Raw genomic sequence first — 56,076 nt, forward strand, 5'->3', positions numbered from 1 at the left:
TGTAGGGCGGTTGGCTTGTGGGTACAAAAAAAGGCCCAGCAAAGCTGAACCTTTTTTATACTTTGAATGGCGGTTGAAAAAAGGAACCAATCAAAAGATTGGTTCCTTTTATACCCCCAAGCGGTTTCGAACCGCTGTTGCGGGAATGAAAATCCCGAGTCCTGGGCCACTAGACGATAGGGGCGTTTAGTAGGGCCAAATATAGGTAACTATTTTAATTTAGTCAAGGGTGGCTCCTAAAAAAAGTTAATTTTTCATCGTGAACCTGCGAAAATGGCTGAAAAAATCCCTGAAAAACGGCGTAATCCGCTTTTTGCCGGTGGCGCTTTTGGCAAGTGCTGCCGATGCTGCCGTGCTTTGGGGAATCCGTTCTTTCATCGATATCGTAGGCGGTAAATCCGAAATCCCGCTGGCCTATTGGCTTCTGGGCATGGTTCTTCTGGCCTTGTTCCGGCTTCTTTTCTTGTACGGTAAGTCAAAGGTCTCCGAAAGCTGGCTATATCGGGTATCAGCCCGCGTTCAGGCTTGGTTCCTGCACAGGCTTCGCGATCTCGCTCCTAGAAATTTCCATACGCCCAAGGGTGAACGCATGGTGGAATCCGCTTATGAGGCGACTGTCGTGCTCCAGAATAACGGTGGCGTGTTTTTCCAGGCGGTGCAGGCAATCCTTCAGCTAGTTGTCTTTTTGCCGGTGCTCTTTTATATCTCTTGGCCACTTGCGCTGTTTCTCTTTATTGTCATTGTTCCCATGGTGGCGGTTCTCCAGCGAAAACTCCACAAGCTGGGCCCGGCCGAAGAATCCCTGTTGCGCTTGCGGTCCGGTTTCCGCGGGCATTTGTCCTTGGCCCGTCGGCTTTTCAGGCAGTGGAGCGGTCGCAATGAACGTAAGGAAATTTCGGATGGTCTCCTCAAAGAGGTTCGCGGCCTCCGAGACGAAGGTTTATCGGCGGCCCTCAAGAAGTCCGGTCTTTCCCTTTTGACCGAAACGGTCTCGGTGCTGGCCATGGTTTTTGTGCTGGCGTTCTGTGCCCTCCTTATGGCCCGTGGCTACATGGATGCATCCGGCCTGGTGTTGTTTACCTCGGCGGTATTGCTCTGCTACAAGCCGGTCAAGGAATGCGCCCGCGTCATGCCGCAGTTCAGGTCCGCATTGAGCGCCTTGAACATCTTGGAAGACTTTGAAAAACTCGAAACGGCCGGCAAGTTCCAGGGCGAAATCTCCGAAGCGGTTTCTGTCCGCGATGGAAACTTTCGCTACGAAGGTTCTGAAATGCCCGTTTTCGAAGATATGGCTCTCCAGTGGTCCCGCGAAAAGCCGGTGCTTGTTCGCGGTAAAAACGGGGTGGGCAAGTCCACGCTCTTGCGTCTGCTTTCTGGGCTTGAACGTTGGGAATCGGCTGCCGCCTCGACTCCGCGCGATGTCTTCTTTGTGGCCCAGGATTTGGAGTTGCCTCCTAAGTGGATGCTTTCCAGACTTCTTGAAAAACGGAGCAATACTGAGGCAGGGCAAGCGCTCGACGACTTTATGCGGGCTTCGGGAGTGGCCTCTCTCCTCCAGAAGTCGGGGCTTTCGGGGGGCGAACGTGCCCGGGTGGCTCTTCTCTGGGCTTTGGCCTCGGATTCCCGCACGGTGCTTTTAGACGAGCCTTTTGCCTCTGTGGCTCTGGCGGATCGCGAAAACTTGTTAAAATCTTACCTTGACGCAGCTCACGTTTTAGGCAAATGGACAATTATTGTGAGTCACGATGTGCTTTCTCGCGAAGTTGAATGTATATTTAATGTAGTGCAGTTATAGCGGAGGCGATTATGGCAGAACAGGTCAATCAGCAAGAAAATATAGCGTCGAATGTTGAATCGGATGCCGAAAAGCTGGCTCAGGCAGTAAAGCCTGAAACCCCGGCTGTGGATGTTCCGGAAGAAGACCCGCGTCCTCCGCGTCCGTTCTTGTACCGATTCCGTGGACTTATCCTTGCCATTGTCGCCATCGTCGCCTTGGTTATTACGCCGGCTGATCTTGATATTGTGCCGTTCCTGGTGTTTATCAATATCTTTATCATTGCAGTCTATATGCGCGTAAAGGCCCGCCGTGCTATCGGTGACCATACCCGTGGCTCGACTCAGGATGCTCCGGTGCTTGTGACTTGGGGCGCTTATGGTCGTCTGCGTCATCCGCTTTATGTGTCCAACATGGCAATCGGTATTGCCCTTGTGGTGCTTCATTTGGGTATCAGCTGGATTACGATTCCGTTCATCGTGTTCCTGCTCTTGTTCGGTTTCCGTCTTGCTAAGCTCGATGACCGTTACCTTGAACAGCGTTATGGTGACCAGTGGAAGCTTTGGGCTTCTCAAACGCCGGCTTTTGTTCCCCGTGAAATTCATGTGACAGGTCCGCTTCGCAGCGGTAAAGAGGCGATTATCGCCGACACGAGTACGTGGATTTGGCTTGCGCTGATGGTTGGGCTTGTGCTGTTTAGAAAGATTGACTTTATCATATGGGCCTAAACTTAAAGAACCTTGGGCGCATTGCAGTTGGGGCTGCTGTCAAGACGGTGGCGAAGGCTGCCAGCAAGTGGCCGGGACTTGACCGGGAATATCATATCGAAGAACGTTTGTCGGGGCCGTGGCCTGAAGGCCCTTATCTGTGGTTTCATGGAGCAAGTCTCGGTGAATGCCGCATGTTGCAAGGGCTCGCTTGCGCTCTTAAAGAAGACCTGCCCAATTGTCCTAAGATTCTGATCACTTCGCAAAAGGTGGAAGTGGTTTCGTTTCTGCAAGATTCTTGTGCCGGTATTGCCGACGTGGCGATTGCCCCGGCGGATATTCCATCTTCGTTGCATTCCTTTGTGAGTTCGGTGCAGCCCTTGGGACTCGTCCTGGCCGAAAACGAACTGTGGCCGGGCTACCTTTCCACTATGTCCAAGCTGTCGACCCGCAGGAATGTGGCCCTTGTTTCTGGGCGTTACCGCAGGTCTTTTCCGTTGCTGGATTTTTCGGGAATGGGCTATGCCTGCATGCAGACTGCTTCGGATTTGGGGCGGTTCACCTATGCCAGTAAGGGCTTTGTTCCTTGTACCATGGGTGGCGACTGGAAACTTTTAAATTGGGCCCGCGATGGGGGACTGGTATGCGTTCCCGAAAATCCGGCCATCGACGTAGTGTTCATCTCTTTCCATCAAGAAGAAGCGGAAGCCTTTGTTTCCATGGCTAAAGACGCGGTAGATAAGGGCGAGTCGGTGGTACTGATGCCCCGTCGCCTTTCGGAGCTGAACCAATTCCGGAAGTTGTTGCTTGAGGCTGGACTGCCTGTGGTGGATTATCCTACAGTTGGACCGGGGGTTGTATCCTTGGTATCGCGTTTCGGTCTTTCCCGTGAGATTCTTCTGAATAGCAAAAGTGCCGTGGTGGGCGGATCCTTTGATCGTCGGCTCGGTATTCATGATTTTTGGGAACCGTTGCAGATGGGCGTGTCCACTTGTGTGGGCCCCTATGCCAAGGGGCATGACGATGTGGTCTCTCAACTTGTGGCGGCTCATGTGCTCGCCCAGATTCATACGCCGGCAGATTACCTGCGTCGCAGGACTCCCGCTGTCGATAAGGTGCGCATGTTCTTGATGGGCGAAAAAAGAAAAGTTTTGAATTCTTATAAGTTGTTGATGAAATTTATTGAAGGACTTTTATGAAAAAGGTGATTCTTGCGACTCCCCGTGGTTTCTGTGCTGGTGTAGACCGTGCCATTCATGTGGTGGAACGTGCTCTCCAAAAATTCGGGACTCCTATTTATGTGCGTCACGAAATTGTGCATAACAAGTTTGTGGTGGACACGCTTAAGTCTATGGGCGTGGTCTTTGTCGATGAACTGGACGAAGTGCCGTCGGGTTCCGTGGTGATTTTCTCTGCCCATGGGGTCGCCGAAGAAATTTATGCCGATGCGGAAAGGCGCGGACTGCAGGTGCTGGATGCGAGCTGCCCGCTGGTGCTCAAGGTCCATTTCAGTGCCAAGCGCCATTATGCTGCCGGCCGCCATATCATTCTGATTGGGCACGCAGGCCATGCCGAAGTGGAAGGCACTTTGGGTCAGCTTCCGCCGGGCGCCATTACACTGATCAAGAATGAAGCCGACGCACGGACGGTGGAAGTCCCCGCTGACAAGGAGCTCGCTTACATTACGCAGACCACGCTTTCAGTGGCGGAAACCCGCAAGATTATCGATGCCCTCAAGGAACGTTTCCCCAATATTATCGGACCTGATGCGGGAGATCTCTGTTATGCGACGGGCAATCGTCAGGCGGCGGTCCTCGATCTCTGCTCCAAGGTAGACATGCTTTTGGTGGTAGGTGCGAAGAATTCTTCCAATTCCAGCCGACTCATGGAACTCGGTCTTGAACAGGGCATTCCGAGCCATTTGATCGGTTCGGTCGAAGATTTGGAACTGGGGTGGTTCGATAATATTGAATCGGTGGGTATTTCGAGCGGTGCAAGTGCTCCTGAAGTGCTCGTTCAGGGGGTGGTAGACTGGATAAAAGAGAAATTTGCCCCCGTAGAAATCGAAAATTTCGTAAAATTGGTGGAATCTACCAAGTTTAACCTGCCAAAGGCATTGCAAGATTGATAATTTAACCTTGACGAACGGACGCTTTTTTTCTAAAATTGCGTCCGTTATAAAACAACGGAGTTTATTATGAGCCGCATTTGTGAAGTTACCGGCAAGGCCGGCCTCGTGGGCAACATGGTTTCCCACTCTAACCGCAAGAAGTTGATGAAGCAGCTGCCGAACCTTCAGAAGAAGCGTTTCTACATTCCTGAAGAAGACCGCTGGGTGACCCTCCGCGTTAGCGCTGCTGGTCTCCGCACGATCAACAAGCTTGGTATCCAGGCTGTTGCTCAGGAACTCGGCATCTAATTTAGATTTTCTAAGGTTTGCCAAGATTCACCGCCTAACGGGGTAATCCCTCGCTAGGTGGTTCTTTGTGTTTATAGAAAACATCGAGACTAGGTGTTATGCGGAATAAGCCCTGTTTTCGTTGTAGGTACAATGTCTTCTTCGCAAATATTTTATGTCATCCCTGCTAAGGCGGGGGATTAACCTTTATTCCCTTCACCTATATTTTGCTATTTTAGCGATATATGCGCAAGTTTGCCTTTTCTTTTGTAGCCTGTGTGGCAAGTGTTTTTGTGGCCCAATCTTTTGCCCAGCCTCGTGACCTTTTTGCAGAATTCGAGGCCGAAGCCGAAGCGGCTCAGTCCAGTGCGGCTGTCCAAGCGGCGCCGAGTTCCAGTAGCGTAGCTGCAAAGCCTGCTCCTGTATCCAGTAGCAGCGAGAAGGTCTCGTCTAGCTCGGTCGCCTCTTCTAGCAGCGTGGCGCTGTCTTCCAGTAGTGTGGCTGTCTCCAGCTCCAGTGTCGCGTCTTCTAGTTCTATCGAAATTTCTTCCAGTAGCGAAGTTCCGGCTCCTGCAGATTCCGCTGCGGTGGCGGCTGTAGAAACTCCGGCTGATGTGGATTCCGCCTTGGTCGATTCAACGGCAAGCGATTCCGTGAAAGAAATGACTCCTGAAGAAGCTTACGCTGCCGAAATGAAAAGGCATAACGAAGAAAACCGCATCCGTGATTCCCTCGCAATGCTGGCCAGTTCGTCTTCCGTGGCAGATGCACCTTCTTCCAGTAGCATGAACCGCCGCGAATTGCTGGGCCCGGTAAAGGTATCCAAGGTGAACGGCATTGACGAAATGAAGGGCCGTTACAAGAGCCCCCGCAAGGCCTTGTTCATGTCCTTGGTGGTTCCGGGTTCCGGCCAGATGTATGTAGGCGGTTCTGGATTTACTTATGCCCGCGGCGGCGTGTATCTTGCATTGGAAGCCGCCCTGTGGGGCAGCTGGTATTATTTCTCCGTGCATAAGTATGATCAACAGGTGAAAAAGTACAAGGATTTTGCAAAGGCCCACTATTCCATTGGCCGCTATGAACGTGGCATGCGTGACTTGTATAATGCCGATGCGGTGAACTACGAGTCCGAGTTCCGTCGTCGTTACTTGGGTAGCCGCGAATCCTTCTGCGAAGGCATTTTTGGTACGGCCACCGTACATGGCTGCTATGACCGCGACAAGCTGTACAAAAACGATCTCGCGTACTATAACGATTTCGTGAATTCTCCGAAGAGCCTGAAAAAGGAAATGCAATCCGTAAGCTTCGATTCTCCGTCCGAAGTCTACCAGTTGATTGCCGATAACGCTTATGTGCTGGGATGGGACGATGCAGAAGATCTTGCCATTGCCACTGCTTTGGGCTTGGAAGATCCCAATTCTGAAACGGAAAGTCTTGGTACGTCCAGCAACCAAAAAGAATACCGCAGCCTTCGTAACAAGGCGAACGATTATGCCGATATGCAGGCTTGGTTCTTTGGTGGACTTATCTTGAACCACATTGTGTCGGCCATCGATGCGGCTATTTCTGCCAATTCCCATAACAAGGCCTTGTACGAAGAAGAACTTTCTTGGTACGATCACTTGCATTTCGATAGCGGCCTGTCTTTCGTAGACGGTTTTGGATTTAACGTGCAGGCTAGTTGGGGCTTTTAATGAAGTTGCTCTTGGTCCTGTTGCTCGCTGCAGTATCCGCCTTTTCGCAGGTGGTGGTATCTGTGGATCAAAGCGTGAGCAAGAATTCCGACAAGAACTGGCTGATTGCCATGGGTTCGTCGGCATTGTTGCCTGGTATGGGTGAACTGTACCTGGGCGAACGCCAGTTTGTGCGGCCTTTTGTGTGGACTGATATTGCTCTTTGGTTTACGGCTATCGGTTCCTATGCCATAGGCGAACGCTACATTACCTCTGCACACAACTATGCGGTTCGTCATGCGGGCCTTACCTCCAAAAGTCATGACGTGAGTATGCTCAATACGGTTGGCGATTACCGAAGCCGTAGTGGAGTGGCTGGGCAAAATTCTTCGCCCGATATGGACGAAGATTATAATCAGGCGCAGCTCCGTGCCGACAAGAAAACCGATGAAGATCTTGATGAGAGCATCCAGTGGGACTGGGGCTCCAGCGACAATCCCGAATCCACCGAACATATCGAAGAATTCAAGAGCCGCATGCGCCATTACCGCGTGAGTCGTATTGTGTTCCAGGTGTCTGTCGGTGCGCTGCTTTTGAACCGCGTGGTCTCGATGCTTAACACCATCCGAGTATATCGCGCAACGTCGTCTAAAGCCTTTACTGAACGACTGGAATTTGTACCTGAATTCTATGAAGACGGTAGCGGCCTGATGATGAATGTGAAATTTTAGCTACGCCTGCAACCAAGCTTGCCGTTAAAACATCTAAGGAACATGAAAAATTTTGCTCTGTTTTTTGTCGCTTTGTTTTTTGCCGCCTGTGGCAGTGATTCTAGTGCACCGGGTGGTGCGGCAAAAGGAGCTGGCGGTCCTGGTGGCAAAGGCGGTCCCGGTGGTCCGGGTGGCAGATCTGCCCGAGTAATTGCGGTGGAAGGCTATATTGCCGAAGCCCATGTGGCGCTGAAGGCGTTTACTGCCATGGCAACATTGGAGGCCTTGAACCATGTGTCCCTTACGGCGGCCATGTCGGGGCGCTTGACCAACCTTTACGCCAAGGACGGTGCCCAGGTGCAAAGGGGCGCACTTCTCGCTAAAATTGACGATTCCGAACTCCAGGCTCAGCTCAAGCAGGCGGAATCGAACCAGCAGCTGGCCCAGCAGAAATTTGATCGTGTAAAGACCCTTTTCGAAAAAGACGGTGCCACCAAGGCTGACTTGGAAAGTGCCGAAGCCTCTCTCAAGTCTGCCGAAGCATCGGTGGAATTGATCAAGGCCCAAATCGCAAAGACCGAAGTTCGCGCCCCCTTTGCAGGAAAGCTCGGCTTTGTTGACGTCTCGGTGGGAGCATGGCTTACCACGGGAACACCCATTGTATCTATTAGCGAAGTTAAAAAGCTGAAGGCTAAGTTTGCTTTGCCGCAGCGTTACGCTTCTACCTTGAAGGTGGGCGATGCCGTGGAACTTCGCGACGAAGAACGTGGCGTTACGGTAAATGGCAAGGTGAAGGCCCTTGAAGCAGTTCTTTCGGAATCTAGCCGCACCCGCCAGATTTTGGTGGAAGTGGACAATACGAAGGGTGACCTGTTGGCTGGTTCTTATGCCAAGGTAAGTGCCGCCATGCAGTCCGGTTTTGCAAAGAGTATTCCGGTGCCTGCTGAAGCGTTGACGCTTGATAAGGACGGAGCCTACGTTTATGTCGTAAATGACGGCAAGGCTAAAATCAAGCATGTAGAAACAGGCCTCCGCACGCCTATCGCAGTAGATGTGGTGAATGGTCTGGACGAAGGCGATACCGTGATTACCTCGGGATTGATTAGCTTGCGTGAAGGCGCTGCGGTGCGTGTCCGCGAAATCCGCCATAATACCGATTACGAAGTGGAGTAGGTGAGCCATGAGTGTAGCGAACCTTTCCGTCCGTCGCCCGGTGCTTATGACCGTGATGGCGCTAGTGATTATTTTGCTTGGCGCCTTTGGAGCCTCCAACTTGGGCGTGCGCGAATACCCCAACGTCGACTACCCGCTTATTCAGGTGCGTACATCTTACCCCGGCGCAAACGCTGCCGTGGTGGAAGCCGAAGTTACCGAAATCCTGGAAGCCTCCATCAACAGTGCTTCTGGCATCAAGGCGCTGACCTCTACCAGCCGCGATGGTTTCTCTTTCATCAATATCGAATTTGAAACGGGCATGGACCTGGAAGCGGCCGCCAACGAAATCCGTGACCGCGTGAGTCGTGTGCGTCGCCGCTTGCCGGACGATGTGGACGAACCGACCGTCTATAAATCTGACAGCGATAATGACCCGATTTTGATGCTGAGCCTTGTGAGCGACAAACTCGATCCCATGGAAGTTTCGGAACTGGCGAACAACTTTGTCAAGGAACGCTTGCAGACTATCAATGGCGTTTCTGAAATCTCCATCTGGGGCGAAAAGCGCCCGACGGTGCGCTTGTGGATTGATCCGGTTCGCTTGCAGGCTTTGGGCGTTTCCGGTGCCGAAATGTCGGCAGCCCTCAAGAAGGGCAACCTGGAATTGCCTTCTGGTTCCATCGAAGGTAGCGAAACCACGCTTTCCATTCGTACGCTGGGCCGAATTCTCGATCCGAAGGCTTTTGAAAACATTGCCATCAAGACGGCTGCAGACGGCACGGTCATTCGCATTTCAGATGTCGCAGACATTCATTACGAACCGAAGGATCCGCGTACAGGCTTTAGGCGTAACGGCAAGAATTCCATTACGCTGGCGTTGATGGCGCAGCCCGGCTCCAATCACGTGGAAATTGCCGATGAATTCTACAAACGCGTGGATGATATCCGTCGTGAAGTTCCAGAAGGCGTCGAGGTTCTTTATGGCCGCGATACTTCTATCAATATTCGCGCTTCCATTAAAGAAGTGGTGGAGACTATCTTCATTGCGTTCCTGTTGGTGATTGCGATTATCTTTGCGTTCCTCCGTGAAGGACGCACGACGCTTATCCCGATGGTGGTGGTGCCGGTGTCGGTGATTGGTAGCTTCTTTGTGCTTTACTTGTGCGGTTTCTCCATTAACGTGTTGACGTTGCTTGCCATGGTGCTTGCCATTGGCCTTGTGGTGGACGATGCCATTGTGATTGTGGAAAACATTTACCACAAGATTGAACGTGGCATGACGCCTAAGCAGGCGGCGGTTGCGGGTACGAATGAAATCTTCTTTGCCGTGATAGCCACATCGGTGGTGTTGATGGCGGTGTTTGTTCCGGTGCTTGCCTTGGGCGGTACGACGGGTCTCTTGTTCCGCGAATTCGTGGCGGTGATGATCGGTACGGTGTTCCTTTCCACACTTTGCGCGTTGACGCTTTCGCCCATGCTTTGCTCGAAGTTCTTGAGACATCAAAAGCAGGGTTGGTTCTTCCGCGTGACGGAACCCTTCTTCGATGGAATGAACCGTATCTATGCGGTGCTTCTCGGCGGCTTCTTGAAAATGCGTTGGCTCTTGTTCCCGGTGGTGGGCGCCCTTTTGGTGGCTGCTTATTTCTGCTTCAATAACATGAGTAGCGAAATGGCTCCGACCGAAGACTCCAACGCGGTGATGGTGAATTTGAACATGCCCGAAGGCGTGACCCTTACGCGAACCAAGCGTATGGCCGATGCCTTCGCCGAAGAAGTTCTTGCGATTCTCGACAGTAACGACTACTCCGAATTCCAGGCGGGTGTGTGGAATGCGGGCAATTCGAGAATGCGCTTGTTCTTGAACGACAACAAGAAGGCGCGTCGCCCGCAGAGCGAGATTGCGCGTTCTATCCAGTTGCTGGGTAACGAGTATCCGGACTTGCGCGTGATGGTGTTTGAACCCCAGAGCATCAGTACGCAGCGCGGTGGTCTTCCGGTGCAGTTCGTGTTGCAAGCTCCGAATATCGAAATCTTGCGTACGCTTGTTCCCAAGTTCGAAGAAGAAGCCAGCAAGAGTCCGGTGTTCAGCGTGGTGAATACGAACCTGCGCTTTACCAAGCCTGAACTCCACATCGAAATCTTGCGCGACAAGGCCAATGAAGAAGGCGTGTCGGTGAATGATATTGCCCAGGCGGTGCAGCTGGCCATTAGTGACCAGAGTTATGGTGAATTTTACAAGGATGGCCGTCAGTACGATATTATCGGTGCTGTGGGTTATCAGTACCGTAGCATGCCCGAAAACATTTCGATGCTCACGGTCAAAAACCGCAAGGGCGAACTTGTCAGCCTCGACAACTTTATCCGCTTTAGTGAACAGTCCGCTTCGCCGTCGCTGCCGCGATTCAACCGCTTTAGCGCCGCGACGATTCAGGCGGGCCTTGTGCCGGGCAAGACTATTGGCGACGGCGTGGAAGAAATGCGCCGCATCGCAAAGCACTTGCTGAAGGATTATCCGAATGTGAGTACGGCATTGAGCGGTTCTTCCAAGGAATTCGAAGAAAGCTCCAGCGGTCTCTATATCGTGTTCCTCTTGGCGCTTGCGCTGGTGTTCCTGGTGCTTGCGGGGCAGTTCGAAAGTTTCCGCGCCCCCTTCGTCATCTTCTTTACGGTGCCGCTGGCTTTGGCGGGTGCGCTGACCTGCTTGTTCATTACGGGTCAGACGCTGAACATCTTTAGCGAGATTGCGCTGATTCTTTTGATTGCTCTTGTGACGAAGAACGGTATCTTGATTGTGGAATTTGCCAACCAGATTGCCGCGAATACCGGCTGTAACAAGCTGGAGGCGGCTCGGATGGCGGCGGAACGCCGCTTCCGCCCAATCCTCATGACGAGCCTTTCGACGGTATTGGGCGCCGTGCCCTTGATTCTCACGGGCACCCCGAGCCGTATCGCCATGGGCGTCGCTATCGCTGGCGGCTTGACCTTTGCCACCTTTATGACTTTGTTTATCGTGCCTGCGGCCTATAGCTTCTTTGCGGGCAAGGTCGAAACGACAAATACCACTGACGCAAGCAAGATGGCCTAAAATTTTTCTTACATTTAAGGCGATGAGCTTTATGAAGAAAATTTTGGGCCTGATGGTGGCTTCAACTTTGGGGATATTGATTAGCCTTGTTGGAATTATTCCCTTTTATCCTGTATCTTGGGCAATGAGTATTGCACTCTTGGTTTTTGCCTTAGTTCAACTGATTTATTTCTTGACGATTGAAAATGCCGACCTCGATTGCGCTCTTCGCAAATGGGAAATGGTCGCTTTCTGTTCCGTGGCAATCCCTGTCGCCGCAATCCTTGTTTCCAGGGATTTAGATTTCTCTGCGCCTATAGCGTTAATATCGATTTCTAAAAATCTCTGCTTTTGGTTGTTGCCTTTTGAACTGCTGCTGTTCAAGAGGCTGACCATGGCTGGCCCGGTGGAGGCTAAAGTGGTATCTTCTAAAAAGCCGGAAGAGGCGAAAGAAGGACAAACCGTCAAGGATCTTTTCAAGAATAAGGCTGGAAAGTTTACTTTGTCCAAAGCAGATCGGGAATTGTATTCCCTGGTTGGCCTTGCTTCGGTAAAAAAAGAAATTTTGTCTTTGAAAAACATGATTGTGGCTCAAAACAAAAGGGCCTCGGCAGGATTGCCCGCAATTCCAATGTCCTACCATTGCGTGTTTACGGGAAATCCGGGAACCGGTAAAACGACGGTGGCGAGGATTGTGGCCGAAATATACAAGGACTTGGGAATTCTTGAAAAAGGACACTTGGTGGAATGTGACCGCTCCTCCCTTGTGGCCGGTTATACGGGCCAAACTGCAATCAAGACCAATGAAGTTGTAGACAAGGCTCTTGACGGCGTACTCTTTATCGACGAAGCTTACACCTTGGCCCGTAACGATGGTCAGGATCCCTTTGGTCAAGAAGCCATCGATACCCTTTTGAAGCGAATGGAAGATGACCGAAGCCGTCTGGTTGTGATTGTTGCTGGCTATACGGACGAGATGAAGGCTTTCATCGAAAGCAATCCGGGATTGTCTTCCCGCTTTAACCGCTATATAGAATTCCCAGATTATAGCGAGGCTGAACTGCTTGAAATATTCAAGCGTCTTGCCGAAAAGCAAAAGCTGGAACTGTCTACGGAATTTGAAAATGCCCTGAAGGCTTTGTTCTCCCGCGTTGTCGCCAAAGGGGATTCTTCTTTCGGCAATGGCCGCGGGGTGCGCAATTTGTATGAGAAAACCCTTGTGAACCAGGCGAATCGCTTGGCGCAAAGGGATTATAGCGTTTCGGACTTGATGAAACTTTTGCCCGAAGATTTACCGGGCGACTGTTAGGCTACTTTACCATCTGGAAAACCCGTTCTCCCTTGCGGCTCATGCCGTAACGGGTACGCAACAAGTCTTCCTTGTATAAAGAGTCTTTTTTGAGGCGTTCGATTTCCAGGTTGCAGGAATCGATGGCGTGTTGCAACGAGTCGATTTGATACTGGAACATCTCGATGTCGTGCGCAATCTTATGCTGTTGCTTCAAGCTGTTTTTCCCGAACATCAACTGCGAAACGACAGCCGCTATCGTGAGGGCTGCCACAAGCAGGATGACCCAGAAAAAACGCTTATTCACGTCAGGTTGCTCCGTTAAAGTAAAACTGGAAATTGTCCGGGGTTTCAACTAGCCCCGAAAGTTCTAGCTCTGTTAATATAGCTAATATATTGTTGGGCATAAGGTTACATTCGTTCTGGAGCTCTTGAAAAGTCTTCTTGAAACCGTTAAATTGCTTAAATAGGCTAAGGGCTTCGTTAGAAAGGTTACAACCGGTAGCCTCGATTTGGCTCAGGCTGACGGCGGCAGGCTTTTCCGATTCCGTTTTGATCTTGGGAAACCCGGCAACAGTACGCAGGCTTTCGGGCAAAAAGACGGGCATGGCTTTCCCCTGGTCCAGGTATTGGTTTGGTCCGGCAGAATTTTCGCTATCGAAATTTCCGGGGATGGCTAATAGAAGCTTTTTTTCTTGCAGGCAATAGTCGGCGGTAATGAGCGCTCCGCCTTTGGCTTTACTTTGTACCAAGACCGTGGTGCGGCTGAGTCCGCTGATAATCCTGTTGCGGGCGGGAAAGTTCCCTTTGAAAGAGGGAAAGTCTTCTTCGTATTCAGTCATGATGCAACCGCCAGCATCGATAATGCGGCGGGCGAGCGTTGCTCGATCTCCGGGAATCGGGACGTTGATTCCCTGGGCGATTACGGCGATGGTCGGAATCCCGAAATCAAGGGCCGCTTCGTGGCAATAGAAATCGATGCCTTGGGCAAGCCCGGAAACTACCACGGCCTGGGTGCCTTGCAGTGACTTCACCAGGCGACGGCAAAGTTCCCGCGCAGAACTTGTGGGGCGTCGGGTACCTACCATGGCAATTCCGATACGGTCTTTTGCGGGCAAGGTTCCGCGGTAGTACAGTAAGGTTGGCGCTAATCTGGATTCCCTGAGGGAAAGCGGAAAATGTTTCGGTTCAAGCGTTTCGTACTTTCTATCTTTGTCTGTCATGAAATATTCCTTTGAAGACTTGGTGAAGATTATGGCGACCCTCCGCTCCCCGGAAGGCTGCCCTTGGGACAAGCAGCAGACGCATCAGTCGTTGCTCCCGTATTTAGTCGAAGAATCCCATGAATACATCGATGCCGCCCAGGCAAACGACAAGGCCCACATGGCCGAAGAATTAGGCGATGTGTTGTTCCAAGTGGTTTTCCATTCTCAAGTTGCCAAGGAAAATGGCGATTTTTCCATTGACGACGTGGTGCAGGGAATCTGCGAAAAAATGATCCGGCGCCATCCGCACGTTTTTGGCGATGCGAAGGTTGATGATTCTAAAGGCGTTGTCCGCCAGTGGGAACGCATCAAGGCGCAAGAAAAAAACAATCTAAAAATGCAGGGCAAGTCCGCTATGGATAAAGTAAGCAAAAGCATGCCCACGCTGGCTCGTGCCCAAGAGCTTCAGCGTCGCGCTGCCAAAGTGAGCTTTGACTGGACCGAGGCTGAACCTGTCTTTGACAAGGCCGTAGAAGAATTTAGTGAATTTCGTGCCGAAATGCAAGCGGCTTCTCCTGAAAATCGCAACGTGGACCGCATGGAAGACGAATTTGGCGATATCATGTTCAGTCTTGTAAATGTGGCGCGCCATTGCGGTTTCAACGCTGCACTTGCGCTGGAACGGGCTAACTCCAAGTTCGAACGACGCTTCCGCGTGGTAGAGCAGATGGCCCGCGATCAAGGCAAAGAAATGAAGGACGTTGGTCTAGAAGGCTTGCAGGAACTGTGGAAAAAGGCGAAAGCCGCTTCGAAGTCGTTCTAATTTAGAGCATTCCAATTTGGAACATGATTTTTAAAAAAAATTTTTCGCAAGTTGTGATTCCGAGATATATTAGGTAATGTGCTTCCAGTCCATTCTGATTTAGCGAAGGGATGCTGGAGCAAATCACGGGGTAGAATAGACCGGAAGCACGCTTGTTTTCTTCTAATTCCACTGGTCCCGCAGGGCTTACCCCCTTGCGGGACTTCTTCTTTAGTGTCTACTAGAAGATCTTAGAAAAGATTGCGCGACAAGCGTGAGATTTTTTTCTTGCTGTAAACCTTGTTCAAAAAGATATCGTCTTCGCCAGTCGTATAATAGCCAGTTGCGTTGTCGCTGGGAAAGATGCTGTTTAGACAGGCGTTGAATTCTTCCGAATTTTCTTTTCTGTAATAGTCTGCATAGCGATAAGTATTGCCTGATGCATCTTCGTCTTCTTCGATGTCGAAGTAGTCCATGTTTTCATCTTTGCAGTATTTGCGGTTCATTTCAGAAGATTCAAAAGTTCCTGTGCAGGTTGTGCCGTTTGCAGAAATTTCGATGGTTGCCTTTTGGCTTATTGCAGTATATTCGATTTGCTTGACTTGCACGGTGTAGGTTGTTTCGTCAATAGTGAAGATTTCGCCTGTTTCGGAGAAGTCCTTCTGTTTTACCCTGAGGGTTGTCAACATTTCATCGTTTTCAAAGAAAAGAAGCTGTAAGGAGGGGTAATAAGTCAGTCCTAGATCCACATAGTAGATCAGATTATATCTAAAGTAAGATTTTATATAATTGATATCTCTTTCGGAAAGGGTTCTTGTGACGACTATTGTTTTTTCTGAAATATTTAGTTGGACGTCATAGCTCTCGTCTTCGTAGCAATGTTTGTCTTGAGTAGAGGAGTTGTAATCGCAGTTGGTTCCTTTCCAAGAACCATAGATGTTACCTGCAGTCCCTCCGACATACATTACTCCATAATCGCTATAAGCTTCATCAGATTCATCCCACATGTAAAGAACAAGTGTGTCGCCCAAAAATGAATATTTCATGATTTCGCTGTTGGAATAATTGCTTGAAACAGATTTCCATTCAGCGTGGTTTCCGCTGATGACGCATTCCTTGTAATCTGGGAGCGAAATTGTAAATGTAGAAGAGGCTTTGTCAAAGGAGACATCGTATGTTAGTGATTCGTTGTCTGCATTGCTTTCTGTGGAGGTCGTGGAGCTTGTCGTGGAATCCTTCTGTTCGCCATTGTTGGTGGTTGCTCCCGAATCGGTGCTGTCTTTTTCATCGCTGATGTTGGAGCTGGACGGGTTGTCGTTGTCCGATTTCGGATTGGAACTGCTGTCACCGCCGCAAGCGGTTAGTGCAAGTGCGGTTGCAAGGGCGCAGCCCAAGGTGCTAATCTTGAATAAATGCTTCACGGTGCTCTCCTGGATGAGTTTATGGGTAAATGTAATTAAACTTCTAGGAAGTTGTACGAGTGGTCTCCGTGAACAACAAAGCCCCCGGGTGTTAACCGGGGGCGGTTGTGAGAGCGAGGCGATATCACATTTTTAATCTGCGATAAAGCCGAGCGGTCTCATTAGGCGCGAGCCTTGGCCTTGTCGCCGTACTTCTTGATGAGTTCTTCCTGGATGTTCTTCGGAACCGGGAGGTACTTGCAGAATTCCATGGTGAATTCAGCCTTACCCTGGGTCATGGAACGCAGGTCAGTAGCGTAGCCGAACATTTCGGACAGCGGGACTTCGGCGGTGATGGTGGTCATGCCGAGTTCTTCGCTCGTACCGGTGATGGTACCACGGCGCTGAGAAACGTTACCAACAACAGAACCCTGGAATTCGGTCGGAGTCTGGATTTCGACCTTCATGATCGGTTCGAGGATCTGAGCGCCAGCCTTTTCGAAAGCTTCGCGGAAGGCCATACGGGCAGCAACCTGGAACGCCATATCAGAAGAGTCAACCGGGTGGTATGCACCATCCTGGACTTCCATTTCGATACCCACAACCGGGAAGCCGATCAAGGAACCAGCTTCCATGCAGCTCTGGAAACCCTTGTCGCAAGACGGGATGTATTCCTTCGGAATACGGCCACCCACGACGGAGTTCACGAAGTTGTAAACCTTTTCCTGGTCGCCTTCGACAGCCATCGGACGCATTTCGCCGACAACCTTAGCGTACTGACCCGAACCACCGGTCTGCTTCTTGTGAGTGTAGTCGAACTTGGAAGCGCGAGTGATGGTTTCGCGGTAAGCCACCTGCGGAGCACCGGTCGTCACGTCGCACTTGTATTCGCGGCGCATACGTTCGATGTAAACGTCGAGGTGAAGTTCGCCCATACCCTTGATGATGGTCTGGCCGGATTCCTTGTCGACTTCCACCTGGAACGTCGGGTCTTCCTTGGTGAAGCGGTTCAGAGCCTTGGACATGTTGTCCAGGTCATCGCGGTTCTTGGCTTCGATCACGAGTTCGATCACCGGATTCGGCACGTGCATAGAAGTCATGTTGTAGTGGTTCTTGCCATCGGTAAATGTCGTACCGGAGGCGCAGTCGATACCGAACAGAGCAACGATGTCGCCTGCACCGGCTTCGGTGATATCCACCATTTCGTCAGCGTGCATACGCACGAGACGGCCCACGGACACCTTCTTGCCGGTGGCCATGTTGGTGATCATGTCGCCCTTCTTGAGGGTACCCTGGTAAATACGGATGTAGGTCAACTGGCCATAGCGGTCGTTCACGAGCTTGAATGCGTAGCAAACGAGCGGCTGGTTGTCTTCGGATTTCAGGACAACTTCGGCTTCGTTGTTGTCGAGGTCGAGAGCCTTGTTTTCAACTTCGGTCGGGTTCGGGAGGTAGTCGATAACGCCGTCGAGGAGCTTCTGAACGCCAACGTTCTTATGAGCAGAACCCATGAACACTGGGGTCACTTCGAGGCTGATGGTAGCCTTGCGGATGGTGGCCTTGATGAGGTTCTTGTCGATTTCGTCGACGCCATACTGGCCTTCCATAGCCTTTTCCATGATTTCGTCGCAGTAGTCTGCGCAGCAGTCGATCAGCTTTTCACGGTATTCGTTAGCCTGGTCAACGAGTTCGGCCGGGATTTCCTTTTCGATCATGTCGTCGCCGTTAGCGCCTTCGAAGTAGTAGGCCTTCATTTCGACGAGGTCGACCACGCCCTTCAGTTGGTCTTCGAGACCGATAGGAATCTGCATGACGCAGGGCTTGTGGTTGAGCTTTTCCTTGAGCATGACAGCCACGCGGAGCGGGTTTGCACCGGAGCGGTCGCACTTGTTCACGAACACGACGCGCGGCACATGGTAGCGCTTCATCTGGCGGTCAACGGTAATAGACTGGGACTGCACGCCTTCCACGCCGGTAAGAACGAGGATAGCGCCGTCAAGCACGCGGAGAGAACGTTCCACTTCGATAGTGAAGTCCACGTGCCCCGGGGTATCGATGATGTTGATAGAGTCGGCTTCGCCAGACTTGGTGTGGGTCCAGTTTGCAAACGTAGCAGCAGACTGAATCGTGATGCCGCGTTCGCGTTCAAGTTCCATGGAGTCCATCGTGGCACCGACGCCGTCTTTACCACGAACTTCGTGGATAGCGTGGATACGCTTTGTGAAGTAGAGGATACGTTCGGTAAGGGTAGTCTTACCGGAGTCGATGTGAGCAGAAATACCAATATTTCTGTGAGTTGTGATGTTTTTCATGTTTTTTCCACAAATGGAGTTGATGTTTGTTTGAGTTGCGCCCAAAGATAGAAAAAATGGGGGGATCGTTCAAGTCCCACCTCCTGGAAAAGGGGTTTTAGGGGAAAAATGAGAAAAAATGCCCTTTTTGGGGCAAAATTGGCCTTTTTTATTAATTTGTTGCTAATTGTATTTATAACAAGAGCGGTAGTTTCGACTACCGCTTTTCCCTTCGCTCGGAACCTTATGGGAGGCTATTTATTATGCAATATCGGCGTCCTCGACGACCGGTTCCTCGGGATTGTCGGCCAGGGCCTTAAAATAGGCGGCGGCAGTCTTGCCCACTTCGGTAGTGTCGTAGAAGGAATAGGCTCCGTTTCCCAGTGCTCCGATAGCGGGAATGGCTCTGAGGGCGGCCCTGCCCAGGAATTTTGTGGAAACCTTGACGCCGATTTTCTTGAGAAGGGTCTCGAGAACGGCAAAAGAGACCTTTTGGACCACGATTCGGCTGCCGGTTCTTACCGCGATGTCGCGGACCAGCTGGGCGGCGCTATGGCGGAACAGGCACCAGACCATGGCTTCACGGCTCAGTTGGGCGAATTTGCCGTAAGTCGCGGCAATATCAGAGACCAGCTGCGCCTGGATGCGCCAGATGGCGGCAATATCGGGGATGGAGGTCAAAACGCCCGTGACGCCGGCGGGCACTGAAAGGGTGGCGCTGACCAGGGAGGCCTTGACCGCGGCCTGGCGGATCAATTTCTTGATTTTCTCGTCGGAATCTCCTGTTGGGGCGTGCAGGGACTCCGGAATGTCGGTAATCAGTTCGAAAAGCAGGGAACTCAGCTTTTCCTTGATTTTTTCCATTTTTTCGTCATTGCAATCGCTCATAAGAAACTCCTTATGAGACTAATATACATTTTTAAATGCGGAATACAATGTGAAATGACGAATGTGTAGTGTGTGATGATTTATTCAACATTTCACACTTCACATTAGAATATAATCTTAGCGAGGCCGCCGGCAAGGCCCGGCAGATTATAGCGGAGCGTCTTGCCTTCGAGCCAGTACGAAAGCGCCTGGTCAATCCACTGGCGCTCGCAAGTAATTTTGCGGATCACGATATCGGTACCTGTGTCGGTATCGTCAAAATAATAGTATCCGCGGAACTTGATGGGGAAAATTTCGCCGTGCAATAGAACGCTTACGTCGGCGGTGCCGTTGTCCGAATCGATAGAAACCGACTGGACATCGCCGAAGCGCTTGACCAGTTCGTGATTCTTGACAAAGGCTTCTACCGCCTTGTTGCGTAAATTGCCTAACAGCGACATGCGTTCCTTAGCGCGGCAGGGTGAGAATTTCGATGCCGTTCTTGGTGCGGGCCACGGTGTGTTCCCACTGGGCGCTCAAAGAGCCGTCGCGGGTTACGGCAGTCCAGCCGTCGGAGAGGGTCTTGGTGCCCGGACGACCCACGTTGATCATGGGTTCGATGGTGAACACGTGGCCGACTTCGATAAACTGCTTCAGGACGTTGTTGCGGAAGTGGTACAGGGTCGGTTCTTCGTGGAATCCACGACCGATGCCGTGACCGCAGTAGTCCTCTACCACGCTAAAGTCGTGTTCTTCGGCCACATCCTGAATGATGTTTCCGATGTCGTAGTAGCGGGCGCCGTCTTCACCGGCAACGCGGATGCCTTCTTCCATACAGAACTTGGCGGTGTCCACCAGTTCCTGGGCCAGGTTGCTCACGCGGCCCACGCAGAACATGGCAGATGTGTCGCCATGGTAGCCCGAAAGAATCGTGGTGATGTCGATGTTAACGATATCGCCGTCTTTCAGGATGGTATTTGCACTGGGAATGCCGTGACAAACGACTTCGTTAATGCTGATGCAGGCGTAACGGGGGTAACCGTGGTAGCCCATGCAGGCGGAAATACCCTTGTGCTTGCGGGTATAGTCGCCGATGAATTCGTCGATTTCCAGAGTGGATACGCCCGGTTTGCACATTTCGCCAGCGCGAATGAGTGTTTCTGCGGCGAGGGCGCCTGCGTCGCGAATCAGTTCGATTTCCTTAGCGGATTTGATTTTAATCTTGGCCATAATTTATGCCTTCTTCCATGCGTAACGGTCAACGAGATAGGCGAGAAGCATCTGGTCTTCTTCGGTGCCGTTAGCGAGTTCTTTTACAAGAGGGATTACGCGGCTAATGCGTTCGCGAGCCTTCTGGCCACCGAAATGGTTCTTTTCCTGTTCCAGCTTGGCGCGTACGCGTTCGCTTACCTTCTTTGCGATTTCTTCGTTGGTCGGGGTTTCCATCTTGATGAAGTTGATGCCGAAATCGGCGGCAGTCTGCTTCATGTCGATTTCTTCCACCGGGGTGATGAGCGAAATGCACAGGCCGCTGCGCCCCGCGCGGGCGGTACGTCCGCTACGGTGCACATACACTTCGTGGTCATCGGGGTGATCGTACACAATTACATGAGTCACGTGGTCCACGTCAATACCGCGGGCTGCCACGTCAGTACAAATGAGAATGCGGAGCTTCTTGTCGCGGAAAGCGTTCAAGGTCTTTTCGCGCATGTTCTGGGCGACATCGCCACTCAGGGCGCCCACGTTGAAGCCGTAGCCAGAAAGCACCTGTTCCAGGTAGCTCACGTCGCTCTTCTTGTTGCAGAAAATCATGCAGCTTTCGGGATTGTAGTATTCCAGCACCTTGATGGTCATGGAATCTTTGTCCATTACGTCGCAAGAATACCAGCGGTGTTCCAAGTTGTTGGCGATTACCTTGTCATAACTGAGGGAAAGGAATTCGGCGCTGGGGCGCTGGAATTCTCGGGCGAGGCTCTTTACTGTCTGCGGAATGGTTGCGCTGAACATGGTGCAGGCGATTGCCTTGGGCAGGTACTTGCGAATCTTCTGCATGTCGGGGTAGAAGCCCATGGAAAGCATTTCGTCGGCTTCGTCCAGGATCAAGTCGCGGATGTCCAGGAAGTCTACATTGCCGCGCTGCACATGGTCCATCAGACGGCCCGGTGTGGCGACAATGATGTGTACGCCGGCACGGAGAGCCTTGAGCTGCGGTTCATAGCTTACGCCGCCGAAAATAGCCACCGAGCGAATGCCTGTTCCGGCAGAGAGTTTCTCGATTTCATCTTGTACCTGCAGGCAAAGTTCGCGGGTCGGTACCAAGATGAGTGCCTGGGGGAATAGGTGGTCACGGACGATGACCTGCAAAAGGGGGAGCACGTAGGCGCCGGTCTTTCCCGAACCGGTCTTGGACTGCACCAACATATCGCGGGCGGCCAACATGTATGGCATGGTCTTACGCTGTACAGGCATCAGGTCGGTCCAGCCATGCTGAGTCAGGATGGCCTTCTGCTCTTCGGGCAGCATGTCAAAAGTATAGTCAGGGAGCTTGTGTTCAGGTTCGATGATTTTTACAGGAGTCAGGAACGGATTGACTTTTTCTTCTTTCTTTTCTTCTTTTACTTCTTCGCTCATAGTGCGAGCAAATTTAGTAAAAGGTGAGTGCCATGGCAAAACAATAAGTTGCTTTGCCATGGCCGAGACGCGTCAAATGCACTCCAAGGGAGCGCGTAAGGATTATTTATGTCTGTTTGGATCTGCAAATGGCTTGTGGCGGGTTGCATGTAATCTTGTTTTTTGTGTTGCAGATTGCAATTGTAGGACAACTCAAAAAGCTTGAAATTCTCTACCCGTTTTTTGGTGAAAAATGACCTGTGTTGCATAAGTATGTGGTTTGTTTTACAGGCGAATACTTTGTATAAACTAATAAAAAATATTTTTATAATTTATTTCAAATAATCTTGATAAACTAATCTTTTATACATAAATTTATCGATGCCTTGATTTGAATAACGAACGTTTCAAGTCTAAAGGTTGCCTAAAAATAGGAGAATCAAATGAATAAAAAGTGTTCAACAATGTTCCTTTGCTGTGCGATTGCCTTGGGCGCACAAGCTGCCGATGGAACCTCTACGGCCAAAACCGACGTTCTCGGCCGTCATGTTTCCTCTACGCATAAAGTACCGAAAGCATACTTGAAGGATGTCAAGAAAACGGCTGAACAAAAGGCCGTTGTAAAGACAGCCGGCCCGCAGCAACAGAAGGCTTTGGCTCTGACTCACTATGTCAACCCGCCGATGATTACTACAAGCGGTGTGTTTGAATACAAAAAGAATAGCTCGGGTAATTTTGAAAAGCTGTATAAGCTCAACGGAAATACCGTGTCTGAAACTCAGTACAAGAACCAGATTAAGCAGATTGAAGACGCTGATGTTCCGCGATTGCAGTATGCCCAGGCTAATCCTGGGAATTATCCGACGGGCTCGAATTACCAGTTTGCCACGTTTGCAACAACGGACGAATGCTCGGGACAGTCTTCTTGTACCGTGAATCTTGAAACCTATTCCTACTACAACCAGTCGGGATCTCACTTTGTTACGCGAGAAGATATCAATTTCTGGAATTATTCGAGCGTATTGAGCAATTCCAATTTGAATCAGTATGGCGCCTGGTCGGGATACGATGGACAGAAAATTGGTATTCAATTTACCGATATTGATGCTCCGCAAGAAAACGTCATTTCTAATGGTCACTTGCAGGTGATGGGTGACTGTAGTAATAATCATTATGCCAATGGTGTGATCCATACATCAAAGGTTGCAAGAGTCTTGAATAAGGTTGCTCCTGGTGCGATGCTGTATGCATTCTCCACAAATTGCAACAATTACACAAATAATCTTGTTCTTGAATCCGCTAGCTACTGGAAAAATCCGCAGGTCTTTATCGGTAGCAATAGCTATGGACAGGCATTGCCGAAATATTCAGACGAAAGTATGTATATGGATGACTACATCTATGATACCAGAACTATCGAATTTGCTAGTATCGGTAATGACGGCTTGAGCAACGGCTCTCAGGCTACTGGGCTTGGCATGGCTGTTAACGCCATTTCTGTGGGTGCAGTTCATAACGATATGACTTACCATCAGACGTCCAGCTGGAGAAACCCGCGTTTCTCGAAGAAGAATGATGCTTCTTACACGGGAAGCTCCTATGTAAAACCGGAAATTGCAAACTTTGCTGACATCCTGGTTCCCAGCGAAAAGTCTTTGGTTATCATGAACCAGAGAATCCTGGAATCCTATTTCACTCAGACCAGTTCTGCAACTCCGTATACGGCTGCTTCTGTAGCCTTGCTGCTGCAGAAGTTCCCGTTCTACAAGTGGCATCCGGAAGTGGTTAAGGCCCTCTTGATTACCTCTAGTATCAAGCCCATTACGAATGCTTCGTCCCATGATTCCGATAACGAAGGAAAGTATGCAATGGGCGTTCCGGAAGGTCGAGCAATGTTTGAAAACAACCGTTCTCGTTTCTGGAATGGCAATAACGAAGACTTCTTTGACAATAATGGCGATATTCGCTTTACCGAAAGCAACATCAAGAAGAATAAACGCTATCGTATTGCTATTTCTTGGCTGTCTAGCGGTACTTATGTCCGCGAAAATGGTAAGCTTCCGCAGGATATTGACCTTCGTGTTTATCAGAATGGCAACTTGCTTGATTACTCTACCTCGGGTCCGAACCCGTTCGAACTGGTTGAATTTACGACAAACAGCCAGTCCGACCTGACAATCGAGATTCATAGGTATCGTAATGACGGTGGCCGTGTGCTCATTGGCTACAACCTCCTCGAAGTCCAGTAAAGGAATCCGCTCATCTGAATTTAAGGCATGTGGCCCATGGGGCTACATGCCTTATTTTAAATGTTTTTTATCTAAACGGAGTCCAGTGGTATTCGAGGCCAACACTTATAAACCAGTCGACGGTGGTGGCGCCTATGGTAGTGGGCTCGGCGGCAGCGTCGGGAGAGGGCTCCACGTAAACGTCTTTACCGCGGCTAGAAATGCCCGTGCGCACGCTTAAACCATAGTGGTGCAAGAATACGCATTGCGTGCCGAATCCGAAGAGGGCTCCCTTGTAGGGGTCTTCGGTTTTAAAGCGGGTTTCGTATTCCCTGGAGGGATTTTTCTTGGAATCCTTAAGTTCGATGTCTTCGGAGTAGAAACTGTATTGGAATCCCAGAAATGCGAAAAGGTGCAAGTCCATCCACTTAAAGGGCTCGTAGGTTCTTGCAAACATGACGTTCAGACCGATTTCATGTTGCGCAAAATTCCAATGGTCCAATTCTTCGTAAATGGAGTCGCGGTCATCTGTTTTGACAGCATGGTTGGAATAGCGGTAGAATATTTCACCGCCTATAAAACCAAACCAGATTCCGCCTGCGTACAAGGTGAACAACGGAGTTGAATCGTCCATGAAGTTCCATAAGCTTACAGAGTCCTTGGTGACGCGGTAATCGCCGACACGGCTACGGATATGGCGCTTGTACCAGCTGTAAGGGGTGAGGGGTACCTGGGCCTGTGCGTATCCGGCTGAAATGCCTGCCCAGGAGCGGAATGTCGGAGTTTCCTTGTATAAATCGTCGGGCTCCGATTCCATTTTGAGTCGTTCTTCTTTCGTTAAACGGCGCTTGGTGTGACGATCGAAGAATGCGTTTGCGACTTCGTCGCCCTGGGCGATTTTGTCCGCAGTCTTTATGACGGTTCCTGCGGCCTGGGGCTCGCTGGAGTTTTCGTCAAAAATGGCCAAGAGTAAATGGTTACCCTTGTCGGCAACGTAAAGGACAATCTTGTCTTCCAGAGTCTGGAATTTTGCCATCATGGCGGGGTGGCGTGCCTTCAGGTGATGCGGCTGCAGTCCGGGCTCGATATTGTTCGAAAGCCACGTGGCGTAGCGCATGGCGATCGTGTCGCGTTCCCATTCGCCAAAAAGTCTGCACTTGGGTTCGCCAATGCCCGTGTTGTAACGACGCAGGGACAGGCAGAATTCCTTGGGGTCTAGGGCCGGTTCCTTGTCGGGGGTCCAGATCAGGATGTCTGCGTTTTGCCACAACGTCCACTTGGAATCAAAATAAATGTCCTTGGCACTGGCCTTATCCGCGAAAAAGGCCTGAGACAGCAGCACGAAAACGAATGCGATTAGGGATAGGTGCTTCATTTGCCTGCCCCCTGGTACATGTTCTTTCGAATCTGTTGCACGGTCTGCCGCATTAGCTGTTCGAGGTCGTTGAGGCTGAGCTTTGCTACCGGGTGCTGAATTTCGTCAACGGCGCTGAAAAGCGGGCGCTGCTTGATGTTGTCCCAAAGGGTGTACGAAATAACGGCGCTGATGTTCTTGACATCCCGGCGTTCTTCGGTTTCGTTATGGATGAGAGCGTAGTCGAAGAAATTCTCGCGCTTCAGATCTGTACCGATAATGACTTCGTGGATCAGTAGAATCTGTGGGGGAACGGTTCCGTCGGGACCTTTTAGGGAGATGCCCTGTTCGGGGAGTTTCCCCTTCATAAAGATGCGGCTGTCCAGCTTTTGGCTTTCTTCGGGAGCGTTGTCCAGAATAGAGTCCGGCAATATGGTGAGCTTTACATAGCCGCCGCGGAATTCATGCTCCATGGCCTTGGAACAAAAATCGGTAGCCTTGATTTGCGTGCTGTCACCGAAGTCCAGGCGATTGGCAAACCACTTGGTACGCGTAAGAACAAAGGCCTTTTGGAGCCCGGTAATGGCAAGTTCTCCGTAAGGAGCCCGAGCGTAGGCCGGATGGCTGTTGGACCAATGGTAAGAATCGGCGCAACCCGTGAAGAGTAGCGCCGCCATAGCAAGCATTGTCCAAAGGCTATGTCTCATTGCACCTTTTTAGACTGCGCCCCACTTTTCGCGGTAGGCGTACACCTTTTCGAGGATTCCTTCGGGAGCGTTGATCTTTTTACGGTTATCTTCGCTTTCGAGGAAGGCTATGATATCGTTGATATTCACGATGGAATGGGCCTCGATGCCATATTCGTCTTGCACGGTCTGCAAGGCGGACTTGCCGTTTTCCAGCTTTTCCTTGCGGTCCACGGAAATCAACAGGCCGACAACATTGGCGTTTTCGATCTGCGACAGGGCCTGCATGGTTTCGTTCACGCTGGTGCCTGCGGTAATCACGTCTTCGATAATCACCACGTTGGTCTTTTCGGCATACTTGTAACCCACGAGGGAGCCGCCTTCGCCGTGGTCCTTGACTTCCTTACGGTTGTAGGTAAAGGTCAGGTTCTGGGCGTAGACATCGCTAAGCTTCATGGCGGTTGCGGCGCACAGGGGAATGCCCTTGTAGGCCGGACCGTAAAGGTTCTGGGCCTTGCCATCGAAGTGCTTCATGAATGCGGCGGCATAAAATTCAGCCAACTTCGAAAGGGTGGCGCCAGTACGGAATTCTCCGGTATTGATAAAGTAGGGCGTGTTGCGTCCGCTCTTGGTCACGAAATCGCCGAACTTCAATGCGCCGGCTTCAACAAGAAAATGAACAAACTGGTCTTTAGTATTCATGGTTTAGTAGCGGCATAGCCGCAGTTTATAGTTAATGGTTGGTGTTATGCGGCTCCGCAAAGGAGGGCAAATATTTTCGAGAACACGTTCGTTTCTTCGGTGAGAACTTCGATGACGGTCAGGAGGATGAACACCAGCACGCAAAGTCCTATGTAGAAATAGAAGGATTTCTTGATGCCCTTGATTTTCAGCTTGAAGATTGTCCAGGCAATGACGCTGAAAATGGCGCTGAATGTCCATGCTGCGATGGCCCCGAGAGAAATTCCCGGAATGAGGCTGATGGCGAAGGTAAGTGCGATGCCCGGAATAAAGTAGAACGCAATGCAGAGTACGCAAAGAAGGGCAAAACCCACATAATGGGCAAAGCCTCTTTCGCGCTGTACAATCACCTGCGGTTGGGGCGTGGCGGTTTGAGGTTCCGGTTCTGCGACAGGTTCTTCCGGGGCCACCGGGGTTTCGACGGGGGCTTCTGTTACGGGCTCTGCGATTACCGGGGCTTCGACCTCAGGTTCCACGTTGTTCTGATTGTTCAGTTCTTCGGACATATCGTCTCCTATAGAATAAATGTTCTTCCGGCGTACACGAACACGCGGTGTTCCAGCCAAAGCTTGAGGGCTGCCGACAGGGTGCGCTTTTCGATGTCCTTGCCCAGTTCCACCAGCTCGTCGATGCTTGCGGTTTCAGGCACTCGCTGGATATCCTGGCAAATAATGGGGCCCTGGTCCAGGTCTTCGGTGGCAAAGTGAGCGGTGGCGCCGATGATCTTGACACCCTTGTGCCATGCCTGGTGGTAGGGCTTGGCGCCCTTGAAGGCCGGCAAGAAGCCGTGGTGGATATTGATAATGCGGTATTTGAACTCTTCGGTAAAGGCTTCGCTCAAAATCTGCATGTAACGGGCGAGAACCACTGTATCGGTGTTGGTTTCGGCGATGATTTCGCGGAAACGGTTCTCGGGAATGCTCTTGTCCGGGTTCGACGGCACGTAGTAGAAAGGTACGCCGAAAGTTCCACCTACGGGGCCCAGGTCGGGGTGGTTGCCCACAATGCAACTGAACTCGCAGGGGAGGTCTCCATCGCGTCTTTTGAGCAAAAGGTCATAAAGGCAGTGGTCCGTCTTCGAGACGAAGATGGCTACACGTTCAATTTTGGTGGTGTCGAACAGTTTCCAGTTTAAGTGGAGGTGTCCTTCCAGAGTTTCTAAATGCTTGCGGACTTCTTCGATATTTTCGGATTCCGCTTCAAAAACGGCACGTAGAAAGAAAGTTTCGATATCTTTTGCCGTGTGTTGCTGTAAATCAACAATGTTGGCGCCCGCCTTGGCGAGCACCTGGGTAGTTCCGGCAATAAGGCCCTTTTGGTCGGGGCAATGGATCTGCAAAATATAACGAGTAATAGCCATAGCCCAAAATTATAAAATCGCAGGCATAAAGTCTTTGCCCGCTTTCCGAAAAGCTAAAATATTCTAACTTTAGACCGAAAACTTTATACGAGAAGGAAAAATGAGTCTTAAAACCTCTTTCAAGTCTATGATTGCCGTTGTATTCGGTATGGCGGTTGTTCAGGCTGTTGCCGTTCCTCAGAAGACGTGGGACGCAATTTATAACGCCGAGGGGCAGGGTGATTACTCCGCCGCCAAGATCGAAGGCAAAATCCGCTTCGGCAAGTACACTCACTATAAAGAAGTGCAGCCGGTCTCTTTCAAGGTTGCCGATAGCCTGTTCGCATTCTCTGTGGCTGGAAACATGACTGTTCCTGCCGACAAGATCGAAAAGGAACATTTCTATGAAAAGTGCAACGAAACCATGGAAGCCTGGATTTCGTTCTTTAATACTCCCCGCGATTTTGGTGGCGAACAGTTGGTTATCAACATTGCTGGTGTAGACCTGGCTTGTGGCGATGAACTTTTTGCCGTTGGCGATCTGAGAATCAAGTTCACGAATCCGAAGGCTCAGGAAGCTTGGGCAAACACCTTGGAAGGTCGCGAAAAGTACAAGCGTGAAAAGGTGGTGGAATACCGCCGCGCTGAACAGGAACACCGTTCTTCTCTCCGTGACGTGTCGGGTATGGTCAAGGACCCCCGCGACGGTCAGGTGTACCGTACCATCAAGGTGGAAGGCCGCGAATGGTTCGCCCAGAACGTGAACTATAATGTGGAAGGTCACTCCTGGTGCTACGAAGACAAGGATTCCTATTGCGCTCGTGGTGGCCGTCTCTATGACCTGGAAGGCGCCCGCAAGGCATGCCCCGAAGGCTGGCACTTGCCGCGTGACCGCGAATGGATGGACCTGCTTGTTGGCCTGACCCACTGCTACGACGGTGTGGACAAGTGCGAAAAGTTCGCCAACAAGATGAAGGCTACTACCGGTTGGCAGGGCGGTGGCGGTACCGACGAATACGGTTTCTCCATCTTCTCTTCGGGCTACCGCAAGATGGTGGGCAAGTCCATTGTCCGCTACGAAGACATGGGTGAATACGCCGGCTTCTGGTCTGCACAGAACGGCCGTAACGAAACCATCTGGATTTGGGCCATGGGGCGTATGAGTGACCAGATGGTTCGCCAGCTGGTGCCGAGCAAGACTAACGCTTACTCTGTCCGCTGCATCAACGGTAACTAGTCATTCTGGACGCAAAGCGTCCGGAATTCACATTTCAAGCAGTTCTTGAACAAAAGAAAGGCTCCCCTTCGGGAGCCTTTCTTATATCTTGTAGCATCGGGTTCGATGCCCCGACCGCTTTGATTACATCTGGCGGATGGGGAAGAGGCCGAGCAAGTCGAGCACGTTTTCGAGCACGATCTGCGTTGCCTGAACCAGGAACAGACGGGACTTTTCTTCGGCAGAACCGAGCACGCGGTCTTCGTGGATGAACTTGTGTGCGGCTTCGGCGATTTCCAAGGCATACTGTGCAAGTACGCTGGGTTCGTCAGCGGCAACGGCATCCAGGATCTTCTTGCCCTTCTTCGCGAGGATGTTGATGAGGCTGTAGGCGGCATCGTCGCCAAGTTCGGCCATGTTCACATCGGCAATGTTCACGGTGTAGCCGGCCTTGCGCATAATGCTGCAAAGACGCACGTGGGCGTTCTGCACATACGGACCCGTATCGCCTTCGAAGCTCATGACGGCATCCCAGTCAAAGCGCACATCCTTCAAGCGGCTGTTCTTCAAGTCGTTGAAGGTAAGGGCAGAAATACCGATCTGGCGAGCGATGAGTTCCTTGTTTTCGAGACCCGGATTCTTCTGGTCGATGAATTCGAGAATTTTCTTCTGGGCGGCTTCGATCACGTCGCGGAGGAGGCTTGCGGTACCTGTACGGGTCTTGCCCTTTTCCCACTTGCCGTCCACCAGCTGCAAAATCACGCCGAACGGAATGTGGTACATGTCCTTGTACCATTCGCGACCCATCTTCTTGAGTACATGGAACACCTGCTTGAAGTGCAGGGCCTGTCCGAGGTCCACCACGTAGAGGCACTTGTCAAAGTCGTATTCCTTCTTGCGGTAGCAGGCGGCAGCCAAGTCGCGGGTTGCGTACAAGGTAGAACCGTCGCTCTTGCGAATCAGGCAGGGGTTCAGGTCGAATTCGTCGAGCATCACCACGTCCAAGTCCTGGCTCTTGACCATCAGGTTCTTTTCGCGGAGCTCGTCGAGAATGGCCGGAATCTTGTCTTCGAAGAAAGATTCGCCGGTGTAGTGGTCAAAGCCCACGCCCATCATGTCGTAGATGCGCATAAGTTCTTTGAGTGTTGCTGCACGGAAGGCTGTCCAAAGCTTGCGGTAGAATTCGTCGCCCTGTTCGAGCTTGGTGAATGCGGCGCGTGCTTCGTCTTCCAGACCGGGTTCTTCTTTGCTGGCCTTGGAGAAGGCGGCGTAAAGAATGTTCAGTTCCTTCACGGTCAGGCTATCAAGCGTAGCGTCGTCCGTGGGGCGGTTTTCGCGCAGGTACATCACGATGAGCTTGCCGAAAGCGGTACCCCAGTCGCCCAGGTGGTTGATGCGTTCCACCTTGTAGCCGGCGGCCTTGTAGATGCGGGAAAGGGAGTTTCCAATCATCGTCGAACGCAGGTGGTGGAAGGCGAGTTCCTTACCAATGTTCGGGGAGCTAAAGTCAATGCAAACGACCTTGCCGTTCGGAGCTGCGTGGCCGTATTCCAGACCCTTGGCAGCGATTTCTTCGAGAGTAGACTTGGCGAGGAATCCGCGGTCTATAAAGAAGTTCAGGTAACCGTTAACAGCTTCCACCTTCGAAAGTCCGGCGGGGAGCTTCACCTGGGCGGCGAGCTCTTCGGCAATCATCTTCGGAGCCTTACGCATCACCTTTGCTAGAGAGAAGCAAGGAATGGTAAAGTTGCCGTGGGTGGTGTCAGGCGGCACAGAGATAAGCTTGAGGGCGGCATCCTTTTCGAAGGAACCGGTAGCGGCGAGCGCTTCTGCGATTTCTTGCTCAAACGAGTTCATTGTCGTCGGCCTTCTTGTCGTTAGTCTTTACAAAGTCATTTTCATCGAGGTCCACAATCTTGCCGTCGGCGTACAGACGGTCAAGGGAAATCTCGTTACGCTTTTCTTCTTCGAACAGGTGCACCATCAGGTCGAGACCTGCATCGAATACGGCCCAGCGGACCCCTTCCTTGTATTCCACGCCAACGGAGGGGAGCTTGTTGGCCTTGAATTCCTTGCGCAGTTCGTTGAGAATGGCCTGCATCTGGGCTTCGCTTTCGCAGGTTGCCACCAGGAAGTAATCGGTGACATCCTTGATGCCGCGCAGGTCGATGAGCTGCACGTTCTGGGCGCGAAGTTCAAACAGAATGCTTGCGCCGATTTGGACGGACTGGGGAAGTTCTTGATTATTCGTTGTCATCTGTTTCTCCCTGTTCGGGTTCTATGATATGTTCAAAGTCTTTTCCGATATACACGGCTGCGTCGACTACGGCGCGGCTGCTGTGCACTACCAGCACATTGTCGGTCTTGAGGGCTTGCGCCAGGGCTTTGGCGCCTTCCCATTCGGGGTTTCTAAGCACAAGTACCGTTTCGTCGTAGTTCTGCAATCTGTCGTTTCTGGAACTCACGATGTCAAAACCGTTTTCACGCAGGTAAGAGCGCATCTTGGCGGCGGCCCCCTGCATTCCACAGCTGTTCAGTACTTCCACATCTCCCTTGTAGGTTCGCTTGACCTTTACGACCTGGGGTTTCTTTTCTTCTTCGCAACCGGCAAAAAGCAATGCTGCCATCAAGGCCGTCACGGCAAAAGAAAGGTGAAATGTTTTGGTGTACATCAAGGACATTTTTCAGTTAAAATTTAGAAAAAATGTGCCGTGTTTGTCATTGCGCATAGGGCAAGACTCTTTGGCGCGGCTATGGCATTCCGCTATCTGCAATAATACGGGGTACGCCAGGGGCATCCGCCATACAGGTAGCGGCTCGGGCCGTAAGCTTTGAAGGCGTCATTCTCGTTTATGAACATCAGTCTAAAGCTCATGTTGTCGTTGGGCTTGTATTCCAGCGCAATGTCCGGAAGAACGACATCGACATTACCCTGTCGTACATCTTCTTTTGCGATGGGTGTTCCGAAACGGAAGTTGGAATACAGCGGCATCCAAAGTCCAACGTTTGCGTATAAATGAAGTTCCGGCGTAAATTCGTAGGCGAGGTGAGCCATGTAACTCTGCTGGGCGAAAGTTCCGAAGGAGCCTCCGATAAAGCTGACGGAGTAGGTGTAGGCCACTTTTAATGCCGGGTCAAAAGTCTCATGACGTACTAAACGATCGGGGTCGAAATGCTCGCGGTTCCATGGAATTCCATCGTCGGGAACCACGTAGACGGTATCCACAATCGTATCTTTTTTAGCGGTGGTGACAATAGCTGAGTCAACCTTTACGGGGTTTTCCGCAAAGGCAAATACAGCAAGCAGGATTGTCAGCAACAATAACCGCATGCCATGAATATAGAAAATGGGACTGGAAGATTACCTCTTCCAGTCCCATAAAAGATGGACAATTTATAGTGAATTTCGGCGGGTCGAATTCAGTCTAATTTTTGCTGTTTTCCTGCGTGTTGTCGGGCTTGGTGACGCCAGCAAGCTTTGCCCCGAACATGGAGCCGAGAACGGTGCGCAAGTCAATACCGAGGGAATCCGTGAGTCCGTTGGTGACTTGGGTCAGCGTCTTGGTAATGTCGCCCGTGAGCTTTGCCGTGTTGCCTTCGCCGTACATGGTGATGTTTCCGATCTTTTCCATGGGCTTTGCGATGGCAGCGGCAATTTGCGGCATCTGTTCGAAATATCTTTCGATGGTCTTCAGCTGCATTTCCTGGCGGGCGGCGTCACCGTAGAGCTTCATGGCTTCGGCCTTCTTGTTCAGGGCTTCAGCTTCGGCAAGACCTTGAGCCTTGATGGCTTCTGCTTCGGCGAGACCCTTTGCCTTTGTTGCTTCTGCTTCGGCCATGGCTTTCGCCTTGGTGGCTTCAGCTTCGGCGAAGGCCTTTTCCTTTTCTGCATCGGCTATCTGCTTAATAGCCTTGGCGCGCTGTTCTTCCTTGTAACGGTCTGCTTCGGCGTCCTTCTGTTGCTGGAAAAGTTCCGCTTCAGAACGCTGGATCTGTGCCTGACGTTCGGCTTCGGCTTTCTTTTCGATTTGAGCCTTCAGTTCCTTTTCGGTCACCATCACCATGCGTTCGCGAATTTCAATTTCCTTTTCCTGCTTGGCGACTTCGGCTTCGGCCTGGGCCACGTTAATGGCCTTCTGCTGGGTCTGCTTCTGGATTTCGTAAGCGGCGTCGGCAATAGCCTTTTCGGTATCAGAAATCTTCTGCAGGTTGGCCTTTTTCACGGCGAGGTCGTTCTGCTTCTGGGCAATTTCCAGTTCGGCAGCCACGGCGGCGTCGTTGGCATCCTTCTTGGCCTGGGACTGGGCTACACTGATATCCCTTTCGGCGTTGGCCTTAGAAATGGCTGCTGCCTTGCGGATGGCAGAGGTCTTGTCCACGCCCAGGTTTTCAATCACGCCATTGGCGTCTTCAAAATTCTGGATGTTGAAGGTTTGAACTACGATACCCAACTTTTCAAGGTCGGGAATGGCATTTTCGAGCACAAGTTCAGAAACCTGCTTGCGGTCGCCCACAAGGTTCACCAGCTGCATGCGGCCTACAATTTCGCGCATGTTACCTTCCAAGATGTCTACAATCATGGCGCGAATATCTTCAGGCTTCTTGTTCAAGAAGTTCTGTGCTGAAGACTTGAGTCGCTCGGGATTGTCCGAAATTTTGGCTGTCACGACGGCATCGACAGAAACGTTGATGTAATCCTTTGTCGGGACCGGGCTTCCTGTCTTTACGTCAATCTGGATCAGCTGCAAAGAAAGGTGGTCGGCGCGTTCAAAGAAGGGAATTCTAAGGCCTGCGCGTCCGATGATGACTTTCGGAAGTTTCCGAAGCCCCGAAACGATAACAGCTTCGTCAGGTGCAGCCTTGATATACGACATCACGAAGATGATGCCTAGAAAAGATACCGCGACAAAAATAATCGTTAAAAGAATGCTTGTTTGCATAAATTAATCCTCCATTTTGTTTGTTCTAAATATATAACAAAAGATCTGTCTAAGAACGACAGATCTCAAATTTTTCGACAGAATGAATAAAAATTATGACCGAAGGTTTAAACGATTTCGTTCTTGGCGTTTACGTGGATTACGGTTGGCTTCCACGTCTTGGCTTCGTCTTCGCTCATGGTTGCATAAGCAACAATAATCACCAGGTCGCCCGGCTGAACCAAGCGGGCTGCTGCACCGTTCAGGCAGATAACGCCAGAGCCGGCGGGGCCTTCAATCACGTAGGTGTCAAGGCGGTTGCCGTTGTTCACGTCAAGGACGCCCACCTTTTCGAAGGGGAGGATGTTTGCTGCATCCATCAAGTCGCGAGCAATAGTAATCGACCCCTCGTAATTGAGGTTTGCGTCGGTAACGGTTGCGCGATGAATTTTGCTTTTGAGTAATTCCAGCTGCATGATGCGCTTAGAACTTGACATTGAAGAATCCCGCAACACCCTTTTCCGGGGTCGGGAGAATGCCGTAGCTGAAGCGGTTTGCATCCGGATTGCTGTCCCACTGGGTGCTAAAGAATGCGTCAGCAAAGGACCAAATGTGAGCGCCAGCCACAAAAATCAGACCATACCACCAGGCGGAATTTCCATCGACTGCAAGGTAAACCGTTGCACCGACGCTCACGCCCCACAAGGCGTCAATCCAGATGGCTTTCATGGATTCCTGCTTGTGCCACTGATACAGCGAGGGAACAAGCAAAGAAAGGTATGCGTAACCTTGGTCGCCAGAATGGTTGCGGTAAGAACGGTCGATATCGGCGTCTTCAAGTCCGCCAGAACGCTGGGCGAGCCAGTCTTGTTCGGATACGCCGAGCTTTTCCCAAGGTTTCTGTAAATATTCAGAGGGACGAACGCCCATTTCTACGAGGCTGGTCAGCTTGGCTCTGGTAATGCCTTCTTGCTTGGCCTGCTGGAATTCCCACTGGGTAAGTCCCATTTCTTCGTAGTTGAAGCCCTGCCATTCGTCTGCAGAAGCGGTTGCTTCGCCAACTTTCGTTTCGGCTTCTTCGCTGCTGTTGTCAGCAAAGGCGTCATCTGTTTCTTCGGATGCCCCGTAAGAATAGGAATCTTCGGAAGATTCATCGTCAAACTGTGCGAACGCAATGGAGCCGCACAAAAGCACCGTTGTGAGAATCTTGCACCAATTCGCCATCAATTTCTTCCTTCAAAAATAGTGCCGGGGGAGGGAATCGAACCCTCACACTCTCGCGAGTACCGGATTTTGAGTCCGGCGCGTCTACCAATTTCACCACCCCGGCTCGGGGTTTGTTCAAATATAGAACAATTTCGCTTTTTTTGCAGGGGGAATCCTCGAAAAAAGCGTTTTTTGTTGAAAAATTACCTTTTCAAAAGGGGCTGGTATTCAATTTTTAGGGGTGCAAGCTTGTTTGCGGCAAAATCAACGGCTTGATCTTTTGTTTCAAAACGGCCAGTTTGAACAAGGTAAAGAATCCTTTCACCCCGGGGCTGCTCGATAATCGTGCAGGAAATCTTCTGTTTTTTGAGGTTTGTGACTAGCAGGTCGGCGTTGGTTTTGGTCCCGAAGGCGCCCAGCTGTAAGGTCCAGTATTCCGCAGTGGTTGCTGCTGGGGCGGTTGCGGCCGGTGCTGTAGTAGTAGCGACCGGGGCGGGAGCAGGCGCTGGGGCAGCTTTAGACTGTTCCTTGGGCTGTTCGACTACTGGTGCCGGTTCGGGTGCCGCAGGCTGCGGGGCGGGGGCGGCGACCTTGGCTGGCTGCGGGGCGGGGGCGGCGACCTTGGCTGGCTGCGCGGCAGGAGTGGACTTTACGGCCTGAACGGCCTTCAGGGAGTCCGGGTTGCTCAACAGGTTACAGCGGTCGTTAAGGTCCTCCGATTTAACCTTTGCCTTTACGGCTTGGCACACTTTTTGGAGGACGATTGTCTGGTGGGGGTGCGAAGTTTCGATGGCTTGAATCAAATCTTCGGCCGCCTTGTCGTACTTGCCCAGGTAAAGCTTGAACTGGGCGCTGGTCATCATCAGGTCCGCATAAATCGCTTTTTGCGGATTGGTGGTGCGGATCAGGCTGTCCAGCCGTTTGCCGGCGGTTTTAAAGGACTGGGCGTTTCCGGTTTGCGAAAGGGCGAGAATATTCCACAAGTAGCATTCTGCACGAGTAGAATCGGGTTCTTTAGGGCAGGCGGCCTCGTAGGCGTCGGCGGCTTCTTTCCAGTTGCCGGCTACATAAGCCTTTTGCGCATCCGCCATCGTCTGTGCGAATGTGCTAGCTACAAAAAATGATGCCAAAACAGCAAGTGCTTTTTTTGTGTTCATAACTCTACCTAAACCAACTTTCCTCGAATAGTCCATCCTCTAATTTCATCGAGTTTCACCTTCACGTAGTCGCCGGGCTTCACGATCTGGCCATCTTCGGGCTTGAACACGACCTTCTTGAAGTTGTCGGTGCGGCCGCGTAGTTCCGTCTCGTCGCGCGCGGAGTTCTTTTCCACCAACAGTTCCTCGGTGCGGCCGAGCATCATCTGGTTTCGCTTGAGGGTAATGGCGTTTTGCAGTTCCACGAGGCGGGTGTGGCGCTCGTTCTTTTCCTGTTCGGTAAGAGTTTCGGCTTCCTTGTAAGATTCCGTACCCTTGCGAGGGCTGTAGATGAACATGAACGCAGAATCAAACTGGCAGGTTTCAAATGCCTTGAGAGTTTGCTCGAAATCTTCTTCCGTTTCGCCCACGAATCCGCAGATCACGTCGGTGGAGATTCCGTAGAACGGGTCCTTGCTGCGCAGCTGCTCGATAATCGAGTGGTACTGCTCCATGTTGTGCTGGCGGCGCATCTTCTTGAGCATGGCGTCGGAGCCGCTCTGGATGGGGATGTGCGCGTAGTGGCAAACCTTCGGGTTGTTTAGCAACACGTCGATGAGCTCGTTCGTGTAGTGTCTCGGGTGCGGGCTCGTGAAACGGATGCGGCGGATGCCGCCGATTTCGGAAACCTTCGTGAGAAGGTCTGCAAAATTCCCGCCTTCCGTCTTGTAGGCGTTTACCGTCTGGCCAAGGAGCGTTACTTCAGTAATGCCCTTGTCGGCCGCCTTGCGGACTTCGGCGAGTACGTCTTCCATGTCGCGGTACTTTTCGGGTCCGCGCAGGTAGGGCACAATGCAGTAGCTGCAGCGCTTGTTGCAACCGCGCTGGATGGCAACGAACGTGCTGAAATCGTTCTGGAGTTTCGCGTATTCACCGAGATAGTTTTCGCTCAGGTCCTCGTCGATGAACATCTTGTGGTGCGTCTGGTGCAAAGGGCTCTGGGCGTCGCCGAGCAACAGTTCCGGAATTTTCTTGTACTGGTCCGGGCCCACGACGTAGCTCACGTTCGGCAGGCGCTTGAGCAGCTCCGGCCCGCGGTTTTTCGCCATGCAACCGCATACGACGACTTTCACGTCAGGGTTCTTCTTGTTCAGGTATTTGAGCTTGCTGATGTTCGCGATGGCGGTTTCCTCGGCCTTTTCGCGCACGCTGCAGGTATTCACGATGACAAAGTCGGCATCTTCCTGGTTGCTCGTTTCGACGCAACCGCACATGTCGAGTTCCTGGGCAATCATCGCCGAGTCGTATTCGTTCATCTGGCAGCCGTATGTGGCCAAGTGGTATTTTTTCATGCGGACAAATTTAGTAAAATCTTAATTGTGGGGGAAGAGCCCCCCTCGCTCTAGCCACAACTCAGCCTGCTCTGCTCCAATTTTGCACGCTATTTTTCAAAACCCAACAGCAGCATATAATTTCGCTTGGCGTAAAGAACGCGATGGATTTGAACCACGTTACCCTTGACGACATAGAACATCAGATAATTGTCAATAGGAATGACTCTGTAGCCGATAAGTTTTAGAAGAGAATCCTGATGAACACTGTATGTAAACGGGTGGGCTTTTAAAATCTTAACCTGTTCGAGAAACTTCTCAAAGATTGAATTTGATGATGTCTTAAGGACTTTCGTAAAATAAGACTTGATTTCGTTCAAGTCTTTCTGTGCAGAAGGTGTGATGATGACTTCGTATTTTTTAGCCATTCATCAGGTCCTTCAAGAATTTCTCCGCATCGGCACATTCTGCACCACGTTCGACTTCAGAAATGGCTTCGGCGAGTTTTGAGTATAGTTCCAGCTGCGCCATCTGTTTTTCATAGCATTCGATGGACATCACGACCATGTCTCCAACACCATTTTTTGTTAGGTACATGGGTTCATCATATTTGTGAACGGTTTCAGCCACACTTGTAAAGTTGTTGCGTAAATCGGAAATCGGTCGAATGGTTGGCATAGCGGACTCCTTTTATCATGATAATATAATATCATAATTATGATATGTCAATAGGCCGGCTTATAAATTGCTATATTTGACGCATGTCCCTATTGCTTGCCCTCCTGTTCCTCGCCCTGTTTATCAGTGCCATCATCCGTGGAAGGTTTTCTTACGGCAAGGCGGATTATGATTTTCATGAACATCCGGTGCAGTTTGTGATAGTGCTGGTGTTCATTCTGGGAGTCTCGACACTCTGCTTTTATAGATTTTTTGTCGAGATGGAAATTATCCGCTAAATTTCTACATTTGGGCGCGCTATGCTCCGCAAGAAATCCCTTATCGTTTTTGACTTGGATGGAACCTTGTTCAATACGCTCGGCGACCTCGCTGTGGCAGTGAATTTTGCGTTGCGCCATTTTGGCCTCCCGGAACATGACGAGCAGCGCGTGCGGACCTTTATCGGGAATGGCTCCATGAAACTGATTGAGCGGAGCATGGGGGAGGCCGCTCTCTCAGAAAACATCGCCCGCACAGGTGTGACTGTGGAAATGGTTCACAAGGTCTATTCGGACTTTTATTGGGAACATTGCACAGAAGGTACGCTCCCGAACCCGGGTGTCGTTGAGTTCCTGCGCAATAGTTCGGCGCGGGTGGCCATGCTGACGAACAAGCCCCTTCGCCCCAGCGAAAAAATCCTGGACCATTTCGGACTTCGCGATCGTTTTGAATTTATCCTTTGCGGCGATACCACGCCCGAACGCAAACCGAGCCCCGCGGGCCTGCTCAAGATTCTTGAAATGGCGGGTGTTTCCCGCGAAGAGGCGGTAATGGTGGGCGATGATCAGCCGGATATTCTGGCGGCCCGTAACGCCGGTGTCGATTGCGTTACGCTCCTTTGCGGCTTTGGAAAACCCCACAATTTGCTCCCGCTTAAGCCCGAAAATACGGTGGAAAGCTATGGGGAAATGTGCCAATTGCTGTCCCGAATCTCTGGCTAGTATTTTTGCTATATTCACACCATGACTTTTAAAATTATTCCCTCTGTTTTGGCTGCGGCTTTTGCTCTTTCTACGGCAGTTTTTGCCGACGAGGCTATCCGCTTTGTTCCCGAGAATTACCCCATTGGCGTCTTGAACCAGGGCGATACCAAGCATATCGTTTTGCAGGGAGCCAATCTGACGGATAAAGAAATCGTTCTTGAAAGCGTGTTCGGCCAGGGCAATGGCATGTCGAACTTCAAGTACCCGAACAAGATCCCTGCCAAGGGAACGGTCAAGATTGAGTTTGACTTTAATTCTGCCGAAATGGAAGGCCAAATCAAACCGGTTGTGGTACTTGTGGATACCACCGGCAAACCTTATCTTGCCAACATGGACGGCATCGTGAAGGTCCCGTTCTTCTTCAGCGAAAAGCTCTTTGACGCAGGTTACTACGCCAAGGGCGAAAAGCGCGAATGGACGTTCTATGTATGGGGGACCGACAAGAAGGAACGGCCTGACTTGACTCTCGCTTCTGAATCTGCCAAGCAGTTTGCCATGTCTGCCAAGCCGGTGATGCTGAATGTGGACAAGCTGGATCAGATCAAGGAAGGGGGCAAGGTTCCTGGTCTTAAAATTACCATCTCTACCAAGGGGCTTACCCGCGAAGGGTGGGAACTCAAACAGCAGAGTATCCGAAAGATCGTTTCTTTCAAGAGCAAAAAGTACCCGAAGGCAACCCCTGACGTGCTGATTGTCGGTTTTTGGAAGTAAAAAAATGGCTTTTTTGGGGCGTTAGCCTTGCAAAAAAGCCTACTTTTATCTAATTTTGACCCACCAATGAACCAACGGGATGTAGCTCAGCCTGGTAGAGCGCTTGAATGGGGTTCAAGAGGTCGCTGATTCGAATTCAGTCATCCCGATAAAAAACACCGCTTTTAAGGCGGTGTTTTTTATTTCTAAGCGTTTGCTCTGAAGAATCTTAGCTTCGCTCTTCTTCTTCGCGATTTTCTTCCTGTTCCGCTTCGGCAGCTTTTGCCGCTTCTGCGACCTGCTTCAGCGGGTGGTCTTCGATGTAGTCGAGGCTCACCTGGAATTTTTCTTCCTTAGGCTTGTCGGCGTTCTTTTTCAGGGCGGCGAGCTCAATGGCTGCAGCCTCGTAGTCGGCTTCGGTCACCCATTCGGGTCTCCAGACGATGACGCGGTTTCTGCCGCCTTCCTTACCTTGGTATAGAGCCTTGTCTGCCATTTGAATGCTTCGGTCTGCGCCCAGGCGTTCGTCGAACTTGGCCACACCCAGTGTAATGGAAATCTTGATGGTGAAGTCCGCATAGCGGACGGTCATCTTCTCGATTTGCCTGCGGAACCTTTCGGCGACAACAGCCGCACCTTCAAGGTCGGTCTCGGGCAAAAGGGTCAAGAATTCTTCACCGCCGTAACGGGCGAATACATCGTACTTGCGCAATAGCCCGCGAATGGTCTGGGCTACCGACTTCAAGATAATGTCGCCGCAGGCATGGCCGTAGGTGTCGTTGATGTTTTTGAAATGGTCGATATCGATAAAGACGAAACAGAAGGGTTTCTTTGTGCGGGCGGAACGTCCCATTTCGTTTGCGATAGTTTCGTTCATTTCGCGGCGGTTCGGAAGTCCTGTCAGTTCATCGGTCTTAGAAATAATTTCCAGCTTCTTGTTGGCCTGTTCCAAGTCCTTGGTTCTTTCCTTGACTTCCTGTTCCAAGATTTCCCTATGGGCGTTCAGTTCTCTAATCTGGCGTTTAATGGTATCGTGCATGGTGTTGAATGCATTACCCAACTGACCCAGTTCGTCTTTACGGTTGCCAATGTGGATTTCCTGAATATCGAGGTTACCTTCGGTAATCTGGCTAATATGCCTGGTTATGCGGTTCAGCGGGAGACCTAGCATGTAGAACATCCATGCTGCGATAATCAGGATAATCAGGATGGCGATAATGAGGATAGCGATGCTTGCCTGCGTTGCCGAATAAATGAGGTCGTCAATTTCTCTCTTGGGCTGGAAGGCGAAAATGCCGAAGTCCGTGTTGGAATCGAAGTAATAGTTGACCAGGTACTTTTCGTTGTCGTAAAGCTGTTGGAACTGAGCCTTTTTGATGTCGTAGTTGCGAGGATCGATATCCTTGAGACCCAACTCCGAAATCTTGTGGGAATCGGTAAGCCAGCGCTTTAAGTCGGGGTGGTAAAGAATCTCACCTTGGCCGTTAATGGCCACCAGGAATCCGTTCTTGCCGATTTTATAGTTCGGGAACATTGTCCAGAGTCGACGGAGCGAAAAATTGGCAAGCAAGAAACCGCTGGAGCTGGACTTGTTGGTAATGGTAATACCGAATAGTCGCTTGGGCGGGGCGTCCTTTGCGTCTCTAAACCAGGGGGTGGTGTAGGGACGATGCGGCGTAATGCGAGAGAAATCAATGGGGTAAGGACTTTCCGACGGAATGCCCACCATGGAATTGTCGCAAACGAAAGCATTTTCTCTGTCATATAAGGTGATAGTTTCGCCCGAAATGAACAGGGATGAAACACTGTAGCTTTTGAGGTAGCTTGCAGCCATGGTCGGGTCGAGGCTTTGTATTTCAGACGTCTTGGAAAGAAGGGTAAGGCGGTCACCGAACTGCTTCATTTCGCTAGAAGCCATGTATCCTATCTGCGTGAGCATCGATTCATTGTTGTTGAAACTCCACTCAAGCATCAGGTTCGTCTGTTTCGAGGTGAATATGAAGATACTCCCCGTGACCACGAGCGTCATGGAAACTATCAAAACGATGAGCACCTTGAAGACGATGCTTCGAGAAAAACTTGATATCGTATGGATAGGCATAGGGCGTTACTTCAGAAAGCTTGTTATTTCTTGCGCTTGCGGAGGAAGGCGAACAAGAACCCGAGGACAAGCATGACGACGAATACGAAGGGAGCCTTCTTCATGTTGCTGTCGATGGCTCCGTTGGTGGATTCCTTGGCGACTTCTACTTGAGGCTTGCTTTCTTCGTTAATCTTGTTCCAGGCGGCCTTGAATTCGGCTGCCGTCATAATATTGGTTGTCGGGTAGTTCAACTTTTTGTCGATTTCCACCGTGAAATTCTTGAATATCTCGTACAGCTTGTCTTCGGAATAGAGCGACGGAATTTCCATCTGTTCCCAAATGGCGCTGAACAGGGTGTTGAGTTGCTGTTCCAGTTCGCCCCATTCAGGAATGGCCACGTAGGCGCGACCGGTTTCAAGGGCGCGAACCAACACGCGGTATTCTTCGTCTTCGGCCCAAGTCTGCAACACCTTTCTAGAGGGCGGCAACAGGCCAATCTGCTTGGTGTAGGCGTCCAGGTTTTCGTCTTCGGTCAAGAAGAGCAATAGGTCAAGAGCTTCTTTGCGTTTGTTGTTTGCCGGAATGGCGAGGTTTGAACCGCCGATAAAGCTGACGCTTCCGACCTTGCCCCTAGGAATGGGAACCACAATGACGCTGTCGGAACCGATTCGGGCGTTGGAAAGGCCACCCATGTTTCCGTGGAAACGCGTCTGCATTACAATTTCTGAAGTGCTTACAATAAAGGCGAGCTCGCCATTGTTGAATCTCTGGGCAATTTGAGCAGTGTTGGTTTGCAGGGCTTCGGGGCTGACCAGCGTATCCATAATGAAGTGAAGGTAACTGGAAATGCCGAGAAGGGTCTCTTCAGAAAGGATGTTGGCATGCCACTTGCCGTCTGCGTCTTTCTTGATGAACGAACCGCCGTTGCTCCAAATCCAGGGGGCAAAGTTGTGAGGAAGGTTCCAGTCGCTCCGGCCTGGGAATGCGTAGCCCCTTACATGGGCGCCGTCTTCAAGAACTTCGTCTTTGTCGTTGATCTTGCGAATGGCGTTTTTGAAGCCTTCGTAGGTCTTGATAGAATCTTTGGTAATGCCGTGTTCTGCAAGAACGCGCTTGTTTGCAAGGATTGCACGGATATCGATAAACCATGGAACGGAGTAGATGGTCGTGTCTTCGTCAATATGGGTTGTGTTCCAGCTGACAGGTACAAATCTTTCGGGCTGAATGTTTGTAAGGTAGCTGTTCAGTGGCTTAATTTCTTTACGAGACGCGAAATACGGAATCCAGGTGGTTCCGAGCTGCAAAACGTCCGGTGCGGGTTGCTGGCCGGCAAGGGCCTGGGAAATACGGGTCCAGGCTTCGCCCCAGTCGAGCACTACGACGTTGGTACGAATGCCAGTCTTCTTGGTGTAAATTTCAAGTCTCTTTTCCAGGATTTCTTGCGGAGAGGCCCCGTTGGGCATAATCCAAACTGTGAGGGGCTTTTGTTTGGGGGCGGCTATGGCTGCTGTCGAGGCAAGCGCCAACGCCAGAATTGAATTCATAATTCTATTCATCATTGTACCCATGAACTTCTCCTTTCTTATCCGAATCGTCATGACAATCCGAATGTTAAAATAACAAAAAAATGATAAAAGTGAAATTAAACACCTCAACGAAACCCTTGAAAGATAGTCCAAACTGGAATAAAAAGGCAAAAACGGCCTAAAAAAGTAAACAAAACTAAACAAAAGTGTCTCGTTGTGACGAAAATCAAAAAAAGATAAATTTTTAAAGTCATCTCACCAAACAATCATTTTTTAGTTATATTTTTCTTGTCGTAAGAAAACGATAATCAACCCTTAAGGAGTTAATAAAATGAAAAAAGGTATCATTACCCTTCTCTGCGCCGGCATGATCGTTCTTTCCGGCTGCTATGGCAAGTATGCATGCTTCAACAAGCTGCTCGCATGGAACGGCACTCTTGGTAACAAGTGGCTCAACTCCATCGTTCACTTCGGCATGTGCGTGATCCCGGTTTACGGTATCGCTATGTTCGTAGACTTCCTGGTTCTCAACACTGTCGAATTCTGGACTGGCTCCAACCCGCTCGCTTCTGGCGACTCCTACTATGAAAAGGACGCTCAGGGCAACGAAATCGCCGCTGTCAAGAATGCTGACGGTTCTATGACTGTCGAAATGACCACTGCTGCTGGCGAAAAGGCTGTCATGACTCTCCAGCGCGACGAAAACGTCATCCGCGCTCTTGACGCCGAAGGCAACGTTGTTGCTCAGCGCGAACTCGACAAGTAATTTCTTACTTGTTTGAATTTGAGGGGCCTTGGCTTTTGCCAAGGTCTTTTTTTTATATATATTTAAGTCATGCTTGGGCGTGTTTGCCATATAACGATTGTGTTGTTCGCGTTTTTATTGATGTCCTGTGTCAAGGATGACATCAAGCGTGGTAACGATGCCTTGCGCATTGGCGACTATGAACGCGCCATCGCCAATTTTTCTAAAGCCCTCGATGTAGAACCTGCCAACCGCGACGCCCGTTACGGGCTGGCCCTTTCTTATTATGCTGAGGCGGAGCAGGCGGACCGTTTCAACGATTCATCCTTTGATCGTTGGAGTCGTGCTGCCCGCGAATTCAATATTCTTTATGGCCTGGATAGCAGCGGAAACATCGATGCCAATTATTCCACGTGCCTGTTCTACCTGGCCCGAGCCACTTTGAACCACGACGCGTCTGCGAATGTACTTCCCCTATTGGATAAATCTATACAACTGGATAGCCTAAACTATTTTAGCTATAACTTGAAGGGCTTGATTCTCGCTCAGAGCAATGCCCCCGGTGACTTGAATAGCGCAAAGAATATTTTCATCCATATCGTGACGCGGGAACCGCAATTCATTTCGGCATACATTAACTTGGGTAATATTTACTGGGACGAAGGCGATGTGGAATCGGCCTGGGATACTTGGTCTGCGGGCCTGCAGAAGGCCCCGACGAACAACGCCCTGATTTACTGGACCCAGGTGGCTGAAGATTCCTTGAAGTCCATGGTACTTTCAGGTAGACTATGAGCGTAAAAGGCGAAAAGTCTACGGTAAGCATTCTGGACAAGGCATGCGATTGTGCCTTGTTGCACCGTGGCGGCGAAGCTGACGTCTACGAACTTGGATGTGGCGAAGACCGTTATGCCTTAAAATGGTATCATGAAGGATTCCGCTATGATGCTTCGGTTATAGAGCGTCTCAAACATTTGAATATTTCGGGATTGTACCGTGTTCGGGAATCCGGGGTACGCGAAAATACGCCGTACCTGGTTTATGATTTTCTTGATGGAGTCTGCTCGGCAGAGGTTCCTGCCATGCCTGTGGCGGTGGCGTTGCAATTACTTCGGAATCTGGTGCAGACTTTGGTTTCGTTGGATAAAGAAAATATCCATCATGGCGATATTAATCCTGCCAATGTCATGCTCTGCAAGTCCGGGCAGCATTTGCAGGCGGTACTGATTGATTGCGGTATCGTTGGGCCGGGAGCCTTGGCTTACGCCGCGCCGGAACGTTTTCAGGGGAAGCCTGCCAGTGCCAAAAGTGATCTTTATAGTCTGGGAATGCTTTTGTTCCGCTGGGTTGCGGGGCAGGACTTGCTTGATTCGCAGGACTACAATGAAGTTGCTGCCCAAGCCTTTGCCATAGATTCAATCGATGTTTCATCTTGTTTGTACGAAATGGACTGCTGCAGTGCGTCTGAACTTTCTGCCCTTTCGTCTTTGTGGAAAGTCCTTTTGCGCTCCGATTCCGAGAATCGGGTGGAAGATTTTGACGAACTGGACGAACTTTTGGAAATCGCTCTGGATTCCATGGGGGTAGGCGAAGTGACCGCACAGACGGCCCTGCAAAAATTTGCCATGGGCTTGTTTGACGAAAAAACGGGGCGAAAATTCCCGGCGGGGGAATCGACATCCCTCAAAATGGCGTTTCCATACAAAAAACGCGATGGGCAAAGTGCAAAAAATAAATTGAAAATGGCCATTTTTGCCCTTTTTGGACTTATATTATTCGTAATGGTGTTTTTTGTCTGTGTTGGAACCAAAAGTCCCGACATCGACGAAACGGGAAATCTGTTGCTTCAAAAATCAAGAAGCTTGGAATCGGTAGAATCGGGAATTGAAAAATCCTCAAAATCCGTTGCCGATACAGTCCCTCTTGAAATGTTGAAGGATTTGCCTACGCCAGCCCAGGAATAGTTTGTTATTTGAGAGGTTTCGAATGAAGTCTGAATCGATGCTGGCTACAGAAAAGATGCTGGATGTCGTAAAAATCTTGTTGGACGAAGTCCAGCCGGAATCTCTTTTTGTGAAAATCCTGGAAGTTGCCAAGAATGTATTGCATGCCGATGCCGCCGTTCTTGATACCGGTGGCGAAAACGCCCTTCATTTGAGCAATCCCGAAAATGTGAGTATTTCTATCTCGGCCGTAAAACAGGCTAAACTTGAAAAGAAGGCGGTGGTTTGGAACCAGCTGGATGACGATTCTGCAGACCTTTCGAAATCCATTGTGCAGAACCAGCTCACTAGCATTATGGTGTCGCCCTTCCGCACGCCCGAAAGTGAAGCCGGCTACTTATACTTGCAGCGAGCCGCCCGCGAAGAACCGTTTACCGATGATGACAGCGCCCTGTTCGATTCCTTCGTGATGGTGTGCGAGAAGTTTGCTTTTGCCGCCTTTGACCGTTTGCGTGACAAGGAATCCTTGAATATACTAAGGAATGTAATTCGCAAAGACGGCATTGTGTATTCCAGCAAGGTCATGGCGGACTTGATTGCTCTTGCGGACAAATTAGCGGGGCTGCCCATGCCGGTTATTATCCGTGGCGAAACGGGAACCGGTAAAGAAGTCATTGCTCGCTACATTCACAGGCATAGCCCCCGTGCTGACAAACCTTTTATCGCCGTCAACTGTGGCGCCATTCCGGAACACCTGATGGAATCCCTTTTGTTCGGGCATACCAAGGGCTCTTTTACGGGAGCGCTGGAAACCCGCAAAGGATTTTTCGAAGAAGCTGATGGCGGAACCATCTTCCTTGACGAAATTGGCGAACTGCCCATGAATATGCAGGTAAAGCTTTTGCGCGTGCTGCAAGAAAAGCATATTACCCGTGTGGGCGACAATCGTGAAATCCCGGTGAATGTCCGAGTCATCAGCGCAACCCATGTGGATCTGGAAGAAGCGGTGAAGGCGAAACGCTTTAGGGAAGATCTGTACTTCCGCATTCAGGTGATGCCGGTAGTGATGCCTGCCTTGAGGGACCGTGGACAGGATGTGGTTCTTTTGGCCGAAGAATTCTTGACCCGTTATGGGGCCGAATATGGCCGAGGCAAATACCACCTGAGCCGCAATGCAGAAAAGGCTATGCTTGGTTACCATTGGCCGGGCAATGTCCGCGAACTTGAAAACAAAATCCAGAAGGCCTTGATTCAGGCGGTGCATGGGGTGATTCAGCCCAAGGATTTGGGACTGGACGACGCCCAGGCGATGCTCAAGGATTCTCCGAGAACCTTGAAAGAAGCAAGGGAATGCGTGGAGCGTGAGGTCATTGGTCGTGCTTTGGCCGATAGCAATGCCAACCTGACGCTGGCTGCAACGATTTTGGGGATCGACCGCAAGGTTCTCCGCGAAATCATGGAACGTTTAGGGATGAAAAAGGAAGACTTTAAAAAATAGTTTTATATATTTTGGGTACTGCCCGGCAAGAATTTGCCGGCAAAGGCCCAAAAGGACGGTTGGCACGGAATTTGCAAGAGATTGAGTATGAAAAAGGCTACTCTCATAACGACAATCATGATGGCTGCAGCGCTTAGCTTCGCTGCTCCGTCTTCTGTGCGTCCGGAGTCATCTGTCCCGACCCCCGCCGAGAATAAGGAAATTTCGCGAGAAATGCCCAATCTTGGTGCGAAGGAAAGCGCAGATTGGCAGAAATTGCGCGCAGAACGTCGTGCAGCCCGAGAGCAAATTCTTACGGACTTGCGCAACAGTTCCGCTGCCGAGAAGAAAAATATTCGCCAGGAAGTCTCGAAAAAACGGGACGAAAGGCCTCGCTTTGAGGGGGAATTCCCAAAAAATCAATCTCGCGAACATCGTCCATTTTATGAGCAGCCAGGGTCTCATCAGATGAATCCCATGCGAGATATGCCTCAAGGTCCGGGTCCGGCTTCTAATCCAAAGATGCCGATGAACCGTCCTCACCGCTAGATGCGTTTCATTGCAATAGTGCTATTGATGCTTTCGTCTTTGCTTTTTGCCGAGACGCAAGAATCTGTGTACTATCGCGCCATGAAGGCCGAAGAAGCTGGCGATGTGTCTGCCGCCTTGGCCGCCTTCGAAGAAGCGGTTGAAATTCCTGGCCCCTATACTCAAGAAATTCGCGAAATCATTGATGAATACAATAAGGCCTTGGGCTCCACTGCGGTTATAAAAAGTCCTTGGTCCCTTCGTTTTTTAGGTGATTTAAGCTTTTATAGTCTGCATTATAGCGAATTTGGTAGTGTAAACGATGTTAGCGAAAATGGGGGCGGCCTCTTCTTTTCGTTAACGCCCTTTATCGACTATTCTACGGACGACTGGATTCACTCTTTCGGGATTGGATTCTCGGGTGACCTTTTTATTTCAAATAAAGATATGCCTGCGCTGGATACTAACGACTGGGATGTTTCCCTAGGCTTGGAGTATTCGTTGGTAGGGCGGTCCCTGATGCTTGATGTGGGGGCTGACATAAAGGTGGTTGAGGGGGCTCATGTTTATTCAGACTTTTTCGCCTGGGTGGAACGGGATTTCTACAGGTTCGAAAAACAGAGGCTTGGCGCCGCTGCCTGGGGCTATTATGATCCCGATGGACCTCTCTCTTTTGCCTTGTATGGAGCCTGGCATAGGACTGAACCCTATGGGTTTAATGGATCTGTCTACGTGGGAGCTCGCTTTGAAGCCGATTCTGTAGTCGATTATGTGGGCTATCTTTCGGCCTATAAAAAGGCTCTTGAAGACGCGGAAGAGAACGAAGAAGAAAACTTCGATTATCCTGGTAACTATCCGATGAATTGGGGATGGAATGGTCAAAATCCTATGGCTGCATGTCTGGAAGCCTACGGGTCCGAATGCTATGGCTGGAATATCGGAAAGATTGATTCCATGTATTGGGCCCAACAGGGGGCTTCTCAAAATACGGAATCTTCGGTGGATGTCGCTGTGCCTAGGTATTATGCAAAATGGCTTGGCCCAACCATTCGTTCCAGGGTGTCCTACAAGTTCAAACGCAATATAACGCTTGAAGCCAAGTTGAATATGTTTTATGGATTTGTGCTGGATGGCCCAGATGAAGATTACGAAAGCATGAATAAATTCAACGCCTCTTGGGGAGTGACGGCTTATTGGAAACCCAGTATGGTTACAGTTTATTTGGGTGTAGAGCAGATTTATAAACGTTATGATTTGCCGATTTATTACTTGGGAATATATCCCAGGAATACATTGCTTTCTGAACTTAAAGCCGGTATTAAGTGGGAAATATAAAAAGGCCGGAAGATGTTCCGGTCTTCTTATGGAGATAGTGGGAGTCGAACCCATGACCTACAGATTGCGAACCTGTCGCTCTACCAACTGAGCTATATCCCCAGGATGTAGGCGCAATATAACTTATTTTACGCCCATTGGCAAGTCGTGCGCTTTTCGGGACTAGTTCCCGCGGCTATCCATGGAAGAAAACATCTGGATGATTTCTTCGGTAAAGAGGGAACCGGGGAGACTTTGTGCAATTTCGAGAGCCTTTTCAATATGGTCCTGGGCGCTGGCCTTGGCCTTCTTGAAAGCGTCTTTTGCGTTTAGCTTTTCGATAATCTTTTCTGGCACTCCGGCCTGGTCCGCTTGAGCGATAAGCGATTCCATATCGGCGCGTTCCTGTGCGTTGCTGCTATCGAAGTAATAGAGAAGCGGGAGCGTAATCAGGCCGTTGCCCAAATCGGTAAACTTGGCCTTGTCCAGGTTCTTGCTGCCGAAGCCGTAATCCAAGAGGTCATCCACAATCTGGAAGGCGATGCCGAAGTGGCTTCCCATCTGGGCGCAGCTGTCGATAAGCTTTTTGTCGAATCCGGCGAGAATGGCTCCGATGCGGGCGGCGCCTGCAATCAGGGCTGCGGTCTTGCCATCGATAATGCGGTCGTATTCTTCGAACGAAAGACGCATGTTTCCGGATTGGTCCAGCTCCAGGATTTCGCCGGCGATTAATTTGTCTGCGGCCTTGGAAAGGATGGTGGGAATATCGTGAGACTCTTCGTCAATGACGCATTGCATGGCCTGCGAAAGAACGTAGTCGCCAATCAACACGGCCACTTGCGTGCCCCATTCCTTATGGGCGGTTTTTTGTCCGCGGCGAATGTCTGTGCCGTCGATGATGTCGTCGTGCACAAGGCTTGCCAGGTGCAAAAGTTCGATGCCTGCACAAGCGTGAGCTACGCGCAGAGGTTCGGGCTTTTGTGCACCGCTTTGTGCAATCAGGCAAAGAAGGGTGGAACGGATGCGTTTTCCCTTGCGCTGGAACAGGGTTTCCAGTCGTTCGCCAATGCCGGCGGGGGCGTTCTTAGCTACTCCGAAAATAACCTTTTCGGTGAGTTCCAACTGTTCTTGGACGAGTGCTCGTGCCTGAGTCAGCACGGTCTGAAATTCTGCCTTGGTCGGAGCCATTAAATAATCACCGTTAGATATCCAGGTCGTTCAAGACCTTGTAGGCGTTAGATTCGATGAACTTGCGGCGCGGTTCCACGTCTTCACCCATGAGCATGCTGAAGATCTGGTCGGCAGCCACGGCGTCTTCCACGTAGCACTGCTTGAGGAAACGCTTGGACGGATCCATGGTGGTTTCGGAAAGCTGTTCCGGCGACATTTCGCCAAGACCTTTGAATCGGCTCACCGTCACGTTCTTCTTGTCTTCCAGCTTGGCCATGGCTTCGTCCTTGTCCTTTTCGTCGAACAAGTAGGTTTCCTTGGTGCCGACCTTCAGCTTGAACAGAGGCGGCATGGCGAGGAACACGTGGCCTTCGTCAATGAGCGGACGCATGTAGCGGAAGAAGAAGGTGAGAAGCAAAGTCTGAATATGGGAACCGTCCACATCAGCATCGGTCATGATGACGATCTTGTTGTAGCGGAGCTTTTCGAGCTTGCATTCGGTGCCGAGACCGCAACCGATGGCGTTCACCAGGTTCTGGATTTCTTCGGTGTCCAGCACGCGGTGGAGGCTTGCCTTTTCCACGTTCAAAATCTTACCGCGCAAGGGGAGAATGGCCTGGAATTCACGGTTACGGCCCATCTTTGCAGAACCACCTGCAGAGTCACCTTCCACGATGAACAGTTCGCATTCCTTCGGGTCGCGGCTGGAGCAGTCGGCGAGCTTGCCCGGCAGGCCGCCGCTTTCGAGAACGTTCTTGCGGCGGGCGAGGGTGCGTGCCTTGTGGGCCGCTTCGCGGGCCACGGCGGCGTTGTAAACCTTGTCCAGAATAATCTTGACGGCAGCCGGGTTTTCCTGGAAGTATTCTTCCAGCTTGGCACCGAAGGCGGAGGCGACATAGCCTGCGATTTCGGAGTTGCCCAGCTTGCGCTTGGTCTGGCCTTCGAACTGCGGCTGCGAGACCTTAATGGCAATCACTGCGGTCAAGCCTTCGCGAATATCGTCGGCGGTAATGGTAATGTCTTTCTTGCCCTTGGGCATTTCTTGCGCGAACTTGCTGATGACGCGGGTGAGGGCCGTCTTGAAGCCCGTCACGTGAGTACCGCCATCGTAGGTGTTCACGTTGTTCACGAAGCTAAAGAAGTTTTCCTGGTAGCCGTCGTTGTACCACATGGCTACTTCCAGCGGATACTGGCCTTCGGGGAGCACCAGGTGGATCGGGTCCTGGAACAGCTTGGTGCGGTGTTCGTCCACGTAGCGCACGAATTCAGACACACCACCCGGATAGCAGAACGTATCGGTCTGCTTGTTTTCGGGATCGCGTTCGTCGGTAAGAGTCAGGCGAAGACCGCTCATGAGGAAGGCTAGTTCGCGGAAACGGGTGGCCAGCGTGTCGTACACGTAAACGGTTTCGCTAAAGATGGTGTCATCCGGATAGAATTCAACGGATGTACCGGTGGTGCCGTCGCTTTCGCCCAAGTCTACCTGCGGACCGCAGGGAACGCCTCTAGAAAATTCCTGCTGCACCACGCGGCCGTTACGGCGCACGGTAACAACCAGCTTGTTGGAAAGTGCGTTCACGCAGCTCACGCCCACGCCGTGCAAACCGGCAGAGACCTTGTAGGAGCTGTTGTTGAACTTACCACCGGCGTGGAGCTTGGTCATCACGACCTGGATGGTACCCACCTTTTCCTTGGGGTGAATATCTGTCGGAATGCCGCGGCCGTTATCGGTGACGCGGATACCGTTACCCGGCAAAATGGCGATTTCAATGTGAGAGCAGAAGCCGGCCAAGGCTTCGTCCACGGAGTTGTCCACCACTTCCCATACCAGGTGGTGGAGACCGCGGATGTCTGTTGAACCGATGTACATTGCCGGGCGAACACGCACGGCTTCGAGGCCTTCCAAAACGGTAATGCTAGAACCGCTATAGTCTTCTTCGGCCTTTTTCATTTCTTCAGATTCTTCTGCCATTTTTTACCTTGTTTTCTTCTTCTAAATTCTTGATGTCCGGGAGCCTTTTTGACATGCTTTTAAATGAAAAGAATGTTCTTTACAGAGGGCTTCCCGAGCAATAAATTACACTTGTCAATAATAGCTTTTTTTTGCAGGAAAAGTTCCTGTTTCCATGCGGAACTATCGCACTTTAGCGTCAAAATATTCTTGTCGAATTTGGCTATTTGCACATGGGGTTTTACCAGCGGTCCCACTATAGTTTCGAGGCCTTCGGACAGCTTCTCGAGGGCCATTTCGTCGGTAATATGGGACTTGTCCAGGACCATCTGCAAAAGCACGCTGATGTCTTCGGGATCCTTGCCACAAACGGGCTTCCCGCGCTTTTTGTGATTGGGGTTGTTCATTAAAGCAACAGCAACTTGGAAAGCACGAAGCCGCCAATCAGGATGCTTGTCATGCCGGCCACCACAGTGGCCTTGGTGCTCTTACCTACGCCTTCGGCGCCGCTATGGGTGGTAAAGCCAAAGTAGCAGGCGTAACTTGCGATAAAGTAGCCGTAAAGGGTTGCCTTGATAAGGCCCACCACCAAGTCCCAGTTCTGGTAGAACATGCGCACTCCGTAGAAGAATACGGCGAAGGAAACGTCCTTGTAAAGGTGCGCCACTTCGTAACCACCTACGATACCGATAAAGATACTGATGATCGTAAGGGTCGGAAGCATGATGATTGTCGCTATCAGACGGGGGGCAAGCAGAAACTTGTAGGGACTAAGTCCTAATACTTTGTATGCATCAAGCTGCTCGGTAACGGCCATGGTGCCCAGTTCCGAACACATGGAGGCTCCAATTCGTCCTGCAAGCACCATTGCGGTAAGAATGGGGCAGAGTTCCACCATCACGGACTTACCCACGGCCATTCCCACAAACATCAAGGGGATGATGTCTGCAAACTGGTAGGCGAGCTGCCATGCCATAATGGCGCCTGTAGCAAGGGAGGCGGCCACCACCACGGGAATACTGGTGAGCCCCACATGCTGCATCTGTTCTACAGTGGTGTGGAAGTTGCTGAAGGCGCCCGGAATACTCTTGAAAAGCTGCCAGACAAAGTGGAGGTAGCTTACTACGGTATGCAGAAATTTCCGGTTGAATCTACCCAGACTTTCTGCAATTCTGTTCATGACGGTAATCAAGGACGCCTACTTCTTCTTGGAATCCTTGTTGGACTTCTTGGATGCCTTCTTGTCCGGTGCGCTGATGGCCTTCTTGTAAAGGTTCATGTCGCTCAGGTACTTGATGGCTTCGTTCAGCTGCTTGTCCTGCTTCAAGGAGAAGGCGGTACTGACGGAATCGTTGATGAAGGCGGTCAAGAGTTCGCGCTTGATGCCGTCCTTGATGTACTGCTTGTTCTCGTCGAACTGGGCGTTGCGGTTGTTTTCAAGGGTCTTGCGCATTTCTTCGAGGCGCTTGGCCAGGGCAGAATCGCTTACGGTCTTTGCGCTGTCGCCCATGTAGTTCTGTTCGCGGATAATGCTCTTTTCAAGCTGGTCCACGCCTACCAGAGCGTTGCTCTTGATCTTGGTGAAGTTCGTGTCCTTCATGCAGAAGTCGCGGAACTGCGTAAACAGGCTGTCGGGAACTTCCCAGTTGGGGTCAATCTTCACGTTGTTCTTTTCTAGATCCGGGCGAATCTTGACGGCGAACTTGAAGTACATGGCCATGCGTTCCTGCACTTGCACCACCCAGGGCATGGGGGCGAGTTCAACTTCTACGTCTGGGGAAATGCCGCCACTACCGAACATCATGCGTCCGTTGTTGGTGTAGAAGGTGTCGACCTTGGCGGTGTCCTTCTTGGTGGAATCGGCCTTTTCGTCGCCCTCTTCGGCGGCGTATTCTTCTTCCATGAGCTTAAGGCCCTTGATGCCGTTTTCGGGCTTGTTGATGCAGCGGCCGAAGGGCAGGTAGTAGAATGCCGTGGTGAGCTTGAGGGCGTTGCCCTGGTTGTCCAGCGGGAAAATCGTTTGCACGGAACCCTTACCGAAGGAGGTCTTGCCGATAATCAGGGCGCGGTCCCAGTCCTGGAGTGCGCCAGATACAATTTCGGCGGCGCTGGCAGAACCCTGGTTCAAAAGAACCACCATGGGAACGTCCGGCTTTACGATGCCGTTCTTGCGGGCGTGACTTTCGGTCTTTTGGGTGCGACCGCGGGTGCTCACGATCAGGTTGCCCTGTTTCAGGAACAATTCGCTGATTTCAATAGCCTGGTTCAGAAGTCCACCCGGGTTGTAGCGCATGTCGAGAATAATCTTCTTCATGCCCCTCTTCTGCAGAACCTTGAGGGCGTTTTCCACGTCGCTGGTGGTCTTGTCGCTAAAGGTGGCGAGCTTGATGTAGCCGATATCCTTGGAAACCATGCCGTAGTAGGGCACGGCGTGCACAATGATTTCGGCACGGGTAATGGTGAAGTCCATCAGGTCGGGCACGCCTTCGCGTTCAATGGAAACGGTCACGTCGGTGCCGATCTTGCCGCGGAGCTTGTTCACGGCTTCGTCGAGGCTTAAGCCCTTGGTGTCCTTGCCGTCGATTTTGCGGATGCGGTCACCGGCGCGGATGCCCAGACGGAAGGCCGGGGTGCCGGACAAGGGGGAAATGACGGTCAAAATGTTGTCGCGGAGGCTAATGGTAATGCCTACGCCGCCGAACTTACCTTCCATGGAGACCTTGAGGCTTTCGTAGTCCTTGGGCGAGAATACCGTGGTATGGGGGTCCAAGATGTTACGGATGCCGTTCAAGGCTGCATCGGTGAGCTCCGTGGGGTTCACGTCTTCCACATACTTGCGGTTGACTTCA

General features: G+C 51.0%; 53 protein-coding genes and 4 tRNA genes (1 of these 57 only partly in view). 23 read left to right on the plus strand and 34 right to left on the minus strand.

The features are described 5' to 3' along the window. Positions 1 to 111: 111 nt before the first annotated feature. Positions 112 to 184, minus strand: a tRNA-Glu gene (locus tag ACJMNB_RS03630). Positions 185 to 259: 75 nt separating this feature from the next. On the opposite strand from ACJMNB_RS03630, the gene ACJMNB_RS03635 reads away from it, so the two are divergent. The 10 genes from ACJMNB_RS03635 (at position 260) to ACJMNB_RS03680 (ending at position 12,790) form a co-directional block, all read left to right on the plus strand. Then, complete coding sequence (locus tag ACJMNB_RS03635; RefSeq protein ID WP_405339098.1) at positions 260 to 1,795, plus strand: ATP-binding cassette domain-containing protein; 1,536 nt, start codon at positions 260 to 262, stop codon at positions 1,793 to 1,795. Between the two features lie 11 nt (positions 1,796 to 1,806). Further along, positions 1,807 to 2,502: a methyltransferase family protein gene (locus ACJMNB_RS03640; RefSeq protein WP_405339100.1), complete on the plus strand. Its 696-nt coding sequence runs from the start codon at positions 1,807 to 1,809 to the stop codon at positions 2,500 to 2,502. Then, positions 2,493 to 3,680, plus strand: coding sequence for a 3-deoxy-D-manno-octulosonic acid transferase (locus ACJMNB_RS03645; protein WP_405339102.1), 1,188 nt, complete (start codon positions 2,493 to 2,495; stop codon positions 3,678 to 3,680). The genes ACJMNB_RS03640 and ACJMNB_RS03645 overlap by 10 nt, the downstream gene beginning before the upstream one ends. Then, positions 3,677 to 4,609 (plus strand): 4-hydroxy-3-methylbut-2-enyl diphosphate reductase, encoded by a 933-nt coding sequence (gene ispH, locus ACJMNB_RS03650; protein WP_405339104.1) that lies wholly within the window; start codon positions 3,677 to 3,679, stop codon positions 4,607 to 4,609. The genes ACJMNB_RS03645 and ispH overlap by 4 nt, the downstream gene beginning before the upstream one ends. Positions 4,610 to 4,678: 69 nt before the next feature. Beyond that, positions 4,679 to 4,900, plus strand: a complete 222-nt coding sequence (rpmB, locus tag ACJMNB_RS03655; protein WP_014546602.1) for a 50S ribosomal protein L28 — start codon at positions 4,679 to 4,681, stop codon at positions 4,898 to 4,900. 224 nt (positions 4,901 to 5,124) lie between these two features. Next, positions 5,125 to 6,573 carry a hypothetical protein gene (locus ACJMNB_RS03660; protein ID WP_405339106.1) on the plus strand — a complete coding sequence of 483 codons (1,449 nt, stop codon included), beginning with the start codon at positions 5,125 to 5,127 and terminating at the stop codon, positions 6,571 to 6,573. Further along, complete coding sequence (locus ACJMNB_RS03665) at positions 6,573 to 7,283, plus strand: hypothetical protein (RefSeq protein ID WP_405339108.1); 711 nt, start codon at positions 6,573 to 6,575, stop codon at positions 7,281 to 7,283. The genes ACJMNB_RS03660 and ACJMNB_RS03665 overlap by 1 nt, the downstream gene beginning before the upstream one ends. A gap of 42 nt (positions 7,284 to 7,325) precedes the next feature. Beyond that, on the plus strand, positions 7,326 to 8,435 hold the full coding sequence (locus ACJMNB_RS03670) for an efflux RND transporter periplasmic adaptor subunit (protein ID WP_405339110.1): 1,110 nt from the start codon (positions 7,326 to 7,328) through the stop codon (positions 8,433 to 8,435). Between the two features lie 7 nt (positions 8,436 to 8,442). Further along, positions 8,443 to 11,502, plus strand: a complete 3,060-nt coding sequence (locus ACJMNB_RS03675) for an efflux RND transporter permease subunit (RefSeq protein ID WP_405339112.1) — start codon at positions 8,443 to 8,445, stop codon at positions 11,500 to 11,502. 22 nt (positions 11,503 to 11,524) lie between these two features. Next, the gene (locus ACJMNB_RS03680) at positions 11,525 to 12,790 is read left to right on the plus strand and encodes an AAA family ATPase (RefSeq protein WP_405339114.1); all 1,266 of its coding nucleotides are present in this window, start codon (positions 11,525 to 11,527) and stop codon (positions 12,788 to 12,790) included. A gap of 1 nt (position 12,791) precedes the next feature. Here the strand turns inward: ACJMNB_RS03680 and ACJMNB_RS03685 are convergent, their stop codons facing one another. Together ACJMNB_RS03685 and dprA are read right to left on the minus strand one after the other, a co-directional pair. Further along, positions 12,792 to 13,076, minus strand: coding sequence for a septum formation initiator family protein (locus tag ACJMNB_RS03685; protein WP_405339116.1), 285 nt, complete (start codon positions 13,074 to 13,076; stop codon positions 12,792 to 12,794). A 1-nt stretch (position 13,077) separates the two neighbouring features. Next, the gene (gene dprA, locus ACJMNB_RS03690) at positions 13,078 to 13,992 is read right to left on the minus strand and encodes a DNA-processing protein DprA (RefSeq protein WP_405339118.1); all 915 of its coding nucleotides are present in this window, start codon (positions 13,990 to 13,992) and stop codon (positions 13,078 to 13,080) included. Between dprA and mazG the strand changes: the two genes are divergently transcribed. Continuing rightward, positions 13,991 to 14,797 (plus strand): nucleoside triphosphate pyrophosphohydrolase, encoded by an 807-nt coding sequence (mazG, locus tag ACJMNB_RS03695; protein WP_405339120.1) that lies wholly within the window; start codon positions 13,991 to 13,993, stop codon positions 14,795 to 14,797. The two genes, dprA and mazG, sit on opposite strands and share 2 nt — an antisense overlap. Before the next feature lie 230 nt (positions 14,798 to 15,027). Here the strand turns inward: mazG and ACJMNB_RS03700 are convergent, their stop codons facing one another. The 6 genes from ACJMNB_RS03700 to ACJMNB_RS03725 form a co-directional block, all read right to left on the minus strand. Further along, positions 15,028 to 16,197, minus strand: coding sequence for a hypothetical protein (locus tag ACJMNB_RS03700; RefSeq protein WP_405339122.1), 1,170 nt, complete (start codon positions 16,195 to 16,197; stop codon positions 15,028 to 15,030). A gap of 161 nt (positions 16,198 to 16,358) precedes the next feature. After that, a complete protein-coding gene (gene fusA, locus ACJMNB_RS03705; protein WP_405339124.1) occupies positions 16,359 to 18,488 on the minus strand; it encodes an elongation factor G in 2,130 nt (709 codons plus the stop codon). A 240-nt stretch (positions 18,489 to 18,728) separates the two neighbouring features. Further along, complete coding sequence (locus tag ACJMNB_RS03710) at positions 18,729 to 19,355, minus strand: EcsC family protein (protein WP_405339126.1); 627 nt, start codon at positions 19,353 to 19,355, stop codon at positions 18,729 to 18,731. Between the two features lie 104 nt (positions 19,356 to 19,459). Then, positions 19,460 to 19,795, minus strand: coding sequence for a hypothetical protein (locus ACJMNB_RS03715; RefSeq protein ID WP_173567639.1), 336 nt, complete (start codon positions 19,793 to 19,795; stop codon positions 19,460 to 19,462). A 7-nt stretch (positions 19,796 to 19,802) separates the two neighbouring features. After that, positions 19,803 to 20,564 carry a type I methionyl aminopeptidase gene (gene map, locus ACJMNB_RS03720; RefSeq protein ID WP_405339128.1) on the minus strand — a complete coding sequence of 254 codons (762 nt, stop codon included), beginning with the start codon at positions 20,562 to 20,564 and terminating at the stop codon, positions 19,803 to 19,805. A 3-nt stretch (positions 20,565 to 20,567) separates the two neighbouring features. Then, entirely contained in the window at positions 20,568 to 21,965 is a 1,398-nt protein-coding gene (locus ACJMNB_RS03725; protein ID WP_405339130.1) for a DEAD/DEAH box helicase, read from the minus strand. Positions 21,966 to 22,387: 422 nt separating this feature from the next. Between ACJMNB_RS03725 and ACJMNB_RS03730 the strand changes: the two genes are divergently transcribed. Next, positions 22,388 to 24,193, plus strand: coding sequence for a S8 family serine peptidase (locus tag ACJMNB_RS03730; protein ID WP_405339132.1), 1,806 nt, complete (start codon positions 22,388 to 22,390; stop codon positions 24,191 to 24,193). Positions 24,194 to 24,260: 67 nt separating this feature from the next. On the opposite strand, the gene ACJMNB_RS03735 is transcribed toward ACJMNB_RS03730, so the two are convergent. The 5 genes from ACJMNB_RS03735 to purU are packed head-to-tail and all read right to left on the minus strand — an operon-like array spanning position 24,261 to position 28,313. After that, complete coding sequence (locus ACJMNB_RS03735; protein WP_405339134.1) at positions 24,261 to 25,547, minus strand: hypothetical protein; 1,287 nt, start codon at positions 25,545 to 25,547, stop codon at positions 24,261 to 24,263. Then, positions 25,544 to 26,233 carry a hypothetical protein gene (locus ACJMNB_RS03740; RefSeq protein WP_405339136.1) on the minus strand — a complete coding sequence of 230 codons (690 nt, stop codon included), beginning with the start codon at positions 26,231 to 26,233 and terminating at the stop codon, positions 25,544 to 25,546. The genes ACJMNB_RS03735 and ACJMNB_RS03740 overlap by 4 nt, the downstream gene beginning before the upstream one ends. A 9-nt stretch (positions 26,234 to 26,242) precedes the next feature. Next, a complete protein-coding gene (pyrE, locus tag ACJMNB_RS03745; protein WP_405339138.1) occupies positions 26,243 to 26,914 on the minus strand; it encodes an orotate phosphoribosyltransferase in 672 nt (223 codons plus the stop codon). A gap of 44 nt (positions 26,915 to 26,958) precedes the next feature. Continuing rightward, complete coding sequence (locus ACJMNB_RS03750; RefSeq protein ID WP_405339140.1) at positions 26,959 to 27,459, minus strand: hypothetical protein; 501 nt, start codon at positions 27,457 to 27,459, stop codon at positions 26,959 to 26,961. An 8-nt stretch (positions 27,460 to 27,467) separates the two neighbouring features. Continuing rightward, the gene (gene purU / locus ACJMNB_RS03755) at positions 27,468 to 28,313 is read right to left on the minus strand and encodes a formyltetrahydrofolate deformylase (RefSeq protein ID WP_073056040.1); all 846 of its coding nucleotides are present in this window, start codon (positions 28,311 to 28,313) and stop codon (positions 27,468 to 27,470) included. 100 nt (positions 28,314 to 28,413) lie between these two features. On the opposite strand from purU, the gene ACJMNB_RS03760 reads away from it, so the two are divergent. Continuing rightward, the gene (locus tag ACJMNB_RS03760) at positions 28,414 to 29,529 is read left to right on the plus strand and encodes a fibrobacter succinogenes major paralogous domain-containing protein (protein WP_405339143.1); all 1,116 of its coding nucleotides are present in this window, start codon (positions 28,414 to 28,416) and stop codon (positions 29,527 to 29,529) included. A 123-nt stretch (positions 29,530 to 29,652) separates the two neighbouring features. Here the strand turns inward: ACJMNB_RS03760 and argS are convergent, their stop codons facing one another. From argS to ACJMNB_RS03820, 12 genes are all read right to left on the minus strand, one after another. Continuing rightward, the gene (gene argS, locus ACJMNB_RS03765) at positions 29,653 to 31,365 is read right to left on the minus strand and encodes an arginine--tRNA ligase (protein ID WP_405339145.1); all 1,713 of its coding nucleotides are present in this window, start codon (positions 31,363 to 31,365) and stop codon (positions 29,653 to 29,655) included. Next, positions 31,352 to 31,765, minus strand: a complete 414-nt coding sequence (gene rsfS, locus ACJMNB_RS03770; protein ID WP_405339147.1) for a ribosome silencing factor — start codon at positions 31,763 to 31,765, stop codon at positions 31,352 to 31,354. Before rsfS ends, argS begins: the two co-directional genes overlap by 14 nt. Beyond that, complete coding sequence (locus ACJMNB_RS03775; protein ID WP_405339149.1) at positions 31,752 to 32,189, minus strand: LytR C-terminal domain-containing protein; 438 nt, start codon at positions 32,187 to 32,189, stop codon at positions 31,752 to 31,754. Before ACJMNB_RS03775 ends, rsfS begins: the two co-directional genes overlap by 14 nt. A gap of 83 nt (positions 32,190 to 32,272) precedes the next feature. After that, complete coding sequence (locus tag ACJMNB_RS03780) at positions 32,273 to 32,839, minus strand: hypothetical protein (RefSeq protein ID WP_405339151.1); 567 nt, start codon at positions 32,837 to 32,839, stop codon at positions 32,273 to 32,275. Between the two features lie 94 nt (positions 32,840 to 32,933). Beyond that, complete coding sequence (locus tag ACJMNB_RS03785) at positions 32,934 to 34,448, minus strand: flotillin family protein (protein WP_405339153.1); 1,515 nt, start codon at positions 34,446 to 34,448, stop codon at positions 32,934 to 32,936. A 107-nt stretch (positions 34,449 to 34,555) separates the two neighbouring features. Beyond that, positions 34,556 to 34,903, minus strand: coding sequence for an aspartate 1-decarboxylase (panD, locus tag ACJMNB_RS03790; protein ID WP_072800535.1), 348 nt, complete (start codon positions 34,901 to 34,903; stop codon positions 34,556 to 34,558). A gap of 7 nt (positions 34,904 to 34,910) precedes the next feature. Beyond that, on the minus strand, positions 34,911 to 35,651 hold the full coding sequence (locus ACJMNB_RS03795; protein WP_405339155.1) for a hypothetical protein: 741 nt from the start codon (positions 35,649 to 35,651) through the stop codon (positions 34,911 to 34,913). 22 nt (positions 35,652 to 35,673) lie between these two features. Next, positions 35,674 to 35,757, minus strand: a tRNA-Leu gene (locus ACJMNB_RS03800). A 79-nt stretch (positions 35,758 to 35,836) separates the two neighbouring features. Beyond that, a complete protein-coding gene (locus tag ACJMNB_RS03805; RefSeq protein ID WP_405339157.1) occupies positions 35,837 to 36,724 on the minus strand; it encodes an SPOR domain-containing protein in 888 nt (295 codons plus the stop codon). Between the two features lie 74 nt (positions 36,725 to 36,798). Then, a complete protein-coding gene (gene miaB / locus ACJMNB_RS03810; protein ID WP_405339159.1) occupies positions 36,799 to 38,121 on the minus strand; it encodes a tRNA (N6-isopentenyl adenosine(37)-C2)-methylthiotransferase MiaB in 1,323 nt (440 codons plus the stop codon). Positions 38,122 to 38,210: 89 nt separating this feature from the next. Continuing rightward, positions 38,211 to 38,528: a type II toxin-antitoxin system RelE/ParE family toxin gene (locus ACJMNB_RS03815; protein WP_405339161.1), complete on the minus strand. Its 318-nt coding sequence runs from the start codon at positions 38,526 to 38,528 to the stop codon at positions 38,211 to 38,213. After that, positions 38,521 to 38,778 (minus strand): type II toxin-antitoxin system Phd/YefM family antitoxin, encoded by a 258-nt coding sequence (locus tag ACJMNB_RS03820; RefSeq protein ID WP_173563074.1) that lies wholly within the window; start codon positions 38,776 to 38,778, stop codon positions 38,521 to 38,523. Before ACJMNB_RS03820 ends, ACJMNB_RS03815 begins: the two co-directional genes overlap by 8 nt. Positions 38,779 to 38,861: 83 nt before the next feature. Between ACJMNB_RS03820 and ACJMNB_RS03825 the strand changes: the two genes are divergently transcribed. The 4 genes from ACJMNB_RS03825 to ACJMNB_RS03840 all read left to right on the plus strand — a co-directional run bounded on the left by ACJMNB_RS03825 (position 38,862) and on the right by ACJMNB_RS03840 (position 40,660). Further along, a complete protein-coding gene (locus ACJMNB_RS03825) occupies positions 38,862 to 39,056 on the plus strand; it encodes a hypothetical protein (protein WP_405339163.1) in 195 nt (64 codons plus the stop codon). Positions 39,057 to 39,077: 21 nt separating this feature from the next. Then, positions 39,078 to 39,758: an HAD family hydrolase gene (locus ACJMNB_RS03830; protein WP_405339165.1), complete on the plus strand. Its 681-nt coding sequence runs from the start codon at positions 39,078 to 39,080 to the stop codon at positions 39,756 to 39,758. Positions 39,759 to 39,779: 21 nt separating this feature from the next. After that, positions 39,780 to 40,511, plus strand: coding sequence for a hypothetical protein (locus tag ACJMNB_RS03835; RefSeq protein ID WP_405339167.1), 732 nt, complete (start codon positions 39,780 to 39,782; stop codon positions 40,509 to 40,511). Positions 40,512 to 40,586: 75 nt separating this feature from the next. Beyond that, positions 40,587 to 40,660, plus strand: a tRNA-Pro gene (locus ACJMNB_RS03840). A gap of 59 nt (positions 40,661 to 40,719) precedes the next feature. Here ACJMNB_RS03840 and ACJMNB_RS03845 read toward each other — a convergent pair. Further along, a complete protein-coding gene (locus ACJMNB_RS03845) occupies positions 40,720 to 42,591 on the minus strand; it encodes a diguanylate cyclase (protein WP_405339169.1) in 1,872 nt (623 codons plus the stop codon). A 23-nt stretch (positions 42,592 to 42,614) separates the two neighbouring features. Then, a complete protein-coding gene (locus ACJMNB_RS03850; RefSeq protein ID WP_405339171.1) occupies positions 42,615 to 44,132 on the minus strand; it encodes an extracellular solute-binding protein in 1,518 nt (505 codons plus the stop codon). A 298-nt stretch (positions 44,133 to 44,430) separates the two neighbouring features. Here ACJMNB_RS03850 and ACJMNB_RS03855 point away from each other — a divergent pair, with 298 nt between their 5' ends. From ACJMNB_RS03855 to ACJMNB_RS03880, 6 genes are all read left to right on the plus strand, one after another. Then, positions 44,431 to 44,865: a DUF3332 family protein gene (locus ACJMNB_RS03855; protein ID WP_405339173.1), complete on the plus strand. Its 435-nt coding sequence runs from the start codon at positions 44,431 to 44,433 to the stop codon at positions 44,863 to 44,865. 69 nt (positions 44,866 to 44,934) lie between these two features. Continuing rightward, positions 44,935 to 45,639: a tetratricopeptide repeat protein gene (locus ACJMNB_RS03860; protein ID WP_405339175.1), complete on the plus strand. Its 705-nt coding sequence runs from the start codon at positions 44,935 to 44,937 to the stop codon at positions 45,637 to 45,639. Beyond that, positions 45,636 to 46,808 carry a serine/threonine protein kinase gene (locus tag ACJMNB_RS03865; protein ID WP_405339177.1) on the plus strand — a complete coding sequence of 391 codons (1,173 nt, stop codon included), beginning with the start codon at positions 45,636 to 45,638 and terminating at the stop codon, positions 46,806 to 46,808. Before ACJMNB_RS03860 ends, ACJMNB_RS03865 begins: the two co-directional genes overlap by 4 nt. A gap of 22 nt (positions 46,809 to 46,830) precedes the next feature. Then, positions 46,831 to 48,285, plus strand: a complete 1,455-nt coding sequence (locus ACJMNB_RS03870) for a sigma-54 interaction domain-containing protein (RefSeq protein WP_405339179.1) — start codon at positions 46,831 to 46,833, stop codon at positions 48,283 to 48,285. Positions 48,286 to 48,372: 87 nt separating this feature from the next. Beyond that, a complete protein-coding gene (locus ACJMNB_RS03875; RefSeq protein ID WP_405339181.1) occupies positions 48,373 to 48,813 on the plus strand; it encodes a hypothetical protein in 441 nt (146 codons plus the stop codon). A 27-nt stretch (positions 48,814 to 48,840) separates the two neighbouring features. Then, on the plus strand, positions 48,841 to 50,127 hold the full coding sequence (locus tag ACJMNB_RS03880; RefSeq protein WP_405339183.1) for a hypothetical protein: 1,287 nt from the start codon (positions 48,841 to 48,843) through the stop codon (positions 50,125 to 50,127). A 29-nt stretch (positions 50,128 to 50,156) separates the two neighbouring features. Here ACJMNB_RS03880 and ACJMNB_RS03885 read toward each other — a convergent pair. From ACJMNB_RS03885 to ACJMNB_RS03910, 6 genes are all read right to left on the minus strand, one after another. After that, positions 50,157 to 50,229 (minus strand) — tRNA-Ala (locus tag ACJMNB_RS03885). 60 nt (positions 50,230 to 50,289) lie between these two features. Next, positions 50,290 to 51,294 (minus strand): polyprenyl synthetase family protein, encoded by a 1,005-nt coding sequence (locus ACJMNB_RS03890; protein WP_405339185.1) that lies wholly within the window; start codon positions 51,292 to 51,294, stop codon positions 50,290 to 50,292. 13 nt (positions 51,295 to 51,307) lie between these two features. Beyond that, positions 51,308 to 53,248, minus strand: coding sequence for a DNA topoisomerase (ATP-hydrolyzing) subunit B (gene gyrB / locus ACJMNB_RS03895; protein ID WP_405339187.1), 1,941 nt, complete (start codon positions 53,246 to 53,248; stop codon positions 51,308 to 51,310). A gap of 59 nt (positions 53,249 to 53,307) precedes the next feature. Next, the gene (locus ACJMNB_RS03900; protein ID WP_405339189.1) at positions 53,308 to 53,634 is read right to left on the minus strand and encodes a DUF721 domain-containing protein; all 327 of its coding nucleotides are present in this window, start codon (positions 53,632 to 53,634) and stop codon (positions 53,308 to 53,310) included. Next, on the minus strand, positions 53,634 to 54,407 hold the full coding sequence (locus ACJMNB_RS03905; protein ID WP_405339191.1) for an MlaE family ABC transporter permease: 774 nt from the start codon (positions 54,405 to 54,407) through the stop codon (positions 53,634 to 53,636). The genes ACJMNB_RS03900 and ACJMNB_RS03905 overlap by 1 nt, the downstream gene beginning before the upstream one ends. An 18-nt stretch (positions 54,408 to 54,425) precedes the next feature. Continuing rightward, positions 54,426 to 56,076, minus strand: the 3' portion of a protein-coding gene (locus ACJMNB_RS03910; protein ID WP_405339193.1) for a S41 family peptidase. The gene runs 149 nt beyond the window's last position; 1,651 of the gene's 1,800 nt are visible here — the last part of the coding sequence; the start codon falls outside the window, past its right edge; its stop codon occupies positions 54,426 to 54,428.

It is taken from the genome of Fibrobacter sp. (genome assembly GCF_045131395.1).
In the GTDB taxonomy this organism is placed as follows: domain Bacteria; phylum Fibrobacterota; class Fibrobacteria; order Fibrobacterales; family Fibrobacteraceae; genus Fibrobacter.

Excerpts from the sequence above, each read along its gene's own strand:
- ACJMNB_RS03640 (WP_405339100.1), top strand. The coding sequence starts at position 1,807 with ATGGCAGAACAGGTCAATCAGCAAGAAAATATAGCGTCGAATGTTGAA.
- ACJMNB_RS03645 (WP_405339102.1), top strand. The coding sequence starts at position 2,493 with ATGGGCCTAAACTTAAAGAACCTTGGGCGCATTGCAGTTGGGGCTGCT.
- ispH (WP_405339104.1), top strand. The coding sequence starts at position 3,677 with ATGAAAAAGGTGATTCTTGCGACTCCCCGTGGTTTCTGTGCTGGTGTA.
- rpmB (WP_014546602.1), top strand. The coding sequence starts at position 4,679 with ATGAGCCGCATTTGTGAAGTTACCGGCAAGGCCGGCCTCGTGGGCAAC.
- ACJMNB_RS03660 (WP_405339106.1), top strand. The coding sequence starts at position 5,125 with ATGCGCAAGTTTGCCTTTTCTTTTGTAGCCTGTGTGGCAAGTGTTTTT.
- ACJMNB_RS03665 (WP_405339108.1), top strand. The coding sequence starts at position 6,573 with ATGAAGTTGCTCTTGGTCCTGTTGCTCGCTGCAGTATCCGCCTTTTCG.
- ACJMNB_RS03670 (WP_405339110.1), top strand. The coding sequence starts at position 7,326 with ATGAAAAATTTTGCTCTGTTTTTTGTCGCTTTGTTTTTTGCCGCCTGT.
- ACJMNB_RS03675 (WP_405339112.1), top strand. The coding sequence starts at position 8,443 with ATGAGTGTAGCGAACCTTTCCGTCCGTCGCCCGGTGCTTATGACCGTG.
- ACJMNB_RS03680 (WP_405339114.1), top strand. The coding sequence starts at position 11,525 with ATGAGCTTTATGAAGAAAATTTTGGGCCTGATGGTGGCTTCAACTTTG.
- mazG (WP_405339120.1), top strand. The coding sequence starts at position 13,991 with ATGAAATATTCCTTTGAAGACTTGGTGAAGATTATGGCGACCCTCCGC.
- dprA (WP_405339118.1), bottom strand. The coding sequence starts at position 13,992 with ATGACAGACAAAGATAGAAAGTACGAAACGCTTGAACCGAAACATTTT.
- fusA (WP_405339124.1), bottom strand. The coding sequence starts at position 18,488 with ATGAAAAACATCACAACTCACAGAAATATTGGTATTTCTGCTCACATC.
- ACJMNB_RS03710 (WP_405339126.1), bottom strand. The coding sequence starts at position 19,355 with ATGAGCGATTGCAATGACGAAAAAATGGAAAAAATCAAGGAAAAGCTG.
- ACJMNB_RS03715 (WP_173567639.1), bottom strand. The coding sequence starts at position 19,795 with ATGTCGCTGTTAGGCAATTTACGCAACAAGGCGGTAGAAGCCTTTGTC.
- map (WP_405339128.1), bottom strand. The coding sequence starts at position 20,564 with ATGGCCAAGATTAAAATCAAATCCGCTAAGGAAATCGAACTGATTCGC.
- ACJMNB_RS03725 (WP_405339130.1), bottom strand. The coding sequence starts at position 21,965 with ATGAGCGAAGAAGTAAAAGAAGAAAAGAAAGAAGAAAAAGTCAATCCG.
- ACJMNB_RS03730 (WP_405339132.1), top strand. The coding sequence starts at position 22,388 with ATGAATAAAAAGTGTTCAACAATGTTCCTTTGCTGTGCGATTGCCTTG.
- ACJMNB_RS03735 (WP_405339134.1), bottom strand. The coding sequence starts at position 25,547 with ATGAAGCACCTATCCCTAATCGCATTCGTTTTCGTGCTGCTGTCTCAG.
- ACJMNB_RS03740 (WP_405339136.1), bottom strand. The coding sequence starts at position 26,233 with ATGAGACATAGCCTTTGGACAATGCTTGCTATGGCGGCGCTACTCTTC.
- pyrE (WP_405339138.1), bottom strand. The coding sequence starts at position 26,914 with ATGAATACTAAAGACCAGTTTGTTCATTTTCTTGTTGAAGCCGGCGCA.
- ACJMNB_RS03750 (WP_405339140.1), bottom strand. The coding sequence starts at position 27,459 with ATGTCCGAAGAACTGAACAATCAGAACAACGTGGAACCTGAGGTCGAA.
- purU (WP_073056040.1), bottom strand. The coding sequence starts at position 28,313 with ATGGCTATTACTCGTTATATTTTGCAGATCCATTGCCCCGACCAAAAG.
- ACJMNB_RS03760 (WP_405339143.1), top strand. The coding sequence starts at position 28,414 with ATGAGTCTTAAAACCTCTTTCAAGTCTATGATTGCCGTTGTATTCGGT.
- argS (WP_405339145.1), bottom strand. The coding sequence starts at position 31,365 with ATGAACTCGTTTGAGCAAGAAATCGCAGAAGCGCTCGCCGCTACCGGT.
- rsfS (WP_405339147.1), bottom strand. The coding sequence starts at position 31,765 with ATGACAACGAATAATCAAGAACTTCCCCAGTCCGTCCAAATCGGCGCA.
- ACJMNB_RS03775 (WP_405339149.1), bottom strand. The coding sequence starts at position 32,189 with ATGTCCTTGATGTACACCAAAACATTTCACCTTTCTTTTGCCGTGACG.
- ACJMNB_RS03780 (WP_405339151.1), bottom strand. The coding sequence starts at position 32,839 with ATGCGGTTATTGTTGCTGACAATCCTGCTTGCTGTATTTGCCTTTGCG.
- ACJMNB_RS03785 (WP_405339153.1), bottom strand. The coding sequence starts at position 34,448 with ATGCAAACAAGCATTCTTTTAACGATTATTTTTGTCGCGGTATCTTTT.
- panD (WP_072800535.1), bottom strand. The coding sequence starts at position 34,903 with ATGCAGCTGGAATTACTCAAAAGCAAAATTCATCGCGCAACCGTTACC.
- ACJMNB_RS03795 (WP_405339155.1), bottom strand. The coding sequence starts at position 35,651 with ATGGCGAATTGGTGCAAGATTCTCACAACGGTGCTTTTGTGCGGCTCC.
- ACJMNB_RS03805 (WP_405339157.1), bottom strand. The coding sequence starts at position 36,724 with ATGGCGGATGCGCAAAAGGCTTATGTAGCCGGCAACTGGAAAGAAGCC.
- miaB (WP_405339159.1), bottom strand. The coding sequence starts at position 38,121 with ATGAAAAAATACCACTTGGCCACATACGGCTGCCAGATGAACGAATAC.
- ACJMNB_RS03815 (WP_405339161.1), bottom strand. The coding sequence starts at position 38,528 with ATGGCTAAAAAATACGAAGTCATCATCACACCTTCTGCACAGAAAGAC.
- ACJMNB_RS03820 (WP_173563074.1), bottom strand. The coding sequence starts at position 38,778 with ATGCCAACCATTCGACCGATTTCCGATTTACGCAACAACTTTACAAGT.
- ACJMNB_RS03825 (WP_405339163.1), top strand. The coding sequence starts at position 38,862 with ATGTCCCTATTGCTTGCCCTCCTGTTCCTCGCCCTGTTTATCAGTGCC.
- ACJMNB_RS03830 (WP_405339165.1), top strand. The coding sequence starts at position 39,078 with ATGCTCCGCAAGAAATCCCTTATCGTTTTTGACTTGGATGGAACCTTG.
- ACJMNB_RS03835 (WP_405339167.1), top strand. The coding sequence starts at position 39,780 with ATGACTTTTAAAATTATTCCCTCTGTTTTGGCTGCGGCTTTTGCTCTT.
- ACJMNB_RS03845 (WP_405339169.1), bottom strand. The coding sequence starts at position 42,591 with ATGCCTATCCATACGATATCAAGTTTTTCTCGAAGCATCGTCTTCAAG.
- ACJMNB_RS03850 (WP_405339171.1), bottom strand. The coding sequence starts at position 44,132 with ATGATGAATAGAATTATGAATTCAATTCTGGCGTTGGCGCTTGCCTCG.
- ACJMNB_RS03855 (WP_405339173.1), top strand. The coding sequence starts at position 44,431 with ATGAAAAAAGGTATCATTACCCTTCTCTGCGCCGGCATGATCGTTCTT.
- ACJMNB_RS03860 (WP_405339175.1), top strand. The coding sequence starts at position 44,935 with ATGCTTGGGCGTGTTTGCCATATAACGATTGTGTTGTTCGCGTTTTTA.
- ACJMNB_RS03865 (WP_405339177.1), top strand. The coding sequence starts at position 45,636 with ATGAGCGTAAAAGGCGAAAAGTCTACGGTAAGCATTCTGGACAAGGCA.
- ACJMNB_RS03870 (WP_405339179.1), top strand. The coding sequence starts at position 46,831 with ATGAAGTCTGAATCGATGCTGGCTACAGAAAAGATGCTGGATGTCGTA.
- ACJMNB_RS03875 (WP_405339181.1), top strand. The coding sequence starts at position 48,373 with ATGAAAAAGGCTACTCTCATAACGACAATCATGATGGCTGCAGCGCTT.
- ACJMNB_RS03880 (WP_405339183.1), top strand. The coding sequence starts at position 48,841 with ATGCTTTCGTCTTTGCTTTTTGCCGAGACGCAAGAATCTGTGTACTAT.
- ACJMNB_RS03890 (WP_405339185.1), bottom strand. The coding sequence starts at position 51,294 with ATGGCTCCGACCAAGGCAGAATTTCAGACCGTGCTGACTCAGGCACGA.
- gyrB (WP_405339187.1), bottom strand. The coding sequence starts at position 53,248 with ATGGCAGAAGAATCTGAAGAAATGAAAAAGGCCGAAGAAGACTATAGC.
- ACJMNB_RS03900 (WP_405339189.1), bottom strand. The coding sequence starts at position 53,634 with ATGAACAACCCCAATCACAAAAAGCGCGGGAAGCCCGTTTGTGGCAAG.
- ACJMNB_RS03905 (WP_405339191.1), bottom strand. The coding sequence starts at position 54,407 with ATGAACAGAATTGCAGAAAGTCTGGGTAGATTCAACCGGAAATTTCTG.